This is a genomic window from Achromobacter colocynthidis (assembly GCF_057334535.1).
In genome coordinates, this window is sequence record NZ_JBHFIZ010000032.1 from 13,344 (window position 1) to 58,888 (window position 45,545).

Annotated in this window: 35 protein-coding genes; 21 read left to right on the forward strand and 14 right to left on the reverse strand. The window is 64.0% G+C overall.

Annotation, left to right across the window (positions count from 1 at the left end; all coding sequences use genetic code 11):
- A partial coding sequence (locus tag ACE04A_RS14280; RefSeq protein WP_485820235.1) for an alcohol dehydrogenase catalytic domain-containing protein occupies window positions 1–433 on the reverse strand: 433 nt, incomplete at its 3' end.
- Between the two features lie 36 nt (window positions 434–469).
- Window positions 470–1,105, reverse strand: a complete 636-nt coding sequence (gene acuR / locus ACE04A_RS14285) for an acrylate utilization transcriptional regulator AcuR (RefSeq protein WP_259245713.1) — start codon at window positions 1,103–1,105, stop codon at window positions 470–472.
- 219 nt (window positions 1,106–1,324) lie between these two features.
- Here acuR and ACE04A_RS14290 point away from each other — a divergent pair, with 219 nt between their 5' ends.
- From ACE04A_RS14290 to ACE04A_RS14315, 6 genes are all read left to right on the forward strand, one after another.
- Window positions 1,325–2,356, forward strand: a complete 1,032-nt coding sequence (locus tag ACE04A_RS14290) for a Bug family tripartite tricarboxylate transporter substrate binding protein (RefSeq protein WP_448717565.1) — start codon at window positions 1,325–1,327, stop codon at window positions 2,354–2,356.
- 50 nt (window positions 2,357–2,406) lie between these two features.
- Window positions 2,407–3,615 carry an acyl-CoA dehydrogenase family protein gene (locus tag ACE04A_RS14295; protein WP_448717563.1) on the forward strand — a complete coding sequence of 403 codons (1,209 nt, stop codon included), beginning with the start codon at window positions 2,407–2,409 and terminating at the stop codon, window positions 3,613–3,615.
- Window positions 3,616–3,631: 16 nt separating this feature from the next.
- Window positions 3,632–4,282, forward strand: coding sequence for a CoA transferase subunit A (locus ACE04A_RS14300; protein ID WP_259245716.1), 651 nt, complete (start codon window positions 3,632–3,634; stop codon window positions 4,280–4,282).
- Window positions 4,279–4,971: a 3-oxoacid CoA-transferase subunit B gene (locus ACE04A_RS14305; protein WP_448717561.1), complete on the forward strand. Its 693-nt coding sequence runs from the start codon at window positions 4,279–4,281 to the stop codon at window positions 4,969–4,971. Before ACE04A_RS14300 ends, ACE04A_RS14305 begins: the two co-directional genes overlap by 4 nt.
- Before the next feature lie 137 nt (window positions 4,972–5,108).
- Entirely contained in the window at window positions 5,109–5,660 is a 552-nt protein-coding gene (gene relB / locus ACE04A_RS14310) for a type II toxin-antitoxin system RelB family anti-toxin (protein ID WP_259245718.1), read from the forward strand.
- A gap of 65 nt (window positions 5,661–5,725) precedes the next feature.
- On the forward strand, window positions 5,726–6,349 hold the full coding sequence (locus ACE04A_RS14315) for a LysE family translocator (RefSeq protein ID WP_485820272.1): 624 nt from the start codon (window positions 5,726–5,728) through the stop codon (window positions 6,347–6,349).
- A gap of 53 nt (window positions 6,350–6,402) precedes the next feature.
- Here ACE04A_RS14315 and ACE04A_RS14320 read toward each other — a convergent pair whose 3' ends face one another.
- The 7 genes from ACE04A_RS14320 to ACE04A_RS14350 all read right to left on the reverse strand — a co-directional run bounded on the left by ACE04A_RS14320 (window position 6,403) and on the right by ACE04A_RS14350 (window position 23,716).
- On the reverse strand, window positions 6,403–6,762 hold the full coding sequence (locus tag ACE04A_RS14320; RefSeq protein ID WP_279995681.1) for a VOC family protein: 360 nt from the start codon (window positions 6,760–6,762) through the stop codon (window positions 6,403–6,405).
- A gap of 130 nt (window positions 6,763–6,892) precedes the next feature.
- Entirely contained in the window at window positions 6,893–19,282 is a 12,390-nt protein-coding gene (locus tag ACE04A_RS14325) for a filamentous hemagglutinin family protein (protein WP_485820236.1), read from the reverse strand.
- Window positions 19,283–19,425: 143 nt separating this feature from the next.
- Window positions 19,426–20,406: a FecR family protein gene (locus ACE04A_RS14330; RefSeq protein WP_447990691.1), complete on the reverse strand. Its 981-nt coding sequence runs from the start codon at window positions 20,404–20,406 to the stop codon at window positions 19,426–19,428.
- A 105-nt stretch (window positions 20,407–20,511) separates the two neighbouring features.
- A complete protein-coding gene (locus ACE04A_RS14335; RefSeq protein ID WP_279995678.1) occupies window positions 20,512–21,027 on the reverse strand; it encodes an RNA polymerase sigma factor in 516 nt (171 codons plus the stop codon).
- Window positions 21,024–21,677, reverse strand: a complete 654-nt coding sequence (locus ACE04A_RS14340; RefSeq protein ID WP_438860429.1) for an STN domain-containing protein — start codon at window positions 21,675–21,677, stop codon at window positions 21,024–21,026. Before ACE04A_RS14340 ends, ACE04A_RS14335 begins: the two co-directional genes overlap by 4 nt.
- 66 nt (window positions 21,678–21,743) lie before the next feature.
- Window positions 21,744–22,616: a L,D-transpeptidase gene (locus tag ACE04A_RS14345; protein ID WP_448717557.1), complete on the reverse strand. Its 873-nt coding sequence runs from the start codon at window positions 22,614–22,616 to the stop codon at window positions 21,744–21,746.
- Complete coding sequence (locus ACE04A_RS14350; RefSeq protein ID WP_448717556.1) at window positions 22,616–23,716, reverse strand: NAD(P)-dependent alcohol dehydrogenase; 1,101 nt, start codon at window positions 23,714–23,716, stop codon at window positions 22,616–22,618. Before ACE04A_RS14350 ends, ACE04A_RS14345 begins: the two co-directional genes overlap by 1 nt.
- Before the next feature lie 250 nt (window positions 23,717–23,966).
- On the opposite strand from ACE04A_RS14350, the gene ACE04A_RS14355 reads away from it, so the two are divergent.
- On the forward strand, window positions 23,967–25,517 hold the full coding sequence (locus ACE04A_RS14355) for a bifunctional aminoglycoside phosphotransferase/ATP-binding protein (RefSeq protein WP_448717554.1): 1,551 nt from the start codon (window positions 23,967–23,969) through the stop codon (window positions 25,515–25,517).
- 50 nt (window positions 25,518–25,567) lie between these two features.
- On the opposite strand, the gene ACE04A_RS14360 is transcribed toward ACE04A_RS14355, so the two are convergent.
- The gene (locus tag ACE04A_RS14360; RefSeq protein WP_438857931.1) at window positions 25,568–26,485 is read right to left on the reverse strand and encodes a LysR family transcriptional regulator; all 918 of its coding nucleotides are present in this window, start codon (window positions 26,483–26,485) and stop codon (window positions 25,568–25,570) included.
- Between the two features lie 254 nt (window positions 26,486–26,739).
- Here ACE04A_RS14360 and hydA point away from each other — a divergent pair, with 254 nt between their 5' ends.
- The 9 genes from hydA to ACE04A_RS14405 all read left to right on the forward strand — a co-directional run bounded on the left by hydA (window position 26,740) and on the right by ACE04A_RS14405 (window position 35,242).
- The gene (gene hydA, locus ACE04A_RS14365) at window positions 26,740–28,239 is read left to right on the forward strand and encodes a dihydropyrimidinase (RefSeq protein ID WP_485814426.1); all 1,500 of its coding nucleotides are present in this window, start codon (window positions 26,740–26,742) and stop codon (window positions 28,237–28,239) included.
- A 47-nt stretch (window positions 28,240–28,286) separates the two neighbouring features.
- Window positions 28,287–29,141, forward strand: a complete 855-nt coding sequence (locus tag ACE04A_RS14370) for a transporter substrate-binding domain-containing protein (RefSeq protein ID WP_438857933.1) — start codon at window positions 28,287–28,289, stop codon at window positions 29,139–29,141.
- Between the two features lie 23 nt (window positions 29,142–29,164).
- Window positions 29,165–29,920, forward strand: a complete 756-nt coding sequence (locus ACE04A_RS14375; protein WP_448717551.1) for an amino acid ABC transporter ATP-binding protein — start codon at window positions 29,165–29,167, stop codon at window positions 29,918–29,920.
- The gene (locus ACE04A_RS14380; protein WP_438857935.1) at window positions 29,920–30,597 is read left to right on the forward strand and encodes an amino acid ABC transporter permease; all 678 of its coding nucleotides are present in this window, start codon (window positions 29,920–29,922) and stop codon (window positions 30,595–30,597) included. The genes ACE04A_RS14375 and ACE04A_RS14380 overlap by 1 nt, the downstream gene beginning before the upstream one ends.
- Window positions 30,598–30,607: 10 nt before the next feature.
- Window positions 30,608–31,276, forward strand: coding sequence for an amino acid ABC transporter permease (locus tag ACE04A_RS14385; protein WP_438857936.1), 669 nt, complete (start codon window positions 30,608–30,610; stop codon window positions 31,274–31,276).
- 97 nt (window positions 31,277–31,373) lie between these two features.
- Window positions 31,374–32,315 carry a dihydrodipicolinate synthase family protein gene (locus tag ACE04A_RS14390; RefSeq protein WP_448717549.1) on the forward strand — a complete coding sequence of 314 codons (942 nt, stop codon included), beginning with the start codon at window positions 31,374–31,376 and terminating at the stop codon, window positions 32,313–32,315.
- Window positions 32,316–32,342: 27 nt separating this feature from the next.
- A complete protein-coding gene (locus ACE04A_RS14395) occupies window positions 32,343–33,002 on the forward strand; it encodes an aspartate/glutamate racemase family protein (protein WP_448717547.1) in 660 nt (219 codons plus the stop codon).
- Between the two features lie 2 nt (window positions 33,003–33,004).
- Complete coding sequence (locus ACE04A_RS14400) at window positions 33,005–34,432, forward strand: FAD-binding oxidoreductase (protein ID WP_448717546.1); 1,428 nt, start codon at window positions 33,005–33,007, stop codon at window positions 34,430–34,432.
- A gap of 24 nt (window positions 34,433–34,456) precedes the next feature.
- Entirely contained in the window at window positions 34,457–35,242 is a 786-nt protein-coding gene (locus tag ACE04A_RS14405) for an SDR family oxidoreductase (RefSeq protein ID WP_485820237.1), read from the forward strand.
- Window positions 35,243–35,266: 24 nt separating this feature from the next.
- Here ACE04A_RS14405 and ACE04A_RS14410 read toward each other — a convergent pair whose 3' ends face one another.
- Window positions 35,267–36,205, reverse strand: coding sequence for a LysR family transcriptional regulator (locus ACE04A_RS14410; RefSeq protein ID WP_448717544.1), 939 nt, complete (start codon window positions 36,203–36,205; stop codon window positions 35,267–35,269).
- 306 nt (window positions 36,206–36,511) lie between these two features.
- Here ACE04A_RS14410 and ACE04A_RS14415 point away from each other — a divergent pair, with 306 nt between their 5' ends.
- The 5 genes from ACE04A_RS14415 (at window position 36,512) to ACE04A_RS14435 (ending at window position 42,794) form a co-directional block, all read left to right on the forward strand.
- The gene (locus ACE04A_RS14415) at window positions 36,512–37,501 is read left to right on the forward strand and encodes an N-carbamoyl-D-amino-acid hydrolase (protein WP_448717543.1); all 990 of its coding nucleotides are present in this window, start codon (window positions 36,512–36,514) and stop codon (window positions 37,499–37,501) included.
- A gap of 85 nt (window positions 37,502–37,586) precedes the next feature.
- Window positions 37,587–38,615 (forward strand): threonine ammonia-lyase, encoded by a 1,029-nt coding sequence (locus ACE04A_RS14420; protein WP_438857943.1) that lies wholly within the window; start codon window positions 37,587–37,589, stop codon window positions 38,613–38,615.
- Between the two features lie 140 nt (window positions 38,616–38,755).
- The gene (locus ACE04A_RS14425; RefSeq protein ID WP_485820238.1) at window positions 38,756–39,742 is read left to right on the forward strand and encodes a Bug family tripartite tricarboxylate transporter substrate binding protein; all 987 of its coding nucleotides are present in this window, start codon (window positions 38,756–38,758) and stop codon (window positions 39,740–39,742) included.
- A 5-nt stretch (window positions 39,743–39,747) separates the two neighbouring features.
- Complete coding sequence (locus ACE04A_RS14430; protein ID WP_485820239.1) at window positions 39,748–41,199, forward strand: N-acyl-D-amino-acid deacylase family protein; 1,452 nt, start codon at window positions 39,748–39,750, stop codon at window positions 41,197–41,199.
- Window positions 41,200–41,408: 209 nt separating this feature from the next.
- A complete protein-coding gene (locus tag ACE04A_RS14435; RefSeq protein WP_448717539.1) occupies window positions 41,409–42,794 on the forward strand; it encodes a metal-dependent hydrolase family protein in 1,386 nt (461 codons plus the stop codon).
- A 96-nt stretch (window positions 42,795–42,890) separates the two neighbouring features.
- On the opposite strand, the gene ACE04A_RS14440 is transcribed toward ACE04A_RS14435, so the two are convergent.
- The 3 genes from ACE04A_RS14440 to ACE04A_RS14450 all read right to left on the reverse strand — a co-directional run.
- Window positions 42,891–43,661: an enoyl-CoA hydratase/isomerase family protein gene (locus ACE04A_RS14440; protein WP_111886215.1), complete on the reverse strand. Its 771-nt coding sequence runs from the start codon at window positions 43,659–43,661 to the stop codon at window positions 42,891–42,893.
- Between the two features lie 10 nt (window positions 43,662–43,671).
- Complete coding sequence (locus ACE04A_RS14445) at window positions 43,672–44,820, reverse strand: type 2 periplasmic-binding domain-containing protein (RefSeq protein ID WP_448717537.1); 1,149 nt, start codon at window positions 44,818–44,820, stop codon at window positions 43,672–43,674.
- The coding region (locus tag ACE04A_RS14450; RefSeq protein ID WP_485820240.1) for a CoA transferase at window positions 44,817–45,545 on the reverse strand (729 nt) is incomplete at its 5' end. The genes ACE04A_RS14450 and ACE04A_RS14445, both read right to left, overlap by 4 nt.

Consider the following 45,545-nt stretch of genomic DNA (forward strand, 5'->3'; position numbering starts at 1 on the left):
GGATGCCGGCCTTTTCCAACGCAATGACGCACAGCATCGCCGTGTAGCCGGCCGTGCCGATGGCCATCGCGTGACGGTTCGACATGCCGTCAGGAGCATGAATCAGCCAGTCCGCCTTGACGCGCGCGTATTGGGCCAGGCCGCCCCAGTGCTGCTCGCCCACCCCCCAGCCGTTAAGAATGACCCGCTGGCCGGGCGCGAAATCGGCGTGCTCGCTTTGTTCAACGACCCCGGCGAAATCGATGCCGGGCACCATGGGAAAGCTGCGCACGATGGGGCCTTTGCCGGTAATGGCCAGCGCATCCTTGTAGTTCAGCGTGCTGTAGTCGACTTTGACCAGTACGTCGCCCTGCGGGAGATCAGCTTGCGTCAGCGCTTGCACCGATGCGCGATAGCCCTGTTCGTCCTTCTCGATCAAGATGCCGTTAAACATGGTTGCTCCGTGATAAGGGTCTGAAAAGCGGTGGGGTCAGCGGGGAAGTCCCGCAAGAAACCCCTTGAGGAAGACGTCCATGGGTTCCGCCTTACGCATCATCTTGGCGCGCAGGACCGCGCCTTCCCAACCGATCCAGAAAAACGATGAAAGCGATTGGCAGTCGGCGCTGGCCGCGATGTCGCCGCGTTCCTGCGCCGCGGCCAGGCAGGTGGCGATGCGGGATTCCCAGGCGCCAAGAATCTGGTTCATGCAAGCCCGGTAGGGCTCGGGAAGCGCACCGACTTCCTGGCCGAAGTTGCCAATGAGGCAGCCCCGGGTATAGCCGTGGCGCGCCATCCCGTGCTTGGCGTCTTCAACAAAGTTCTGAAGCCGTTGCAAGGGAGCCGTCTGCCCATCAAGCAGCCAGCGGTCGAGCTTCTTGCGGAAGTACTCGTCATACGCCTGCATGACGTGGTGGCCGAAATCTTCCTTGTTCTTGAAGTAGTGATAGAAGGACCCTTTCGGCACGGTGGCTCGCTTGAGGATGGCGTCCAGCCCCGTCGAGGTGAAGCCACGTTCGGTAAGCAATTCCATGCCGACACGAATCAGAAGGTCCCTTGTCTCCACCAAGAACAGCGAGGCGTCGGCGCGGGTGCGTCGGCCTGTGCGTGGGGGTGTTGTCGTTGTCATTTGCGAAGTATAGACCGATCGTTTTCTATTTCAAGTGCCCAGTTTTTGGATGCTTCCCGCATCGACAAGCACCTTCAAAGTTCCTTTAAGTGCCTGTATTTAATGCGAAAAAATCTATTTCATCGTTTCGGCGTCGTACTTTAAAAGCGCCTTGAATCGATCTTTTTGGTGCGTCCCGGTAGTTTCCCTAATGACTCAAAGTGTCCAAAGGAACATACTTTGGCCACGGTCTTGGCGTTCCGATATGGGCCGGGAAACAAGGGGAAGTTCATGAAATATGGATTGTCACGGCTGTTGGCAGTTGGTTTTTGTGCACTTGCTGCGGGCGTCAGCCCGAGCGCGTCTGCCGACGCGTATCCCAGCAAGCCCATCCGGCTGTTGGTTGGTTTTCCGCCGGGCGGACCCACGGACATCATTGCCCGCCTTATCGGCAAGGGGCTTTCCGAGCAACTGGGCCAGCCCGTAGTGGTTGAGAACCGGGGCGGTGCGGGGGGCGTGATTGCAGCGCGGGTGGTGGCGACATCGCCGCCGGACGGCTACACCTTGCTGGTCAGTGTCGAGTCATCACAGACGCGGGGCGTTGCCCTGAACAAGTCGCTGCCCTATGACGCAGTGAAGGACTTTTCGTATGTGGGGAAGATCGCCAAGCAGCGGAATCTGCTTGTGGTGAACCCGCAGCTTCCGTTCGCTGATGTCAAAGGCCTGATCAGCTACGCGAAGGCCCACGCCGGGCAGCTCAATTACAGCGGCACCTATGGCGCTACTTCCCACATTGGCGGCGCCTTGTTCGATATGGACAACGCGGTCAAGATGACCTTCGTCAGTTATCCCGGTGGCGCGCAGCCCATTACGGACCTGATCGCCGGCGTGGTGCAGGTGGGCTTCTTCACCGAGGCAACGGTGGCCGCACATGTGAAAACCGGAAAGCTGAAGGCGCTGGCTATTGCTGGCCCGGAACGTTCGCCCGACTTTCCTGCGGTTCCGACCTTGACCGAGGCAGGCGCCAAGCCGATGGAGCTATCGCCCTGGTTCGGCTTGACTGGCCCGGCCGGCATGAGTCCCGAGGTGATGACGCGATTAAGCCAGACGGTTGCGGCGCTGGTGCAAGACAAGCAGTTCCAGGCGCAACTTGCCACGATAGGCGCCGTGCCCATCGTGGGGTCTACCCCGCAGTCGTTTCAGAAGGACATCGAACGCGAGATCGATTACTGGAAGAAGTTCGTGGTCGATGCGAATGTCCCGGTAAATTGAACCTGCAGGTTCGAGTCAACGAATTCAAGCAACCTAGGGATGCTTCACCCATGACCAGTCTTAAAGGGACGCGCGGCTTCTTCGCGCAGATCGATGCGCTGCTGACGCCCGCCGAGCAGCAGATCGTGGCCCGGGCCAGTGACTTCTGCAGGCGGCGCATCGCCGCCGACACGCTGGCCGCGTTCGGCGCGCATCAACCCTACCCGATCGCAATTCTTGAGGAATGGGCCGCGCTGGGGTTCCTGGCGTTGCAGGCTCCGCAGTCGGTCGGCGGGTTCGACGCGTCGTTCCTGTGCAAGATCCGCTTGGCGCAAGAGGTCGCGCTTTACAGCTTTGCCACGGCGTTTTCGCTGAACAATCTGCAAGGCTCGGTCACGCGCGTCGCCCGGGCCGGATCAGCCAGACAGCAGCAGGCGTATCTGGCCGGACTTGCGCGCGGAGACTTGCTGGGTGCACCCGCGCTGACTGAACCGCAGGCCGGCAGTGACCTTGGCGCCTTGGCAATGACCGCCGAAAGATGCGATTCAGGGTGGCTGCTTTCCGGCACGAAGACGTGGGTGACGAACGGGCAGATCGTCAACTTGCCGCTGGTCTTGGCCAGGCGGCTTGATTCGGCGGATGGGGAGGCCGGCATCGCCAGTTTCCTGGTCCACCTTGATGCGTCGGCAAGCACCTGCATCCGTCGGGAAATCCAGACCGTGGGTGGCAGTTCCTTCCGCGCGGCCGAGATTGAACTGCACGAGCATTTTGTGCCGGACTGGGCGGAATTCGGCGCCCAGGACGATGCGTTCAAGGCCTCGATGGCCGCGATCAACGCGGCGCGGGTCCACGTTGGGGCAATGTGCACGGCCACCCTGTATTCGGCGTTGGCCGAGACGGTGGCGTACTGCTCGGAAAGAACGGCCTTTGGCGAACCCTTGATCGGGCACCAGGGTTTGCGCTGGGAACTGGCCGAAGTGGCCACGCGCCTGGAAGCGGCCAATGCCCTGGTGGTGCTGGCCGCGCGCCACCTTAACGACGGCAACGCCGCCGTCACGCTTGCGGCCCAGGCCAAGAAATTTGCCGTCGATACCGCAATTTGGGGCGTCGACCAGTGCATGCGGTGCGTGGGGGCGGTGGGCACGACCAACACGATGCGCCTGTCGATGCATCAGGCCGAGCTGCGCTTTGCCGCCTACACGGACGGCACCGGCCAGTTGTTGCTTGATCGGGTGGGGAAGAACCTTGCCCGGGAATATTGCCGAACCAGACTAGGGTGACGATGTGAGAAACGTAGTGGTTGACGATGCCGGATCCGCCATCTCCGGATTGCAGGACGGGCACACGGTGATGGTGGGAGGATTTGGCGGGGCCGGTCTGCCCCGGCGCCTGATAGAAGCCGTGCTTGCTTCCGGCGTCCGCGACCTGACGGTCATTTCAAACAATGCCGGTTCAAGCGGAGTCGATCTGTCCGCCTGGTTCGAGGCGAAGATCGTTCGCAAGATTGTTTGCTCGTATCCCAGGGGCGCCACGACTTTCGCCGAGCAGTACCGAGCCGGCACTGTTGAGCTGGAATTGGTGCCGCAGGGCACGCTGGTCGAGCGAATTCGGGCGGGCGGCGCGGGCCTGGGCGGCTTTCTGAGCCCCGTCGGCGTCGGCACGCAATTCGAAAGCGGCAAGCAGAAGATAGAAGTCGGCGGCATTACGTACTTGCTTGAAGTGCCGTTGAAGGCGGACTTCGCGCTGCTGCGCGGGCGCGCGGCGGACACGATGGGCAATGTGGTCTACAACAAGACCGCTCGCAATCACCAGGCCGTCATGGCCACCGCCGCCGATACGGTGGTGGTGGAAGTCGGCGAGATCGTCGCCGCCGGCAGCCTGGATCCCGAAGCGATCATTACGCCCTGCATCTTTGTAGACAGGGTCTTTATGGCGGAGCGCACATGAACTGCCTGACGCGAGAGAACATGGCCCGGCTGGTAGCGACCCAACTGCCCGGAAACGCCTTCGTGAACCTGGGCATCGGCGCGCCTACGCTGATTGCCGATTATCTGCCGGAGGAATCGGGCGTCATTCTGCATAGCGAAAACGGAATATTGAACCTGGGTCCCAAGCCCGCGCCGGGCGAGGAAGACTACGACCTGATCAACGCAGGCAAAAGCCCTGTCACGATCAAAACCGGGGGCGCCTTCTTTGATTCCAGCATGGCATTCGCGATGATGCGCGGTGGGCATATCGATGTGGCCGTGCTTGGCGCATTTGAGGTGTCCGCCTCGGGGGACCTGGCCAACTGGAATACCGGGAAATCGGATGGCGCGCCGCCCGCCATCGGCGGGGCCATTGACTTGGCGGTGGGCGCCAAGCAGATCTGGGTCATGATGGACCACGTCACCAAGGACAATGCGCCGCGCCTGGTGGCGCAATGCACGCTGCCGCTGACGGCGGTGGGCGTTGTAAAGCGCGTCTTCACCAACTACGGCATCCTGTCCATCACGCCGGAAGGTCTTGCCGTCGAAGCGATGGTCAAGGGGCTGACGCGCGACGCGCTGCAAGGCATGACGGGCGCCGCGCTTCGGTTTCCCCAGGAACCTGGGGTAATCCATGACGACGGCGCGGTCCATTGGGCAGGCGGCTGATCAGCACGGTGGGGCCATGAGGGGCGGGGAAGGCTCGCACAGGGAGAGCTTTCCCGAATCTGCATACAATCCCGAGGGACATTTCCTATCGCCGCCCGGCATGGCGGCTGCGATATCTCTTCCTCAAGGATTCCTTCGTGGCGCTGAAACTGAAGCTTCTTCGTGTGCAGGCGGGCCTGACCCTGGAGCAGTTGGCACAAGCCTGTGGCTTGACGCGAAGCTACATTTCCAAGGTGGAACGGGGGGTGTCCACCCCGTCGATCGAAACCGCGTTCAAGCTTGCCCATGCGCTGGGCGTCAACGTTGACCGCCTGTTCGGCAAGACCGAACAATTGGAAGAGTTTTCCATCGTGCGCGCCAAAGACGCCGACCCCGACGAAGCCAACGAATACCTGTCCTTGGTTGCCGGGGCAAACGGCAACCGCCTGATGCGCGCGTTTGTGATCCGGCCTGGTCAGTTCAATGGCGGGCGCGCGAAGAAGCGAATCCTGAGCCATCACGATGGCGAGGAAATTCTCTACGTGCTGGCGGGAAAGCTGGAACTGACCGTCGGGGAAAGGAAGGAAATCCTGGACGTGGGCGATTGCGTGCAGTTCAACTCTTCCATGCCGCACAAGCTGGTCTCGGTGGGTAAGAAGGAAGGGGTGGGGCTGATTGTCGTGACAAGCCGCGACCCGTTATTGCTGTAGGCTTACGGCCCGCCGCAGCGGCGCGCCTGGCCGCATGCCGATCAATCACGCAGTGAGTGGAAACCATGGAATATCTGCCTCAGTTGTTCACCCTTTCCGGCATCATTCTCCTGGCCTGCGCCAGTCCGGGGCCGGACTTCGTTGCCGTCACCTCCAACGCCTTGAATGATCGGCGATCCGGCATGTTCGTCGGCTTGGGCATTGCTTGCGCGGTGGTCGTCTGGGCCACCCTGGCAATTCTTGGGTTCGGCCTGCTGATCAGGGAACTGTTCTGGCTCTACGAGGCCATTCGCCTGGCCGGCGCGGCTTACCTGATCTACCTGGGCGCGCGCATGCTGATGGCTGCCTTCAAGGCGAAGAGCGGCGAGCCGCGCGTTCATGGCGTTGCACGCGTCGGGGCGCCGCAAGCATGGCGCCAGGGCTTCATGGTCGGGATCACCAATCCGAAAACGGCCACTTTCTTCGCCACGCTGTTCGTGACCGTACTGCCGGTCGGCGCACCCACCTGGGTGTATGTCAGCGTGGTTGCGCTGGTCGGCCTGATAACGGCCGCCTGGCGCGGCGCGCTGGCCGCGTTCTTCTCCGTGGGCCGCGTCCGATCAGTCTATGCGAGGGTGAGCCGCGTGGTTGATGCCCTGATGGGCGCGGCGCTGGTGGGCTTGGGGATACGCCTGGCCAGCAGTCGTTAGGGTTGTTGAGGCACCTTAATGCTTGTTGACGCTCGTCATGGCGGGCGGCCTTGTTAACGATGACAGACCGCTTCCACGTTGTGCCCGTCAGGGCTGAACACAAAGGCGGCGTAATAGTTGGGATGGTAATGCGGCCGAATCCCCGGGGCGCCGTTGTCCCGGCCGCCCGCCGCCAGCGCCGCCTGATAGAAGGCGTCCACGTCCGCCCGCGTAGCCGCCGCAATGGCGATGTGCAATGGGGCCGTGGCTGAACCGGTCGCGTACAGCCATAAAGACGGCTTCCCGTTCTTGCCCAAGCCAATGCTATTGGGGCCTTCCATCGCCAGGCCGACGCCAAGCGGACCTAGCGCTTGCAGGAAAAAGTCGCGACTTTGATTGATGTCGCTGACGCCGAAACCGATGTGATCGAACATGGGAATCTCCGTGTAGTGGCGCTCGTCATGCCGGAATTGCACTGTTGGCGGGCGAAGCGAAATCATTGTAGTGCTGACGTCTATCCGCGGAACTCTGCCAGGGCGTAGCCGCTCCCATGTTTGAAGACGGCTACAGTCCGAACGCCCTCCTTTCCTCAGTGCTCAATTTTTCGAGTTGCGCGGACGTAAGCGCTCCGTCGCCAACGACCTGCACCATATTGTTTGGTCGATACGCCGAGGCGTTATCGACTCGGCTGTCCCGTTGGGGCGGTGGCGCGCCGTCAGATACCGGTTCCTGCCCAAAGCCCAGAATCTGCACGTTGATGATGGAGGGCTGGTTCTGACGCGCGCGGTCCTGGTTGCGTTGCACGGATTCCTGAGCGGCGTTGACCGCCGAGGTTGCCGCCGTGCTGGCTGACGTGAGCGCGCCGGTGTTGACGGTTGCGGCCAGCGGAATGCCGACGCTGTCTCCTTGCGTCTTGATGTTTGCGGCGTTCAGCACGGATTGCGCGGCAATATTGACGTTGCCCGACACGCGGATGCCGGCTTCCCCCGCGTCAATGGTGCCCAGCGGTGCGTAAAGGTCTACGTCGCCGGCGGGCACTTCCGCCAACGGCGCCAGGGTGGCTATGCCGGCGCCGCTGGACGGCGCGGCGGACGACAGCGTGATGTTGCCTACGCTGTCGTAGAGCCGGCGGGGCGGGGTGTAGACCACCGTGGTCTTGGAACCGCGCCCGGCGTTAATGTCGCCTTGCGCGGACCAGGCCAGGATGTCACCGCCGAAAGTCGTCATGACGCGGCTTTGTCCCAGCAGGATGCTGTCCTGCGCATACAGCTGGATGTTGCCGCTACCTTGGGTGAGCACCCCCGCGGTGGCGGGTGGCGCCGCGCCTTCTACTCCGTAGACCTGCGCGCCGCCAGGCGTCAGAACCTGGACGTTGCCGCCGCTGCGGGTTTGCAGGCCGGCACCCCCGTATAGAGTGACGCTGCCGTCGTAGCGTTGCGTCTGCCCCGTCGTGCTTCGGGACGGAAACAGCGCGGCAATGGCTTGCCTGCCGCGCAAATAGCTGCCTTCGCGCGGGCTGCTCCGGTCGTTGAATTCGCGGCCGCCGGCACGGAGTTCGGCGAAGTAGACCTGGCGTGCGAACACGCGCTGCTGCGCCGGCGGCAGCGCATCGAAAAAGGCACGGGCGTCGTCCATGCTGCCGGCAAATCCATAGGCCTGCGTCAGCCAAAGCAGCAGTTCGGCTTCATAGGTCTTGAAAGGCTTGCCTTGGTCGGTCAGCGGCAGGGCGGGATCGGCGACGCCCGCATCGAGGTAGTGACGTAGCAAGCCGGCGTAGTCGCCGCCCTGCGCGCCCAGCCCGGCTTGCAGCACGATGCTGGCGCCTGGACGGGTATCGCCGGTCACGACAGGACCCAGGCTGACGACCGCCGCCTTGTCTTCCATCAGGATGTTGCGGCCCGCGCTGATTTCCAGCGTGCCGGGGCCGGCAACGGTGAAGCTGCCGTAAAGGATGTCGCGGCCGGCTTGCACCACGGACACATCGTTCGCGTCACCATGCAGGAAAAGATTGTCGGTGTATTGATACGGTATCGGGCCGGATATTGAATCGGCCGCCCCTAGCGGGCTGCCGCTGCCGACGATGTCCCGGCCGGCGACCATGCGCACCGGGCCGCCCGCGGCATACCAGTCCGTGCCGGTCAGGACATTGCCGATGTTCGCCAGCCGGATATGCCGGCCGCTGCTGACGCCGACAAGGTCGCCGTCCCTGGCATAAAAGCGCGAGGGCGCCATGACGCCCGACGTGGCAGCCGTCAACGGCCCGAAGGCGAACAATACGTTGTCCCGATAGGCGCCGTCGGGCGATAGGGTGGTGGGTCCCCAGATGATGCTGCTGCTGTGGGCGTCCTTCACCTTTCCGGCAAAGGCCGGCCGGTCGATTGAGGCCAACGCGCCGGGATCGGCGCTGGTGCGTCCGAAGGGGGCGTCGCCACCATAAACGGAGTGGCCGGCCAGCAGGTCCAGGCGGGACAGGGCGCCGGGCGCGAGCGCGACCGGATTGTCGTACCGGATATCTCCTTGAGCGGCGACTGCTGAGAACTGCGAGGGGTAGATGACGATGCCATCGTTGTCGATGCCGGCCCTGAATACCGGCGCCACGTCGCCGCCCGCGCTGAACAGATCGATGGCGGTATTGGGCGTCCATAGTGAAAACCAACTGTTGGATCCGTAGACTCCCAGCGTGCCGTCGGCCTGCGTGTATGGCATGGACACGGGCAGGATGAAGCGGCCGGGGTCCCTGGCGGACTGGACGACGAGGGCGCCCAGGCTTTGCAGCTGGAATGCGCTGTCTCCCGGCGTTAGCGTCAGTGCCCCCGCGGGCTCGTAGGTGCTGGCCTGGAAGCGGTCCAGCGCGCGCGTGTCGCGTGCCGCCCGAAGGTTGTAGATCGGGTCCATCCGGCCCATCGAGGCGGCTTGCAGCAGTGTCTGGCCGCGCAGGTTGGTGACCGCGCCCGAGGCTTCATAGAAGCTGGGCAGCGCAGGGTTCAAGCTGCCGCCGACCCGCAGGATGATGTCGCCGCCACCGGTCAGCGCCAACGTGCCGTCGGCCATCACGCGGCCCGTGCTGGCCACGGCCAGCGTCAAGGCCTGGCTGCGCGGGTTGATCTGGCGTTCCTGGTAACTGATGGGGTGCGAGGTGATGATGCCGGCGTCGCCGCGCACGTCGATATCCAGGTTGCCGCCGCCCAGCGTGCCGAAGCCGGTGAAGCCGCGCAATTCATCGGCTTGGTCTGGCGCGCTGGAGGTATAGGTGCCGAAGTTCAGCCACCATGCGGTGGGCTGTGCCTGGCCTATCGCCGCGTCGCCGCTGCCCTGGCGCCACAGCCAGTTTCCGACCAGGTCGGAGGAGTAGCCGGTCGAGCGGGTCAATGGCCGCCCGTACGAAGCCAGGGATGCCGTCATCAGATCGCCGGTCAGGCTGGCGCCGGCACGCAGCGTCACGTTGCCGCCGCCATCCGGATACCAGGCCCGGTAGACGCTTTGCGGCCCGCCGTCCACAAAGGCTTCGAAGCCCTTGCTCGGGTCGCGCAGCACGGTGCCGTCGGGATTGATCAGGCGCGGCTGGTTATAGGGGTCGCCCGCGTAGGTGCCCGTGGATGACGTGCCCGCGGTGTAGACGCCGTACAGCGACTGCATGCGCAAGCTGCCGCCCGCCAGCAGATCCAGGTCGCCGGTGCCGGTACGCAGCACGCTGAAGCGCGGGGTGGCAGGCGCGGGGATGTAGTTGTTCGCGCCGCTTGCGGCGCAGTACTCGGGGAGGTCGGCGCACAGGGCGCCGGCACTCGGATAGCCGAACATGTCGCGGGTGAAATCGTCGTCGATGACCTGCCCCACCAACTCCGGCATGCCGAGGTCGTCGGCGACCAACTGCGTCCAGACGAAGTTGCCGGGGCCATCAAAGCCATACATGCCGTAGTGGCTGTCGGCCAGCACCAGGTCCCCACGCTGAAGCCCGACCTTCGTGGCGTACTGCGTGATGCGTGTATCGGCCGCGCCCAGATCAGCGCCGCCGGCAAGCCGCATAGACCACGATTGCGAACCTTCAGGCAGCATGGGCGCCACGGCCCACACCTGGCCCTGGGCGCCGTCGACCCGAGGGCGCAGATCCACGTACTCCACCCCGGGCTCCAGAACCACGTTAGTGCCCGACGGGATCAGCGCGCCGCGCGGCAGGGTGACCGCGGCGGCCAGGTTCGCGTTGGCGGGCAGGGGGATGCCGGCAGGCCAGGTGACGGCGCCAAGGAAGGCTCTGCTCGATAAGTGCGTGCCTGCCCCCAAGGCCATGCCGGGGGGCAGCGTCAGCGCTTGGTGCAGTACGGTGCCGGCTGCGTGCGCCACCGTACCGTCCGGGTTGAAGATGGGAGCCGATAGCACGGTGCCGGCGGGAAGTATCAACTCCAGGGCCAATGGGGCAGTGACGGGCAATACGGAATGTTCGGCAAGCATGCCGCCTTGCAGCATCAAGTCGTAATTCAGTATGGCGCCGACCGGGAACGCCGTACCGGCGGCCAGCACCACGCCGGCATGGGGCGTGATCATGTCGGCACCGGTGAAGTCCCGGCCCGGCCGCAGGCGCCAGCCGTTCACGTCCTGCTTGACCTCCGGAGGCGGCGCGAAGCCGTCGTTGATGCTGCCGTGGATCTGCAGGTCCCCACCGGCACGGATGACCAGATTGCCCACTTCCCCCGAGCCGTAGACGCCCGGTCGCAGCGGCGTATGCGGGTTCAGGCTGGCATAGCGGAAGCCGGACAGGTCCAGATCGCCTTGCACCACCAGGTTGCCGTCCGCGGTGGCGCTGCGGATCTCGACGCCGGGGCGCAGGTGCAGGGCGTCGCCATAGGCGAGCAGGCCGGCCAGCTTGCCGTTGATCAGGTTGCCGTTGGACCGGGCCCGGTCGATGAAGTCGACGCTGTCGTCGTGCAGGCGGTTCAGGTAGGCCTGGTCGATGACCTGGTAGGGCTTGCCGTCCGCCGTGGTTTCGGTCCCGGGTGTTGCGTCCGTATAGACCCAGACCCCGTTGACCGCGATGCTGCGCGCGCCGCGGATGTCCAGCGGCCCGCGCGCATCGATGTTGATGTCGCCGCCGGTCGCGCCGCCCAGACGTGGCGCATTCAGCGCCAGCGTGCCGCGCGGCAGGCCGTCGTTGCGGGGCGCGTCCGTGCCGGCGCGCAAATCAATGACCGCGCCTGCGTCCATCCGCAACAGGCCATTGCCCGAATTCAGTTCCACGATGGCGCGGTTGGGCGCGTCAATGATCTTGCCGTAGCTGTCCACGCGCAGTGTGGTGCTGTGCGCATCCAGCGCGGCGGTGGACGCCAGGTGCAGTCCATCGCGCGCGGCCAGTCGGATGCTGCCGACACCGTCGCCACTGGCATCAATGCGGCCGGTCACGGTCAGGCTGCCGGCATCGACCGAAATATTCACATTTCGGGCGCGTACCTCGTCACCAATGGCAAGGTTGCCGCGCTTGAGCTGAAGGCTGCGACCGCCGAAGACCTGGCCCTCGTTCAGGCGTTGGTTCAGCGCCGCGAAGTCCACTTGCTGCGCTCGGATATCCACTTCGCCGAAGGCGTAGGGGACCAGGGTGCCGCCCGCGTCATACCTGCCCGAAGCCATGCCCAGGATGCGGCCTTGCAGGTCCACGCGGCCAGCGTCGTCGGCCAGCGCCACGGCGGTCAGGCGCCCGGCTCGGTTGTATTGGGCGGAGACATCGATGATGCTGCCCGCCGCTTGCGTGATGTCGCCTTGCCGGCTGTGGAGGCTGACGTCGCCACCCCAGCTGTATTTTGTGATGTCGTCGAACGGTACGGGCCGGCCAGCTACGTCCAGATGCGCGCCAGGGCCCAAAATCAAGGCGTTGTCCGCGCTTGCGCTCAGCTTGCCCGTGGGCAGGGCGATGCGGCCGTTGATGTTCAAGGTGCCCGCGTCCAGCGCCAGTTCCGCGCCCAGCCCGCGCGCGTCGGGGGCGGCTGCACCTGCACCTGCCGGCGGCGTGCTGACGTTGATCGCGGCGCCCGCCTTGATTCGATTGATGGAACCGGATTCACCCGTCAGAAGGGGAGCCTCCATATTCAGGGTGCCGCCGCTGTAGCGCCAGCCGGAGGCGGCATCGAAGGCCCCTCGGGACTGGTACACGGCCAGGCTGCCTTGATGATTGGCGGTGATGCGGTCGCTGGCGCTCAGGTTGACGTTGGCAAAACCCAGGGCCAGACGGGCATTGTCCAGTTCGCCCAGCGGCTGGGTGTAGGGGCCGTAGCCGAATTCGATGCGCTCGGCCTGGATATTCAGCGTGCCGCTGCCGGTGCCCGCCCCGTTATCGATCACGCCGACGGGCGGCGTGACCGATCCGTTCCAGATCAGGTTGCCCGCGCGCAGCGTGGCCACGTCGCCCGCCTGGCCATAGCCGTAGATGGCCGGGGCCGTCAGCGCCAGCGTTTGCAGGCGCGATTTGCCGGTTGCGGGATCGGTCGTGTCCAGCGTGACGGTTTCGAAGAAGTTGAACGAGGCGCTGACGGCCAGGGTCAGCATCTCCAGCGCCGGCGCGCCAAAGCGCTGGTCGCCGGCCATCAGGCGATTCAGCAGCGTCTGGTCCAGGCTAAGCCCTGCGCCAAGCGCGCCGCGCGTGGCTGCGGCCGCCAGGGCCTGTTCGCTGCCGGCGTTGACGGCGCCCACGGCCAGCGTGAGGTAGCGTGCGCCGTAGCCGGCGGCACTACCCAGTTCGAAGGTCTTGTTGGTGACGGCGGCCAGCGTGCCCTCGGTATACAACAGGGATTCGCCGACGCAGGTAGTGCCGCAGACGCCGATGCGGATAGGGCCGGCGCCTTTGGGTTCCTGGTCCGCGGTGGGCGGAAGCATGTTGATCCAGCCGTTGGACAAGGCCAGGAAACTGCTGGAGGATGCCCCATAGGTGTAGCCGGCAGTGGAATCAAAAGGCGCTTTGCCGCGGCCGATGGTGTTGATGGATGCCCCGCGTTCCACGGTGATGCCGGTGGTCAGGCCGCTGGTCACCAGGAAGACTTCGGCCGCCGAGAGCGATGCGCCCTCGCGCAGGACCACTGAGTTGAAGTGGGTGCGGGCGTAGCCGAAGTCGACGGTATTGCTGTTGTTGGCATAGTCCACATTGGGGACGGCGCCCAGCACGAGGCGGGGCGCGCCCAGCGCGCTGAGCTGGCCGGAATCCAGGGATAAGCCCTCGAAGCCCGCACTGCGCCCCGCGCCCGGGGCGGTGATCTCAAGATGCCCTGCTTTGTCATTGCTGGACGAGACGGCGAACGTGCCGCCGTAGCCGGCTGTGGCGGCGGAAAAGTCGACCTGACCCGCGAATGAAAAGGCCTGGCCCTCGGCGCCGCCCGCCAGATAAGCCCGCAATGTGCGCGCGTCCGCGGGCAGCATGGCGCGCGGAACGCCGCGGCGCACGCCGTCGGCCTGCACGAAGGCTGCGTAGTCCATCTCGTTGTATTGCGAGTACTGGCGCAGGACGTCGCCGGACGTGACCAACAACTGTTGGGGCGCCGCCGTGGCGAGGTTCGTGCCGGCCGTACCGACGTTGCCCGCGATGGACCAGGAGCCGTTGCGCAGCGGTATCGCGCCCGAAGCGGGGGCGCCCGACGCCAGGCCGTTGACCTCCACGCGGAACGCGCCCGGCATCAGGGCATAGGTGGAGGGCATCAGCGTATAGGTGCCGGCGGGCAGGCCGGGCACGCCGTTTCCGATCGTGACTTGTTGCCCCATCTGCGGCAAGGTCTGCTGTCCGTCGGGCGTGGTCGGCGCCACGGGAGCCTGCACGCCGGGCACCAGCGCGTAGACGGGATTGGTGGCCAGACCCGGCAGGGTGAAGCCCGCGCCCTTGGCGTTGATCTGCACCAGCGGGTTGAATCGGGCGTCGGTGGAGCCGCCCCGTCCCGTCACAAAGCCGGCCCCCAGCAAGCGGCCGCCGCCGGAAAGGTCCAGCATGGCGTTGCCGTCCACCCGAACCTCTTCGCCAGCCAGCTGGATGCCGCTGCTCAATTCGCCGCCGATCGTGGCGGCGCCTGCGCCGTTCAACACGATATTCTGCCCGGCGTATTGATAGGTCACGCCGTCGACGGTGCCGCCGTAGGGCATGACCAGCCCCCGGCCACTGACGGACGTGACGCTGCCTGGCAGCAGATTGACGCGGGAGGTGGTGCCGGTGGTATCCGCGACCCCCACTTCCAGCATTCCGAGCGGCGCGCGCACCACGCCGCCCTGGTCGATGATGTCGGCGGCTAAGCGCAGCTTGCCGAACGCGCTGTACGGAAGCGGGGGAAGGGCGTCGCTATTGCGGCGGATGGTAAGCGTGCGGTCCGCTTCGTAGCCGATGACGCCGTCGCGCATGCCGTTCGGACCGGCCACGATCCGCGTCACCGCTCCCGTGTCCGGATAGATCTGCGCGGCGGTCAGGCTGAGATTGCCCGGGGCAGCAAGCTGCGTGGTGTAGGGCTGGTTCGCCAGCGCGACCTGCGTGCCCCGGCCGCCCAGCACACGGATGTCGCTCTGGCTGCGCAGGTCGGTTTGCGTGAAGCCCGTGCCGACATAGCTGACATCGCCGTTCGGCGCCTGTTGCGTGGTCAGCGCGCCCAGCTGTACCAGGTCGCGGATATCGATGAAGCCGGCATCCGTGATGAAGGTGGATTCGCTGACGCGAGTAGAGGGGGGACGCGAGGATGTCGGGCGCGTGTACAAGTCGGGCGCGCCGTTGTCGGTGGCCCCGGCCAGCATCACATAGGGGGCGGCCAGCTGCACCCGGGCAGTTGAGGGTGCGGCTTCCGTCATGTTGAGCGACGTGCTGAACAGGCGCAGGCTTTGACCCATGCGCAGGTCGACGTCGCCCGCGAAGCTGATGGCGCCATTGCTCAGCAGGTTCAGACTGCCGAAACCTCCGTCCTCCACTTGCGCGACACTGAGGGCGCCGCGCCCATAGACCAGCGCGTCGGCGGCGGCTTCCGGGTCGGCAAAGCCGGCAAGGTCGTCGGGCAGGGCCTGTTGCGACAGGAGCAGGTCGCGTCCTTGGTTCACGCGGGGGGTCATCGCCGCTGTGCGATAGACCGGCGCATCCAGGCCGATAGACAAGGTGCCGCCGGGCGCGCCGGCGCCGCCCGCGAGGGCGGTCATGCGGCCATCCAGGTACAGACCGTTGCCGGAACCGAGAGTGATGCTGCCGCCAGCGCCGGCCAACATCGTCGGCGCACCGTTGACCAGTACCGTGGCGGCGCTGCCCGACGCCTCCAGGCGGCTGCCGGGCCGCGAGACGATGAACAGGTCGGGCGATGGGGCGACGCCCAGCGACACGTTCACCTGGCCGCCCACTACGATGCTGCCGCCATCCTGCACGCGGCCGTATGCCTGGCCGTTGTGATTGAAGGCGGTGGCGGCGCGGCCCGCGACGTCCAGCACGGCCGTTTCGCCCAACCAAATGGATCGGCCATGCCCGGCCGCGATGGCGTCGTCCGTCGAACCAGGCCGTATTGCCTGGACAGTGATGGCGCCGCCCCACGCATTGAATGTGCCATTGAGGGTGATCTGCCCAACGCCGGTCAGATCGATCTTTTGCCCCGGATCCACCTCGACGAGGGCTCCGCTGCCCACGCGCAGAACCGTGGTCGCCAGATCGGCGGCGGTCGACAACTGGGACCCCGCTTGCAGTACCAGGCTGGCGCCCTTGCGTTGCGTCAGATGGCTTTCAACCGGATTTTCCTGGTAGAGCTCGGGCGTGAAGGTTTGCAAGGCTTGCGACTTGTCCAGGATGGCGCGTATGCCGGAAGCATGGCGCTGGACCGGCATCGTGACCCGGACTTGCGCCCCGTCCGCGACCTCCAGACCATGGAAACCGATCACTTCGTATTGCGAGAACCCCATGCCGAAGGCCTCGTCGGACAGGACGGATTCTTTGCTTTCCGTCGCGTCGGCGATCGACACGGCCGCCTGGCCCGCCGCTATGATGCGCACCTTGTCGGCCTGCAAGGTCAGCTTGCCGCCGCCATCCACGCCCTGGGCCGCAATCGTTCCTTCGTGCCTGAGCGCGGCGTCAAAGCCCGCCGCCAGGGTGACGTCGCCACCCTTGCCGCCAAGGGTTTTGCCATTGGCCAGCACGGCTCCGCCGCCCGACACGTCCAAGGCGCTGCCCGCGGCCAGCGTAACGCCCTGGGTGCTACGCAGCGATACGCTGCCACCCTGGCGATAGGCCAGCGCACCGGAAGCGGCGGGGTTGGCAAGCAGATTGGTCCACAGGCCGCCGGTGTCCAATACCGCGCCCGCCGAGACCGCCACGCCCGTGGGCCGGTCAGCGGGTGCGAGCACTGGCGTGTCTTCGTTGCGGCCGTTGGCGTTCCACTGCTTGATGAGGTTGCCGGCCAGAATCCGGCCGCCCGCCGCGCTGATGCCGGCGTTGATGTCGACCTGGGGCGCATACAGGACCACGGTTGCGCCCGGCGTCGCGCGCAAAGCCTGATCCACCGCGATCCGCTCGGTCCCGGCCAGCCGGATGGCGCCGAGATTGGCGGCGTTGAGCCAGGCCGCGTCCAGCCGGATCTCGTCGTCGCCCGCGTCGCCCGAGCCTGCCGTCACCTGCTTGGCGACACCGCCCAGCGTCCAGGCCAGCATGTTGGCATCGGCGTCGAAGATCGGCGTATAGCTTCCGACAGTCAATTGCGCGCGGCGCGCGACGGCCGTTTGCGATTGGTAGTAGCCGTCAATGTCCCCTTGCGGCGCCTCGACCTGACGCGCGCCCTGGTAAACCTCGCCCGTCAAGGTGCCCGCCAGTTGGGCGGCACCGGTGGAGACGATCAGTTGGCCCGCATCGCGGCCCACCGTATAGCCGTCTTCAAAGCGCGTTTTCGGGGCGAGCAACGGGTTGTAGAACCTGCGCGTGGCCTTGTCGCCCCAGCGTGCATGGGTCTGTTCATATCCCTGGTACAGGCCGGTGTAGAGCAGGTCGCCCGGCGCGCGTGAGACTTCGTACAAGCGGCCGTCGGCGCCGCGCAGCCAGCTTTGGCGGATATTGCCGGCTTGCACGTCCAGCGTGCCGCCTGACAGATTGATGTCGGAGCCGGCCTTCGTAACCAGTTCGCCTCCTGTGAAGGTGGCGGTGCCGCCTTGCGCCAGCCATTCGCCGGCCCCACGTTCGCTGGTGGCCAGGTAGCCGCCCACTTCCAGCAGGCCGCCGCTGGTGTACCAGCGGTCGCCGCTGGAACCGTTTGCCCCGCCGGCAACCTTCACCAGGGTGCGGCGGTCCACCCAGACGTCGCTGTTGTTCAGTAGCTTGCTGTCGCGGTTGACCGGTGCGTCGCGCTGTTCGTTGCCCTGCACGTTGATTTGCAGGTTGTTCGATTCCATCGACACGTTGACGCCGATGGCGCCCGCCACATCCAATTCGGCGCCGCTTTCCAGCACGGCCTGCCGCTTGGCTGAAACGACGATCTGCCCGCCGGTGGCCAAGGTGGTCGAGCCGCCCTGGAAAGACGCCAGGTCGCCCGTCACCACCTCGATGCGCGACAGATCCATGCGGTCGGCGACCGTGCTCAGGTTGTCGAAGGCGCCGGTGGGCTTGTTGGTGGCGGAACCGTCCAGTGTCTTGATCGCGGCTTGGCGCTGGCTGTCCAGGCCGGTCACGGCCGAGGCCTCCAGCAGCACGGCGGTGACGCTGCCCGCGCCCAACGTCACGCTGCCTGTCGCATCGCTGCTTCGGTTCAGCAGGTGGATGGCGCCGCGCGCGCCGATATCGGTGGTGGCGACCAGCACCCCGTCCTGGCGCACGGCATGGCCCGTCATCGTGATGTCGCCGACAGGCGCGCTGATCAGGCCGGTGTTGCGAACCTGGCCCGCCTTGCTGTCGGTTTTAAGCGTGGCGCTGATTTCGACGCCCGTGGTGGTAGACCTGGGGTTGCCGTCGGTGCCGTAGCCCCGGCGAATAACGAAGTTGTCGCCCGCTGCCAGCACGGACTGGCCGCGCGGCGTGGTCAGCGCGCCGGCGTTGTGGACGTCGCTGCCCAGCAGCAGCACGTAGCCGCCACCCTTGGTCGCGGTCGTGGGGACGGCGGTGTCGATGCGCGCGCCCGCCTGCACCAGCACGCCGCCCAGCGCGTCCTTGAACGTGGGCTGCGTGCCGTCCGTGTCAACGAACAGGCCTTTTTCGCGGAATTGCCCGTCGGTGATGGTGGCGGCCGCGGCGACCAGGTTGCGGGCGTTGACCTGGCTGGCGCCGCCGAAGATCACGCCGTTCTGATTCACCACCAGCACGGTGCCGTCGGCCTTGATCGCACCCTGGATCTGGCTGGGCTTGGCGCTGGCGCCCACGACGCGGTTCAACACCGCATCGTTGGCGTCCTGCTTGAACTGCACCGTGGTATTGCGGCCGACGTTGAAGGTGTCCCAGTTAAGGATCGCGCGCGGCTGCGTCTGTTCGATCGTGACGGTATGCCTGCCGCCGCTTGACGAAGAGGTCGCGGCCTTGGCGCCTTCCCACTTGGCCAGCTCGCCCCGGGCCTCCCATAATCCGCCTTCGGTCCTGCCGTCCGGCACGTCGGAGCCGTTGGCCGCGGCGGCCGCGCGCGCGGCCGCCTGCGCGGCCTGCTGGGCGGCGACCGCCGCTGCGGCACGGTTCAAGTTGTTCAGCGACTTCTGCAATTGCTGGCGCGATTGGGCTTGTTGCCTGGCCGCATTGCCGATGCCCGCCATGCTGCCGTCCGGCATGCGGCCCGTGCGTTGGGCGGTTGACTGGACGGCATTCTTGTCCGCGAACCAGCCGGGGCTGAACGCGCGCGTCTGGGCCTGCGCCACGCTGCTGGCGCTTCCCGCGATCGCCAAGGCCGCCAAGGCCTGCGATAACGGGCTCAGATGCCAGAAGGGTGCGCCGCCAGGTTGGCGCGAACCCGTAGGGGCGGGGATGTGATGCGGGCGGGATGTGGCGACAGGCGTAGCGGACGTAGACGAAGACATGGCGTGATTCAAGGATGTCGATGAAGGGCGGCAGTGACATGGCCACCGTGCCCGCTTACTTATCTAGTCGAACGACATCTCGGGATTCGGCATGGAAATCCCATGAATCTTTTGTGACAGGCGTCAGGCCTGCGCAGACCGTCTCAGCTCAAGAACACCACATCGCCCACGCGACGCACCGACACGCCGTACAACTGCTGGATCTGCGCAATGGCCTGGTCCAGGTTCTTCACCTCGTAGCGCGCGCTCAGTCGATGCCGCGCCAGCGCTTCGTTCATCAGCACCACACGACCAGGCCGATATCGGTTGATTTCGTCTACCGCCAGGTTCAGCGGCAAGTCATGAAAACTGACAATGCCCCCGCGCCAATCCGACACTGTCTGGGTGAAGACGGTCGGTGCGCCGAGCGAGTCGGCGTCGTAGCTGACCTGCTGCCCCGCTGCCAGCAGCATCGTGGCTTTCGGATGCGTCAATTCGACCTGGCCACTGTTGCAGCGCAGGTGAATACGGTCGTCATGCAAGCGGCGCACCTCGATGTCTCCGGTGGCCAGGCGCATGCGCGCCGCCCCGGCGAGTACCGCGCAGGGTTGACTTCTTGCGGCGCGGATCGCGGCTTCGCCTGACACAAGCTCAATGCGCGGCTCGGCGCCCTGAGTCGACACGTTGATGCTGGTCTGTGTGTTCAGATCCAGCTCAAGGCGCTGGCCCGCGAACGCGATACTGCGTTGTTCCCCCGTGACGGTGCGATAGTCAGCATTGGCTTGCGCCCATGACGGCCACAGGCCAAAAGGTGGCCGCACCAGTGCGACTGCCGCCATGCTGGCGAAGGCGCCGGCGCCTCCCGCCAGGAACCACCTTCTGCTTGGCTTGGCCGGAGTCGAGCGGGTCGGGGCGGGCGCTGGGTTACACGCCTTGTAGGCCTGCGCGATGTGGCCCAGCTCCCTCCAGGCGCGCGCGGCGTTTACCCAGGCGCGCTCGTGCGCCGCGCTTTGGGCGCGCCATGCCTTGAAAGCGTCGCCGTCCTGCGTGGTGGGCGCATTGGTCGCCAGAATGCGCGCCCAGGCATGGGCCTCGCGCTCAATGGCGGGGTCGGGAACAAGGCCTGGGTCAAGGTTGGAATCCATGGGTTGAGTCGCTTGCGCGGCGCTGTTTGCGCCGTTCTGATATCTAGACGTTTTCACGAAGCCGGAACGGAACTCCTTCGGAGGGAAATGAACACTTTCTTGCAATTATTCCTCCGTCCGCGCCATCGCCCGTACGCAATGCTCGTGCGCGGTCTGTAGTTCACGCCCGACCAAGCGCACCGATATGCCCCAGCGCTTGGCCAGATCGGGCCGCGACAGGCCATCCACGCGCGCGGCAAGCAAGATATCGCGCTGACGCGGCGTCAGCGCGTCCAGCGCCTTGAACATCTGCGCCAAATCCGAGCGTGATTGCATCACCGCGTCCGGCCCGGGGCTGGCGTCCGCGACGTCGAAAAATTCACTCACCTCGCTTTCGCTGAGCAGCCGCACATCGTGCCGGATGCGGTCGATGGCCACGTGCACGGCCGTGTTGACCAGATAGGACTGCGGGTGGCGAATGGCATCCAGGTCGTCGCGCACGGACAAGCGCATATAGGCATCGTGCAGCGCGTCGCCCGCCAGGTCGGACGCACCGCCCAGTCGGCGGGATACCTGATGCTTGATGGCGTCGTAGCGCTCGGCGATCAGGCGCCGAAGCGCGGCCAAACCGGCACCGCTCATGGCACGCAGCCGCCATAGCGGCGTGCAGCCTCGGGTGTGATCAACAGGGTTGCGGGCAGCCCGAATCCGGGCGGCGGGGCGCCGATGGGCAGGCCGGCGAGCGTCTCGCGCAAGGCTGCCTCCATCTCGGGTCGGCCCGTGGCGTGGACCACGACATCCGACATGGCGTGCAGGTGATCCAGATTCACACGTAATGCGACGCGGTAGTCTCCCGTGCCCAAGTCCGGGCGGGCGCAGAGCGCCGCGAGCACCCGGGTCTGGAGCAGACCATAGAATTGCTGTCGGGCGGCTTGCGAAATGGGTGGCACTGGGGCGGGCGGGGTGCGCGTCCGGGGGCTCAGCAGCAGGGCTTTCGGAGCGGTGTAATGAGGCCGCAGCTCTGTACCCGCCAGCATCCTCGTCAGCGCCTCGCTGGCGGTATAGCGGCCGGTCAACGCCGGCGCAATTTTTCCCGCCGTCTGGCCACTGTCATACAGCACGGAGTCTCCGGTCAACTGACTATATCGTTGCAAAGCATCATGTAGCGGCTGACGCGGCCAGTCGAGGTCGTAGGCCAACACAGGATCACTAACGGTCGGGATCTGGGCAGCCGCGGGTACAGACGAGGCAATGACCGCTCCGGCGGCCAAAGTCGCTAGTATTTTCTGCATGTGCCTCAGGCCTATGTGCACGTCGGCGGCGAATGAGCGCACATGCTAAGGCGCGGCGATGACAATTTAGTTACTTCGACCTGACGAATTTTTCAGATTGATCAAGGGTCGAGGCGACCAGTCCGGGCGGGTGCGACGCTCCGTGTCGACGACAATCAGATAGCGCCCCGCGCCGTATGTCGGTGTTCGTTGTGCGCGCAATACCCAGGGCTGGATGACTAAATCCGCGGCGAGTTCGTACTCTGCATCCAGCAAGCCAAGACGGTCGATAAATTCGTTTAGCGTCGCCGGGATACGAATGCAGCCCTTGGACTGCGGAGTGCCAAGCTTTGCCTCGAGCAAATAGGGGTCGGTCGCGTGCATCTGCAAGCGCATCGTAGCGATGCGCTCCGCGCCCCAGCCCTGGCGGGCCTCCTGCCATCCAAAGTCGTAAACGCGCATGCCCTTGACGCCATAGCCGAGGATTCCGTTCGCGTTTTTAATGCCCTCGGCGCGGTAGTCAGGGTTACCCAAGGTATGGGGAAACACGCCGGTCGGCGTCTCAAAATGGTCGAACGTGCCGACTTGCCCGGTAGAGGCGGGGGATGCGCCGATATACAGGGGCGGCGCAACAGGGTGCAACCAATATACGAATACCGCCTGCACGTAGATGTTTCGGTCGGCGATGACGACGTATTGAGGCGCCAACAAGGAGAGGCCGGCGGACACCAGCGCATGGTTGGCCAGTTCTCCGTAACGGACACGTTCGGCATCCGGCAACGCAAGCCTAGGGGACACTTCCCGGTTATACGCGGAGGCTACGTCGGCCGGTTGCAGTGCCCCCTGGCCGTGCGCCAGGGCGGCAACGAAAAGCCAGGCCATCGTGAAGATGGCGCGATTCCTGCGCCGCCATCTGGAAAGAACCGCAGCGCCGGAGGAAAGCGTTCGGCCACGTTGCATCAGAACGGCCGAATAGCCACTTTCAACACGTTGTCTCGCTGGTTCGCGAACAGGTCGTAGGCCTGCGCGATGTCGTCAAGGCCGAAGCGGTGTGTGACCATCTTCGTCAGGTCCAGTCGTCCGGACTGCAGAACATTCATCAGGCGTCGCATGCGCTCCTTGCCGCCAGGGCAAAGCGCCGTGTTTATCTTGTGATCGCCCAAGCCCGCGGCGAAAGCCGAAACCGGTATTGTCAGGTCGCTTGAATACACGCCGAGGCTGGACAAGGTGCCCCCGGGTTTCAGGACACGCAACGCAGACTCGAATGTGCTCTGCTGCCCCAGGGCTTCAATCGCGGAGTCGACGCCCTTGCCGCCTGTCAGCCGCAAGATCTCCTCAACGACATCGCACTCGTGAAAATTCAGGACGACATCGGCGCCCCAGGCCTGCGCCATCGCCAGCCGCTGCGCGTTTCCATCCACCCCAATGATGGTGGTGGCGCCCAACAACCTGGCGCCGGCCGTGGCGCAAAGCCCGATCGGCCCCTGCGCAAACACCGCCACCGTATCGCCGATTCGGATGTTGGCGTTCTCGGCGCCTTTAAAGCCGGTGGACATGATGTCCGGACACATGAGCACCTGCTCGTCGCTCAGCGCATCCGGCACCGGCGCAAGATTGGCTTCGGCATCCGGGACCAACAGGTACTCCGCCTGGGCGCCATCTATCATGTTGCCAAATCGCCATCCCGCCGTGGCGCGGTACCCATGGCATCCGCACATGCCCATGCCGACCAGGTAGGTGCCGTCCTGCGAGGGCGCGCCATCTTGAGCCGCATAGGAATTGAAGCTTGGGCAGATCGCGCCGGCAATCACGCGCTGGCCTTCGGTGTAGCCGCGTACCGCGGTTCCGAGCTTTTCTATGGTCCCGACGGGTTCGTGGCCGATCGTCAGGCCGTTTTTCACCGGGTATTCACCCTTGACGATGTGAATATCGGTCCCGCAGATCGTGGTGGTCGTAATCCTCATCAAGGCGTCGTTGGGCCCCACGTCAGGAATGGGCTTTTCACGTATTTCGACACGGTCCTGGCCCGCGAATACGGCGGCTTTCATCTTGACAGTCATACCGGTCTCCACGGAAGCGGCGCCGATGGCGTGTACGTCCACAAGCAGCACCGTGTGGCATTGGGAAGTTCTGGCAGCTTAGTCCTTCAGGGTGCCCGCCAATTGACCAAAGTCAACTACCGCGCTTCAGGGTTGCAGGCGGTATTGGTGCAGGCGGGGCGGGGAGATAAGCTGGAAGCCTTGGCATTCGACAAGCTGGTGGCGCCTGCCCGGTGTGACCGCGAACAGTTCCGTCCGGAGGATCGCTACATTGAGCACCGACAGCCAATCCGCCACCCTGGAATATCTGTCCAGTCCGCAACTCCATGGCCTGCCGCGCGAGCAGATTGCCTCCGTGCAGACCCACATTTCGGTTGTGGTGTTGGCAGGCGATCGTGCCTACAAGCTCAAGAGAGCGGTGCGCCTTCCGTATGTCGATTTTTCCACGCCAGAGCGACGCTTGCAGGCATGCCGCAACGAGCTTGAGCTGAATCGACGTACCGCCCCAAACTTGTATTTATCGGTGCGACGCATTACGCGAGATCGCGATGGCCGTCTCGTATTTGACGGTGCCGGTGAGATGGTCGACGCGGTGGTGGAAATGCAGCGTTTTGCCGACGATGCGTTACTGGAGTCGATGGTTGAGCGTGGAGAACTGTCCACATCGCTAGCGGAACGTCTTGCGGGCGTGATCGCCGGCTTCCACCAAAAGGCCCGAATCGTCCGACGCTCAGATGTTGCGGCGGCATTAACACGGGTGATATCGGACAGTGAGCGGATTTTTCCCGACCTTTCTTTCCTACCCAGGGAAAAGACGCAACGGCTCTGTGCGATGTTGTACGAGGAGTTGAAAAAAAGATCGCCGCTTTTGATGGAACGGGCGAAGGCGGGCAAGGTGCGTCATTGCCACGGAGACCTGCATCTGCGGAACATCTGCGTGATCGACGGCGAGCCTACGTTATTCGATTGCATTGAGTTCGATGATGCATTGGCCACTATCGATATTCTTTATGACCTGGCATTTCTGCTGATGGACCTGTGGTCGCGCGGGATGAATGCGCATGCCAATCTGGTGTTGAACCGGTACCTGGACGTGTGCGATGAGGAACGAGGGTTGCCGTTGCTGCCACTTTTCATGGCGTTAAGGGCGACGATACGTGCGCACGTCGCGGGCACCGAGGCCGCCGAAAGCTCCAGTGGCGAGAAAGAGATCAAGCAGGCGGCAGCCCTGCGTTATCTGGACCTGGGACTTGCCTGTTTATCGCCATGCCCTGCACGGCTGGTCGCCATCGGCGGACTCAGTGGCTCAGGAAAGTCAACGTTGGCGGCCGCGCTAGCCCCGCGTATCGGCCCACCCCCGGGGGCGCGCGTTCTTTCCAGCGACCGTATTCGCAAGGGCATGCTAGGCGTGCCGGCGGAGGTTCATCTCGAGGCAAGCGCCTATCGGGCGGATATTTCGGAGCGGGTCTATGCGGACCAGGCGATGCGTGCCGCACGAATTGCAAGCTCAGGGTGCGTGGTGATTGCCGACGCGGTATTTGATCGCGAGTCCGATAGAAAGCGAATCGAAGGGTGCGCCGCGCGGGCGAAGGCTTCATTCGATGGCTATTGGTTGGATGTGCTGCCACACCTGCTGCTGGCGCGAGTGAAGGCCCGCAAAAACGATGCGTCAGATGCAAATGAAGCGGTCGTTCATGCCCAACTTGCCCGGCAGCGCGCTGTCGAACATTGGACGCATATCGATGCAGGCGGGCCGATCGAAGCTGCGGCGGTAGCAGTGCTTCAATTGATTGAGGCTCGCCGCTCAAGCGAGCGTGACTGAACCTCGTGGCTCGCGGTCTGCGTATTACAGTCGCCTTTTTTCAAGGAAAGTCACCCCGGCACGCCGACACCGGATTGCCCGTCTTTAAGAATCACTTCCTTCAACGTATCCACGAACGACTGCGATATCTGCGACATCGGCTCGTCTCGCAGCCGAACCAAATAAGCCTTCAGCGGCGGGCCTGTCTCAATGGGGCGGGTCACGAATCGGCTTGCGGACCAACTGCGAGCAGAGAACTGATCCACCAGCGCAATGCCCGCGCCGGCCTGCACCAGCGCGCATGCGTTTTGAGGCGACCCCACCTCGATGACCGGACGCAGCGTCTCGCCACTCTCTTCAAACATGGATTGAACCATCACCCCAAACGGCGAATTCTTTTCGTACGAAATAAAAGGATAGGCCAGCAGATCCTTGATCTGCAGTACGGCCCTACGGGACAGCGGATGGTTGTAGGGGCAGATACACACCAAGCTCGCCGCGGCAAGCTCCTCCTGTTCCAGATTGGGGTGATTGATGGGCAGGATCGTGATCGCCATGTCCGCCTGACGCTTGAGCAGTCGCTCTGTCAGCGGGATGTGATTCAGATAATGAAACGTCAGTTTCACGTTCGGGTGCGTATGCCGATAGCTGGCCATCGCCGTGGGAATCAGCATCTGACCCACGCTAGGGCTGGCAACCAGGTTGAGGATGCCTTCCTGGTGTTCGAAAAGCTCCCGTGCCATCTCGTTGATGCGCAGCACGCCGTCGTACACGATCTCGACTTCATGAAACAGCTTCTTCGCCTCAAGGGTGGCGTGCAGGCGACCGCGTATGCGTTGAAAAAGCGGAAAGCCGATGCGTTCCTCGGTATGTGACAGCAGCCGGCTGACGGCCGGTTGAGAAACGAACAGAAGCTCCGAAGCACCGCGGATCGTGCCGGTGATCATCACCGCGCGGAAGACTTCAATTTGACGAATGTTCAGCTTCATTGAGGATGGTCCAGAGGGCGCTCGCTGCGGCAATACCAGTGCATTAGGGATAACACTTATGCCGACTGGCATGGTGGGGTAGACGGTTGATTCGGCAATTTTCCCTTGAATACCAGGGGTTGTCCCTAGGTTTTCGTTGCAGAACCGGGTGAAATCCTTAACCCAATGTTAAGGGTGAGGCCAAAAGAATCAATAGGCATCAAGAAACGCCGGGTCAATAATTTCCCCATCCCTGACCCCTTGAGCCATCGCCCATGCAAGCAGCAGAGAAAGCGTCCTACCCTTTTGATCTGACCATTCGCAACGGCCGAATCTCAAATGCCGATCGGTCTTTTGTGGCGGATATCGGCGTGCGAGACGGCGTGATCGTCGAGATTGGCCAGAACTTGCCGCCGGGCGCGAAGGATGTGGACGCCACTGGCAAGTGGGTTCTACCCGGCGGGATTGACAGCCACACCCACATTGAGCAGCTCTCGGGCATGGGCGTGATGTGTGCCGACGACTTCTATTCCGGCACCGTATCGGCCGCCTTTGGCGGAACCACCACCATCATTTCGTTTGCGGCACAGCACCGCAACGACCGCATTCCTGATGTGCTTGCCGACTATTCACGTCGGGCACGCGAGAAGGCCGTCATCGACTACGGGTTCCATCTCATCTTGGCGAATCCCGACGAACAAGCCTTGCAGCATGATTTGCCCGCCGTGATTGAAAGCGGCATTACATCGCTCAAGGTGTACATGACGTACGACAAGCTCAAGCTGGATGACTACCAGTTGCTTGATGTGCTGGCCGTCGCGGGCGAACACGGCGCGATGGTCATGTTGCACGCCGAGAATCACGACATGATCCGGTGGGTCGCGCGCAGATTGCTCGAACGCGGCCATCAATCTCCGAAGTTCCACGCCGTCTCGCATGACCCCCTGGTCGAGTCCGAGGCAACCCATCGGGCGATTGCGCTGTCACGACTGATCAATGTTCCCGTCCTCATCGTGCACGTCGCCGGAACGGAAACGGTGGACATCATTCGCAAGGCACAGCAACTGGGCGCTCAGGTCTATGCCGAAAGTTGCCCTCAGTACTTGTTCCTTGAAGCCAAAGACTCAGATCTGGCGGGCCTGGAAGGCGCGAAGTTCTGCTGCAGCCCGCCGCCTGGGGACAAGGCCTCGCAGGAAGCCGTCTGGGCCGGCTTTAAAGACGGCACGCTGGGTGTTTATTCCTCTGACCATGCGCCTTATCGGTTTGACGAATCGGGCAAGCTACCCAAAGGGGACGCGACCACCTTCAAGGAAATGGCCAACGGCGTGCCGGGCATCGAGCTGCGTCTGCCGCTGTTGTTCTCTGAGGGGGTGATGAAGGGGCGCATCAGCGTCGAGGAATTCGTGGCGATTACGGCAACGAATCATGCGCGCATGTATGGCCTGGCGCCTCGAAAGGGCGCGATTCAAGTGGGCGCGGACGCCGATGTCGTGATCTGGGATATCGACCGTCGGACGACGGTATCCGCCGAAATGCTGCATGACGCCGTGGGATACACCCCGTACGAGGGGCGTGAGCTTCAAGGCTGGCCGGTCGAGGTGTACAGCCGTGGCCGATGCGTGGTCAAAGACAACACCTTGCACGTTGAACGGGGCAGCGGCCAGTTCATCGCGCGCTTGCGTCCCGACCCCGTAGTGAAAAGAGCCGCGCCGTCGGAAGCTCGAAAAGTGTTCGGTGAATTCATTGGATTGAAGTCAGCAGCGCTCAGCAAGTAAACAACGACGCCAACATCGGCGCCCGCATACAAAGCAAGGGGAAATTCATGAAAGTTCTTAAGCCGTTTTTTCGCAGTTTCGTCGTGTCGAGCGCAGTCCTGGCCGGATGTTTCGGACAGGCGCTGGCGCAAGGCGCCCCGTTGCGAACCGCCGTCGATTCCACGTTCGCGCCACACGCAATGATGAAGTTGGACGGAGGGGTTCAAGGGTTCAACGTTGACCTGGGTCGCGAGATCGCAAAGCGGCTGGGCCGCGAAATCACTATCGAGCCGGCGGAATTCTCTGGCTTGGTTCCCGGCTTGAACAGCCGGCGCTATGACTTCTTGATCGCCCCGGTGACGGTCACGCCCGAGCGCGCTCGAGCGATGCTTTTTACCGAGGGCTATCTGGATACGGATTACACGTTTCTTGGGCGTAAGGATGCGCCGGCGCTTGAGAACCTTGAGCAGTTGAAGGGCAAGGTGCTTGCCGTCAATAAAGGTTCGAGCTACGAATCCTGGGCGAAAGACAACGCCGGCAAGTACGGTTTTCGCTACGACGTGTATGGCGGAAACGCAGACGCCGTACAGGCCGTTCAGGCATCGCGCGCCGACTACAACCTGGCTGGCACGACGGTGGTGGCTTGGGCGGCAAAGCAGAATCCGCGTCTGGCAACCAGCTACACGATCAAAACGGGCCTGGTCTGGGCGCTTGCGTTCCGCAAGGACGACACCGACGGACGGCAGCAGGTGTCCAACGTGTTGAAGTGCATGAAGCAGGATGGAACCATCGCCAAGCTGGCGAAGACCTGGTTCGGCTTCACGCCAGCGGCGGATACCTCGGCAGTGCGTATCGCGCCGGGTACTGGCGTGCCCGATATGGACGGATATGACGCCACGCCCGTGACGCCCAAGTGCGCCTGAACCCCTTGACGAGCTTGAGGCTGATGATGGAAGCCAATTCAATTCTGACCATATCCGATCTGCGCAAACAGTACGGACAGACCGAGGTGCTGTGCGGCGTGAATCTGAGTGTGAAGCGGGGCGAGCTCGTGTGCGTGATCGGGCCATCGGGGTCCGGAAAGAGCACCATGCTTCGCTGCTGCAACCTGCTGGAGATGCCCACATCGGGGACGATTCTTGCGAACGGCCACGATGTGATGGACCCAAAAACAGACATCAACCGGATGCGGCAGGATGTTGGAATGGTGTTCCAGCAGTTCAATCTCTATCCGCATCTGACGGCGGTAGAGAATGTCTCGCTGGCACTGTGCAAGGTCCAGAAGCGCAAGGCTGGCGAAGCCCGGCAACTGGCCATGGCCTCGTTGGAGCGCGTGGGGCTGGGGCATAAGGCAGAGTCGATGCCATCGCAACTGTCTGGCGGGCAGCAGCAGCGGGTCGGTATCGCAAGGGCTATTGCCTTGCAGCCGCAAATCATCCTGTTCGATGAGCCGACCAGCGCCCTGGATCCCGAGTTGGTCGATGATGTGCTGGCTGTCATGCGAGAACTGCGCGAAAGCGGCATGACCATGCTTGTCGTGACGCACGAGATGGCGTTCGCGCATGCCTTGGCGGACCATGTCGTGTTCATGGATGGCGGCGTCGTCATCGAGCATGGAACGGCGAAGCAGATCTTCGAGAACCCCCAACAGACGCGGACCAAGAGCTTCGTGTCGCGCTACTCCAGCAGGTTGGCCCACTGATGGACAGTAACAGCGGGTTCTTCTACACCTTCTTCAACCTGGAAATTGCCGCGCAGTATGCCCCCGCTCTGGGCGCCGGGGCGCTGATCACGCTATGGACAGGCGCGGCGGTCGTCGTGACCGGCACGCTTTTGGGCCTGCTCCTGGCCATACTCCGAGCCCTGGACGTGCGCCCCATAACGATCGCGATCGTGGCTTTCGCCGACATTTTGCGATCGCTGCCGCCGCTGGTGATTTTGATCGTCCTTTACTTCGGGCTTCCGGAAATCGGCTTGCCGCTGTCGGCGTTCCTGGTGACCTGGATCTCGCTGTCATTGGCGCTGGCCGCCTACGCCGAGGAGAGCATCTGGGCAGGCATATCGTCGTTGCCGGCGGGCCAGATGGAAGCTGCGCGATCGACGGGGCTGACGTGGTGGTCTGCGATGCGATGGGTGATCCTGCCCCAAGCGGTGCGCAGGGCTGTGCCGACGCTCACGAATCGGATCATCTCCATTACCAAGAACACGGCTTTGGGATCGGTGGTGTCTCTGAACGAGCTGCTGAACGCGGCCCAGGGCGCCAGCAGCATGTCGGGCAATCCCACACCGTTAATGATGGCGGCCATGTCATACGTGATCATTTTCTTGCCACTGGTGGTGTTCTCCCGTTGGCTTGAGAAAAACTGGGTGCGAGGTTAAAGGACGAACGATGGAAAACCTCATCCACAATTTCTTCAATTTTCAGGTTTATGCGGACGTCTTTCCGCACCTTCTAAAAGGGCTGTGGACCACTGCGTGGCTGTCGGCGATCGTGATACCGCTGGGTGCGCTGGCGGGGCTGGGCCTGGCTGTGACGGTCACCCAGGCGCAAAGCAGGGCCGTGCGCTGGGCCGTTATCGCGTACATCGATTTCTTTCGCGCGTTCCCGCCGCTCGTCCTGCTGATTCTTGTGTACTTCGGGTGGCCGTTTCTTGGCATCGAACTCGACAAGCTCACCGCGGTCGTCATTGCCTTTGTCCTGAACAACGCGAGTTACTACGCGGAAGTGTTTCGAGCCGGCCTGGAGGGCGTGGCAAAGGGCCAGATGGAGGCGGCCCGGTCGACGGGGTTGGTGCGCTGGCAGGCGTTGCTTTACGTCGTCATTCCGCAAGCCGTCAGGAACGTTCTGCCCGACCTTGTCGGCAACAGCATCGAGGTCGTGAAGCTTACGACCATTGCCAGCGTGGTCGCGCTGCCGGAGCTGCTGCGCGCCGCTCGCGACGCCCAGGCGCTGGTCTACAACCCGTCTCCTGTCGTGCTCGCCGCCATCATGTATCTGGTTCTTCTGTTGCCGCTGACGCGCTGGCTGGGCCGCCTTGAACATAGGCGCATTCGGTAGTTGAACGCACCAACACGCTTGGCGCGGGCGCGCGCTCGCATGGCGACGCTTCGCCCGGAACCTGGGCAACCTTTATCTTCCTTTGGAGTTTTCCAGCATGGCCACCAATCAAACTCTGCTTCTCAACGAGGAAGCAAAAGGCGTTTACATCATCGCGGCGACGCCGTTTGCCGACGATGGCGAAGTGGATCTGTATAGCGTTGACAGCCTGACCGATTTCTACCTGGAAAAGGGCGTCACCGGCTTTACCATCCTGGGCATGATGGGCGAGGCGCCCAAGCTTACCGAGGAAGAGACCTCGCTGGTCATGGAGCGGATCCTCAAGCGTGTCGCGGGCAAGGCGCCCGTGGTTGTCGGCGTGAGCAACCCGTCAAATCGCAATGTGGAGCGCCTGTCGAAGCAGGCGATGGACCTTGGCGCGGCCGGGGTGATGATTGCGCCCGCCGCCAATCTTAAAACCGATGACCAGGTCTATGGTTACTACGCTGGCGTCGCGCCGCTGCTAGGTAAAGACATTCCTATTTGCCTGCAAGACTTTCCCCAAGCCACCGGCGTGCATACGTCGGTGGCTGTCATCAATCGCCTGATTGACGAGTTTCCCCAGGTCGTCATGCTCAAGCACGAAGATTTTCCGGGTATGCGAAAGCTTAGCCAAGTGCGCCAGCAGAGCGAAGACGCGGGGCGTCGGCGCATCAGCATCCTGGTCGGCAACGGCGGGCTTTTCTTGCCGCAGGAAATGCTACGCGGCGCCGATGGCGCCATGACCGGCTTTGCGTATCCCGAGATGCTGGTGCAGGTGTGCAAGCGGTTTGCCGAAGGGCAGGTCGAAGCGGCAGAGGACTTGTTCAATATCTACCTGCCGCTCCTGCGGCACGAATTTCAATACGGCATTGGGCTGGCCCTTCGTAAAGAAACACTGCGTCGCCGAGGCGCCATTCGTTCCGCGTTTGTGCGTAAGCCCGGTCCGGTGCTCGACAAGGTTGACCACGAGGAACTCACCCGCTTGATTCAGCGGCAAGACGCAGCCCTTCGAAACTAAATCAAGACACCCAAGGATCAGTCGGCCATGGCAAAGACACTCTACGTCATCAACCCTAACTCCAACACGGCGGTGACGGCAGGCATCGACGCGGCCATGGCCGTATTTCGCCAGCACGACGCGCCGAAAATCGAATGCGTGACCTTGGCCGATGGTCCTCCCGGGATCCAGAGCCAGCAAGATGTGGATCGAGCGGCGGTGCTGGTGCGGGATTTTGCGGAAAAGCACCGCGACGGTGCCGCGGGATTCGTGACCGCGTGCTTCAGCGATCCGGGTTTGCATTCTCTCAGGGAGATACCTGGCGTGCTCGCAATGGGTATCAGCGAAGGCGCCGCGCTGACCGCGATGACGTTGGGAAATACCTTTGGCGTCATTGCGATTCTGAAAGGATCGATACCTCGTCACATGCGGGCCTGGGCGGCGATGGGCATTGCAACGCGCGTTGCCGGCGAGGTCGCGATCGGCCGCAGCGTGGCCGAATTGTCTGACGCCGACGCCACGCTGTCCGCGATGATCGCCGCGGGCAAAGAGCTGCGCGACCGCCACCTGGCCGGCGTGCTGGTGATGGGTTGCGCGGGCATGGCCCGATATCGCGACGCACTTCAGGACGCCGTTGGACTGCCGGTGGTAGAACCTAGTCAGGCGACGGTCTCCATGGCGTTGGGTCGATTGCGGCTGGGATGGTAAGCATGTCGACGCAAGCCCCCTCGTTGAGCACAGCGTTCCTGCAAAAACTGCATGCCATCGTCGGCGATGCCGGGCTGGTCCAGGACGAGCAGCTAAAGCAAAGCCACGACATCGACTGGCTAGGAAAATGGAAGGGGCTTAGCAGCGCCGTTGTTCGGCCCGCCAACACCGCCGAGGTGGCCGCCGTCATGCGACTGTGCCACGAGACGCGCACCCCGGTGGTGACTCAGGGGGGCAATACCGGCATGAGCGGTGGCGCGACGCCTGATGACAGCGGCGCGCAATTGGTTCTGTGCACGACAAGGCTGAAGCAGATCCGCGATGTCGATCCGCTCAACAACACCATGACCGTGGAGGCCGGCGTGCTGCTGGCGCACGTCCAAGGTGCGGCCGACGAGGCGAATCGGTACTTTCCATTGAGTCTCGGATCCGAAGGCAGCTGTACCATCGGCGGCAACCTGGCGACCAACGCGGGCGGTATTGCGGTGCTCAGATACGGCAATACCCGCGACTTGGTGCTGGGTGTCGAGGTGGTCCTTCCGAATGGAAAAATCTGGAATGGCCTGCGAGCGCTGCGAAAGGACAACACGGGCTACGCATTGCGCGATCTCTTTATCGGGTCGGAAGGCACGCTCGGCGTCGTAACCGCGGCCGTGCTGAAGATCTTTCCGAAACCGATAGCGCGTGTCTCCGCCTGGCTGGGCTGCGATGCCATGCAGGGCCTGTTGGAAGTGCTATCGCGGGTGCGCAATGATTGCGGCGATCGGCTTGTTGCCTTTGAGATGCTCACCGAGGAATCGCTTCAATTGGTGCTGGAACACGTCACCGACGTTCGGCGTCCCCTGGAAGGCAGCCATCGATATCACGCGCTGGTCGAACTTGCCGATACCCGAGAGGGGGAGCTTGGCTCGCTGTTGGAGTCCACGCTCAACACGGCAATGGAAGACGGTCTGGTGCACGACGCGGCCATCGGGGCGAATCTATCGCAGCGGCAAGCATTCTGGAAAGTCCGTGAAGGCATTTCGCAAGCCCAGGTGCGCGCGGGTAAGGCAATCAAGCACGACATTGCCCTGCCAATTTCGCGCTTGCCAACGTTCGTTGACGATGCCTTGGTTGCAGTCCATCAGGTGAAGGCAGACGCCCGCGTGATCAACTTTGGTCATATGGGGGATGGCAACCTGCATTTCAACGTGCTGGTGCCTCTGGACATGCCGGACGCGGAGTTCCATCAGTTGATTCAACGCATGAATCGCGCGGTGCATGACCTGGTCAGCGCCGCAGGGGGCAGTATCAGCGCGGAGCACGGCGTAGGCCAACTTCGCAGAGACGAGCTGCGCCATTACAAATCAGAGACCGAGTTCGGGTTGATGTTGCTGATCAAGCAGTCGATTGATCCGAACCAGATCATGAACCCGGGCAAGCTCATTTAGCAACCTTCGATAGGTGGTGAAATCATGGATCTTGGAATTTCAAATAAGACTGCGCTGGTATTCGGTGCCGGCGGAGGTCTGGGCGGGGCAATCGCCTCAAGCCTTGCGGCAGAGGGCGTGCGGGTGGCCCTGGCGGACATCAACGGAGAAGCGGCCGAACGAAACGCCGGCACCATCAATGCCAATGGCGGAAAAGCGATCTCGTTGTCTTGGGACCTTGGCGACCTCAACGTCATCGGGGAAAAGATCGCAGCGGTCGAGAAGGCCTTGGGTCCTGTCGACATCCTGGTCAACAACACGGGCGGGCCACCCCCGACCCCGGTGGCTGGCCAAGCGTTGGACCTGTGGCTGAAGCACTTTCAAAGCATGGTTTTGTCCGTCATTGCGATTACGGACGCAGTGCTTCCCGGAATGAAAGAGCGAGGATTCGGCCGCGTCATTACCAGCACGTCCTCGGGTGTGGTGGCGCCCATCCCGAACCTTGGCCTGTCGAATGCGCTTCGGGCCAGCTTGCTCGGCTGGTCGAAGACCTTGGCAAGGGAAGTGGCCCCGGCCGGCGTGACCTCCAACATTGTCTTGCCCGGTCGCATTGCGACGGCGCGTACGCAATTCATCGATACGCAAAAGGCAAAAAGAGAGAATCGTCCGGTGGACGAGGTGTCCGCCGAAAGCGCGGCATCGATTCCGCTGGGCCGCTATGGCGAGCCGCAAGAGTATGCGGATGTCGTCGCCTTTCTGGCGAGCGTGCGCGCGTCCTATATCACCGGGTCTGTGATCCGGGTCGACGGCGGCCTGTTGGCCAGCATCTGATGCGGGGTGTGAACCGCCCGGGTATCAGTAGGGCGGGTTCTTTTGAGCTTGCTTGATCAGCGCCTTCAGTACGCTGGCAAAGCGCTTGGCGGTGCTGGACAACGGGCTGCTGGCAGCGTGCAGCAAATGGATGGCGTGGCTTAGCGGCGGGTCGGTGGGCAGCAACACAAAGTCCCTGCCAAAGCTCGGGTGATAGCCGAACGATTCGATCAGCGCCACGCCGACGCCCTGGCGCACCAGCGCCAGCGCCTCGGGCGTGGAGCGGATTTCGATCTGCGGTTGCACGGGCGCGGGGCCGGAATTCAGGAAGCGGCTGGCGAGTCGTCCGAACGGCGTATCGGCGCCATACCCGATCAGCAAATGCCCTTGCAGGTCTTCAGCTCGCAGGCGGTTGCGCACGGCCAGCGGATGCCCGCGCGGCACCGCGCAACCCAGCCAGCCCAGGCCAATTTCCTCGCTGACGATATTGGCGTTTGCGGGTGGCGGCATCGACGCGATGCCGAAGTCCGCCTGCCCCAGCAGCAGATGCGGCAAGAGCGTGTCAAAGGCCAATGGCCGATAGCGGATCGGGGTGTCGGGGTGGCGCTCGCGAAACTTGCGAATGGCGTGGGGGACCAGCCATTCACTGAAGCTGGGGCTGGACACCAGGCTGACCGTGCCTGCCGAGCCCGCGCTTAGCGCGCCGGCCAGGGCGTTGAAACGATTGACGCGGCCGAAGATTTCTTCGGCCTCGACGAACAGGCGCCGCGCCTCGGGGGTGGGGTGCAACCGCCCCTTGACGCGTTCGAACAACCGGTAGCGCAAGCGGTTTTCGGCCGAGGCCAGCAGCCGGCTCACGGCCGGTTGCGTCACGGACAGCATGCGCCCCGCCTCGCTGAGCGAGCCGGTCAACATCACCGCGTGAAATACCTCGATCTGGCGAAGTGTCAGCGCTCCGGGCGCCGAGGGGAGGGGACCGGCCATGGATAGGGGGACGTCCGCGTAGGGATTGGGTGTGCGTCATTTTATGGCCAAGGCGGTCCGGGCGGCAGTCATGGCGCGGCGGCAACAGGCGTGCCATGCCCTTTTGCGCGCCACCTATAACAAAATGCACAGTCCCGAGGCCTTGTCGTTCCGCTCGCTGCGCGAGGAAAGCGTTTGTTTTCAAGGCTTGCGAGCGGGTTTGGACATGCTCCTGGCGCGATTATCCGCATGATGGGACGGCTTCCCGGAGCGCACTCCACGCGGCATGCTTGCAGCAACCTCCTTCCCATCACTTAGGATCGCCTCATGTCTCGCACCGTCACTGTCGCCGCCGCCCAGTTGGGTCCCATTCAACGTTCGGAGGGGCGCGAGGTGGCCATTGGCCGCATGCTTCGATTGCTGGAGCGCGCCCACCAGCGTGGCGCCCAAGTCGTGGTGTTTCCCGAGCTGGCGCTGACGACGTTTTTTCCGCGCTGGTACTGCGAAGACCTGAACGAGGCCGACGCCTGGTTCGAACCCAGCCTGCCGTCGCCCGCCACGCAGCCGCTGTTTGACGCCATCAAGCGCTATGGCGTGATGGTGTACCTGGGGTATGCCGAGCTGGCGTGGGAACCGGACGAGCAGGGCATTGTGCGCAAGCGCCGCTTCAATACGTCGGTCGTCATCGCGCCCAATGGCGAGATTGTGCTGAAGTACCGCAAGGTCCATCTTCCGGGTCACGCGGAATTTGCCGAACACCGCCAGGTGCAGCATTTGGAAAAGCGCTATTTCGAAGTGGGCAACCTGGGCTTTCCCGTCGTGCGCGCACCCGTCGCGCCGGGCCTGGATGCCAATCTTGGCATGCTGATCTGCAATGACCGGCGCTGGCCGGAAGCGTGGCGCGTGCTGGGTTTGCAACAGGTGGAGCTGGTCATGCTGGGCTACAACACGCCCAGCCGAAATCAAGACAACCGCGGTTTCGAAGCGCATCACCTGCGCGTGCTGCATTCGCATCTGTCGATTCAGGCGGGCTGCTACCAGAACGCCACCTTCGCCGCCGCCGTCGCCAAGGCCGGCACCGAAGATGGCCACGAACTGCTGGGCCATTCCATCATCGTCAATCCGCAAGGCGAAATCATCGCCATGGCCGCCACCTGGGACGACGAACTGATCGTTGCCGACTGCAACCTGGACCTATGCGAGCTGGGCCGCAACACGATCTTCAACTTCGCCAATCACCGCCGTCCCGAAGCCTATGGCCGCCTGGTCGAACAGACCGGCAGCGTGGCCCCGGCGGTGTGGACGCCCTCCGTCTGAGGCGCCCCGTCTGACGCGCCTCCGTCTGAAGCGCCCCCGTCTGACGCGCCCCAGATCGACTTATCACCTGAATTGACCCTGCCTCATGACCGCGACGCTTCTGCCTCCGACCATCGAACATGAAATGCTTGGCACGATGCGCGTGCCCGGCTACGCCGACGTGACCGCCGCCGCCGATCGCCTGGCGCCCTACGTGCGCCGCACCATGCTGCTGCGCTCGCCCGCGCTGGATGAGCGGGCGCAGGCGCCCATCTGGCTGAAGCTGGAAAACCTGCAAGTCACCGGCTCGTTCAAGGCGCGCGGCGCGTTCAATGCGCTGCTCAACATGGACGTCGCGCAACGCCAGCGCGGCGTCGTGGCCTACTCGACCGGCAACCACGGGCAGGCGGTGGCCTGGGCCAGCCGTTGCCTGGGCGTGCCCGCCACCATCGTGATGCCGGTGGATGCGCCGGAGAACAAGGTCGAGAAGGCACTGCGCTACGGCGCGAAGGTGGTGCGCTACGACCGCCTGCGCGAAAGCCGCGAGGATATCGGCATGCGCTTGCTGGCCGAAACCGGCGCGACCTTGTTGCCGCCGGGCGATCATCCCGACGTGCTGGCGGCGCAAGGCACGCTGGCCCTGGAAGCCTTGCAGGATCTGCCCGCCGCCGCGCGTGGCAACCTGGGCCTGTTCGCCACGCCGTGCGGCGGGGGCGGCATGGCGGCAGGGTGTTCGCTGGTGTTGCGCGAACTGGCGCCCCAGGCCCGCATGGTGGCGGTGGAACCTCGGGAATACGACGACACGGTGCGATCGCTTGCCTCCGGCAAGCGGGAAAGCAATCCGCCTGGCGCCAAAACCATTTGCGATGCCTTGCAGGCGGCGACTCCCGCCGAACTGCCCTACGCCATCAACAGCCGCAGCCTGAGCGCGGCGGTCTCCGTCAGCGACGCCGAGGTTGCCGCCGCCATACGCTACGCGCTTGATGAGCTGCGGCTGGTCGTGGAACCCGGGGGCGCGGTGGCATTGGCCGCGTTGCTGGCGGGCCATATCTCGGCAGACGGCCGCGACGCCGTCATCGTCCTGTCGGGCGGAAATATCGATTTGCCCTTGTTGCGTCAGATTGCGCTGGACTAGGCGTTCGCGCCTGCGTTCAGGTCGGCGAGGCCGCCAGGCCTTGCCATGCAGTACCCCGCATTACCCGCAGTACCCCGCAGTACCCGCGCCGGACGCAGAGCTGGCGTGGAAACACACATAACAGTCCAAGGAAGAAAACCATGTCCACGTACCCTCGCAGCGCCAGGCGCTGGCTTGCCGCCGCAAGCGCCGCACTGTCCCTGACGGCCGCCTGCGCCGCCCAGGCCGCCTATCCCGAGCATCCCGTCACCATCGTGGTGCCGTTCAATACCGGCACCCCGCCCGACATCGTGTCGCGCCTGCTGGCCGCTGAAATGTCCAAGCAGACCGGCGGCAACTTCGTGGTGCAGAACCGCACCGGCGCCTCCGGCATCATTGGCACGCAAGCGGTGGCCAACGCCACGCCCGACGGCTACACGATCGGGTTCGCCAACGTGGCCACGCTGGCAATCAACCAGGGCCTGTACGCCAAGCTGCAATACGACGCCGACAAGCAATTGGCGCCCGTCGCATTGACCGGCTCCGTGCAGAACATCCTGGCCGTGCGCCCGGGCTTGAACGTCAAGAGCGTTGCCGACCTGATCGCGCTGGCCAAAAAAGAACCGGGCAAGCTGGTCGTGGCCTCGGGCGGCAACGGCACCACAGGCCATCTGAGCGCCGCGATGTTCAGCTCCATGGCGGGCGTGGAATTCATGCACGTGCCGTACAAGGGCGGCGTCGAGGCGGACCTGGCAGTGCTGCGCGGCGAGGCCGACCTGGTGTTCGACAACATCTCGTCCATCGCCTCGTTCGTGGACCAGCGCAAGGTCGTGCCGCTGGCCGTGACCGATCTGCAACGCGATCCTTCCATGCCCCAACTGGCCACGCTGGATGAACAAGGCTTGAAGGGCTATCGCGCCGTGGCCTGGACCGGTTATGTGGCGCCCGCGGGCACGGACCCAAAGGTGCTGGATTATCTGAACGCCGCCATGAACAAGGCGCTGCAATCGCCCGACGTGCAGCAAAAGCTCAAGAGCCTGGCCTATGTACCGAACATCGGCCCGCGCCAGCAGTTGTTTGACCGCGCGCACGCCGAACGCCCGGTGTGGGCACAGGTCATCAAGCAAGCCAACGTAAAAATCGACTAACGCCCATGAACCACGAACGCTACGACGTGCTGATCCGTGCCGGTACTGTGATTGATGGCACGGGCGCGGACCGCGTTCGCGCCGATGTGGGCGTGCGCGACGGCCACATCGCCGCGGTCGGCGATTTGCACGGCGCTCGTGCCGACGTGGAACTGGACGCCGCCGGGCGCATCGTCGCGCCCGGCTTCATCGACACCCACACGCACGACGACCGTTACCTGTCCATAGCCCCCGGCATGCCCGCCAAGCTGAGCCAGGGCGTGACCACCGTCGTGACCGGAAACTGCGGTATCAGCCTGGCGCCGTGGCGTTCGGGCTGGCGTAGCGACGTGCCGGCGCCCGTCAACCTGCTGGGTAATGTCGTCAGCGACTTTCCGTATGAAACCTTCGGCGCGTACCTGGATAACCTGGACCGCGACCCTCCCGCCGTCAACGCGGCCTGCCTGGTGGGGCATACGTCGCTGCGCGCCGCCGCCATGGACGACTTGAGTCGACCCGCCACCGCCAGCGAAGTCGCGCATATGCAGAACCTGCTGCGCGAGGCCATGCAAAGCGGAGCGATTGGGCTGTCGACCGGCACGGCTTACGCGGCGGCCATGCCCGCCACGCTGGACGAACTGGTAGCGGTGGCCAGCGTGCTGCGCGAGTACGGCGGCGTGTACGCCAGCCACATCCGCGACGAAGGCGACCGCATCTTCGCGGCGTTGGACGAAGCCTTTGCCGTGGGTGCGGCCGGCGATGCGCCAGTGCTTATCTCGCACCACAAGCTGATTGGCCCCCGCAATCATGGCCGGTCGGTCGAGACGCTGGCGCACATCAGCCAGGTAGCCCAGCGCCAGGAAGTGGCGTTGGATTGCTACCCCTATGTGGCCGGCTCGACCATTTTGCGCAAGGACCGGCTGGCGGTGTCCAGCCGCGTCATCGTGACCAAATCCGTGCCGTATCCGCAGTACGCCGGACGCGATCTGGACGACATCGCCCAAGACATGGGGATGAGCCCCGAAGACGCCGTGGACGCCTTGCAACCGGCCGGCGCCATCTACTTCATCATGGATGAAGCCGATGTGGAACGCATACTGGCGTATCCCGGCACGATGATCGGCTCTGACGGCATGCCGCATGACCCCGCGCCGCACCCCCGCCTGTGGGGCACCTTCCCGCGCGTGCTGGGCCACTACTGCCGCGACATCGGACTGTTCACGTTGGAACAGGCGGTGCACAAAATGACCGGCAAGCCCGCCTCGTATTTCCGCCTGCCGCGGCGCGGCCATATCGCGACAGGCCATGCCGCCGACCTCGTCGTCGTCGACGCCGCCACCATTGCGGATAAAGCCACGTGGGCATCGCCAACCCGCCAGGCTGAAGGCATTGATTACGTGCTGGTCAATGGGAACGTGGCTTGGCGGGGAGGTGAAGGCACCGGGGCGCGGAGTGGGAAGGTGATTCGGGGGGGATAGGGCGAGGTCGTCGCCTGTGGCGCGGCGATGCTGAACCGGCCCACATGCCAAGCACATTAAAAAATTGTGCGCATTTAGAAGCTCATCTATGCTGACCGGTAAGTCGCTGCGTTCGAATTCGAGCATTGGGATTTTCTGCCACTCTTTGACCGCCACCGCTCTCATTTCCGCGTTGTTTCCGTCAAGTTCGCTTCCTCGAAGGAGCTCTTATGGACGTTAAACCCGCAGTTTTGCTGTGCGCCGCGACGCTGTTTTTCGCGTCCAATCCTGTCGCGCTGTCCCACGAGAATGTAGCGGCGCCCCCCGCGGCACTGGCCTCGCCCCGTCAGAACGCCCCCCCGGTTCTGATCGAAAACGTGCGCATCTTTGATGGCATATCGCCGGATCTGTCCGAACCCAGCAATGTGCTGCTGCGCGGCTCCGTCATTGCGCAGATATCGCGCCAAAAAATCAACGTGGACGGTGCTCAGGTCATCGACGCCGGCGGACGGACATTGATGCCTGGCTTGATCGATGCACACTGGCACAGCATGTTCGTCGGTGTGCCGGTAGCGGTGGCACTGACGCAAGACACCGGGTACTTGAACGTGGTGGCGGGTGTTGAAGCTGAAAAGACGCTAATGCGTGGATTCACGACCGTGCGTGACCTAGGCGGCGCAGTGTTCGGTCTGAAAGCAGCGATTGATCAAGGCGTCATTCCGGGGCCGCGTATCTACCCCTCAGGCGCGATGATCAGCGTAACCAGCGGCCATGGCGACTTTCGCAGTACGAACGATCTGCCGCGTACCTTGGGGGCGCCGGCGTCGCGTCATGACATCGTGGGCGACAGCGCTATTGCCGACAGTCCGGACGAAGTGCGCCTGCGCACCCGCGAACAGCTGATGCGCGGCGCCACGCAAATCAAGCTGACCGGAGGGGGAGGGGTGTCGTCACCACACAGCCCGCTTGATGTGGTGACGTTCACGGAGGCCGAGTTAAGCGCGGCAGTTGCCGCCGCAACGGACTGGGGCACTTATGTATCGGTACACGCGTACACGCCGGCGGCGATACAGCGCGCGCTCAAAGCGGGCGTTCTCAGCATCGAGCATGGCAGTTTGATGGACGACGAAACCGCTGCCATGCTCGCTCGCTCGGGCGCTTGGCTAAGCACGCAGCCGTTTCCCGATGCGCTCGCTGATGTGTTTCCTCCTGGTTCCGACGAGCGGGAAAAGGCACTGGAGGTATTCGCGGGCACGGACCGCACCTACAAGCTGGCGATCAAGCATCAGTTGAAGACCGCGTTTGGTACCGACATTCTGTTTTCAAGCCAGTTGGCTGAGCAACAGGGGCAAATACTGGCGAGCCTTGCGCGCTGGTACACGCCCGCACAGGTGCTCAAGATGGCTACTAGCGGCAATGCGCAACTGCTTAAATTGTCTGGCGCACGCAATCCGTATCGCGGCGACCTGGGCGAGGTTCGAGAAGGTGCACTGGCAGACCTGATTTTGGTCGACGGCAATCCGCTACAGGACTTATCGCTGGTCGGTGATGCCGAGCGTAAATTTCTGTTGATCATCAAGGACGGCGTGTTGGTCAAGAACGCGCTGGTGAAGTAGGGTCGGGAGGCAGTCAAGGGTCTGCCTCCCAACTTGTCGCGCAATGGCTTCAACGTGTCCTGTCGAAAGCAGTGGGGGGCGGCCCCCCCCCGGCCGTCAGCGCCGCTCGAACTTCGGCGCGCGCTTTTCTTCAAATGCCTTCCGGCCTTCCTTGGCGTCGGCGGTGGCAAAGCAGATCGCCTGTAGGTCGCGCTCGTATTCCACGGCCTTCTCAAGCGGCATCGACAGCGCGGCGCGCAGGTTGACGCGTGCCGTCTCGGCCGCGATAGGCGCGCGCGAGGCGATGGTGGCGGCAAGCGCTTGCGCGCGTTCGCGCAACTGCTCCTGCGGCACCACCTCGCTTACCAGGCCCCAGGCCAGCGCCTGCTCGGCGCGGATGGGGTCGCCGGTCAGCACCATCAGTGCGGCGTTGCTCGGGCCGACCGCATGGACAAGCTGCGCCGTCATGCCGCCGCCGCCGATCCAGCCCAGCTTGATCTCGGGTGCGCCCAGGCGCGCGTTGTCGGAGGCGATGCGGATATCGCAGGCCAACGCCATCTCGAGGCCGCCGCCGAAGGTATAGCCGTTGATCGCCGCCACCGTGGGCTTCTTCAACATGCGCACGCAGTCGCAGTAATCGAGCCGATTGCGAAAATCCCAGGGCGTGGCGTAGCGGTCAAGCTCGGTAATGTCCGAGCCGGCGCAGAAGGCCTTGGGGCCCGCGCCGGTCAGGATCACCGCGCGCACCTGCGAGTCGGTGTTGCATTGCTCCACCGCCGCGATCAGCAGGTCGGCCATCTCGGGCGTCATCGCGTTCAGCTTCTCGGGACGATTGAGTTCGATGATGGCGACATGGCCATCGATACTGAGATTGACGAGTGCGCTCACGTCGACATCCTTAGGTTGCGGTGTGCTTGGGGGCGGCGGCCAGGCTGGCCTGGAAGCGCTGAGTCAGGCCGCGCGCCAATGAGTGGGAGGATGCGCGGGCGGCGACGCCGTCACGCAGGAACTGCGAGGCCTCGGTCTGGAAGGCGATGTAGCCATCGTGCCGTGGCCGGATCGAGGCGGCTTCGAGCGTGCGGGCCGTGTTGGCATAGAAGTTGCCGCTGGCCGCATTCACGTTCGCATCGGCCCAACTGCCGCGATGGCTGGGCTGCCCTTCGTGCTGCGGGATGAAGCGGCTTTGGGTATCGGCTGCGAGCAACCACAGTAGATGTGCGCGCAAGTCCGGCCCCACGATGCAGCGCCGTGATATCGCAATGCCGGTGCCGCCGAGGATCGAGCCGGGCCTGCCCGCGTCGGCCTCGGGCGCGTCGCGGAACGTAAGCGGTTTCGCCACTGCCGAGGTGGCGTAGTTCACATACCCATAGACCAGCGGGCAGAGCGCGATGTCATCGCGCGAGCTCATGTGGCCGAGCAGCGCGATCGGGTTGTAAGCCAGGGCGTGCGCGGGCGTGAGCCGCGCCAATTCGCAAAGCACATCGCATGCCTCGGCAAGCGTCGCCTCGTCGTGCCAGGCGCCGTGCGGGCGCAGGTCGGTATCGGGCGCAATGGCGGCCGCGATCGACAGCAGCGACAAGAACGGGTGCGGACCGCCCCAACTGAGCGCGACCGCGCCGCTGCGTTGCGACAGCGTCAGCACCTCGCGCCAGGTGCGCGGCACGGGGCCGTCGAGCCGATCGGCGCGCGTGGCCATGACCTGCGTGGCGGCGTCCAGCGGCAGCGCCCATTGGCGATCGTCCATGCGATAGCTGTCGTACGACAGCCCGATGCTGTCCCGCGCAATCCGCGCCAGCTCGTCGGGCGCGAACACGGTGTCTAGCGGTTGCAGGCAATCGTGCGCCAGGGCCTCGCCCAGATGGGGATGATCCAGCACCACCAGGTCATAGCGGGCGCAGAGTTCGGCGATGGGCGCCGATTCAAAGCCTTCAAGCGACTGCTTGTCCCAGTGCACAAGCGGCGTGTGGCCGGTGGCAGCGTGCAGCGCATTGAAGCCGCGCGGGTGGTCCCAGGTCAGGCCGCGGTAGGGCAGGGCGCGCTCGCTCATTCAGAGGCTCCACGCAGCACCGCGCCCGAGGCGGCATGCGCGGCGATCTCGTCGGCGCTGAAGCCGAAATCGCGCAGGACTTCGTCGGTGTGTTGGCCGGTCAGCGGTGCCCCGCGCACCACCTGGCTTGGCGTCTTGGAAAAGCGGATCGGAAAGCCCGGTGTCTTGATCTTGCCTTCAGTCGGATGCTCGTACTCGACGAAGGTGCCGTTGTGCGCGATCTGCGGGTCGTCGACCAGATCGGCGTATCCATAGACGGGGCTGCACCAGATGCCGGCGGCATCAAGCTTGGCGAACCAGTCGGCCGTGGAAGCCTTGGCTAGGGTGTCGCGCACCAGCGCATAGATCTCGTCGCGCTTTTCCCAGCCGTCGCGCTCGTCGGTGTACTGCCCCAGGCGCGGCTCTTCGGTCACGCGCGCCAGCACGTTCATGTCGGGCATGGCCAGCGCCAGATAGCCGTCGCTGGTCGCGAAGGTGCCATAGGGCGCGCGGATGTACACGTGGGCATGCGGCTCGGCACTGCGCACCTGCGGCTTGTGCCCCACGGTGTAGACCGAGAGCTCCTGCATCTGGATCGTGGTGATTGCATCCAGCATGTTGACCTCGACCTTCTGGCCTTCGCCGGTACGCTCGCGGTGCAGCAGCGCGGCCAGCACACCTTCGAAGGCGCAATACGCGGTGACGGCGTCGACCACATACTGGCCCGGGGGGGGGGGGGCTTCGCC

Excerpts from the sequence above, each read along its gene's own strand:
- acuR (WP_259245713.1), bottom strand. The coding sequence starts at position 1,105 with ATGACAACGACAACACCCCCACGCACAGGCCGACGCACCCGCGCCGAC.
- ACE04A_RS14295 (WP_448717563.1), top strand. The coding sequence starts at position 2,407 with ATGACCAGTCTTAAAGGGACGCGCGGCTTCTTCGCGCAGATCGATGCG.
- ACE04A_RS14305 (WP_448717561.1), top strand. The coding sequence starts at position 4,279 with ATGAACTGCCTGACGCGAGAGAACATGGCCCGGCTGGTAGCGACCCAA.
- ACE04A_RS14315 (WP_485820272.1), top strand. The coding sequence starts at position 5,726 with ATGGAATATCTGCCTCAGTTGTTCACCCTTTCCGGCATCATTCTCCTG.
- ACE04A_RS14320 (WP_279995681.1), bottom strand. The coding sequence starts at position 6,762 with ATGTTCGATCACATCGGTTTCGGCGTCAGCGACATCAATCAAAGTCGC.
- ACE04A_RS14325 (WP_485820236.1), bottom strand. The coding sequence starts at position 19,282 with ATGTCTTCGTCTACGTCCGCTACGCCTGTCGCCACATCCCGCCCGCAT.
- ACE04A_RS14330 (WP_447990691.1), bottom strand. The coding sequence starts at position 20,406 with ATGGATTCCAACCTTGACCCAGGCCTTGTTCCCGACCCCGCCATTGAG.
- ACE04A_RS14335 (WP_279995678.1), bottom strand. The coding sequence starts at position 21,027 with ATGAGCGGTGCCGGTTTGGCCGCGCTTCGGCGCCTGATCGCCGAGCGC.
- ACE04A_RS14340 (WP_438860429.1), bottom strand. The coding sequence starts at position 21,677 with ATGCAGAAAATACTAGCGACTTTGGCCGCCGGAGCGGTCATTGCCTCG.
- ACE04A_RS14345 (WP_448717557.1), bottom strand. The coding sequence starts at position 22,616 with ATGCAACGTGGCCGAACGCTTTCCTCCGGCGCTGCGGTTCTTTCCAGA.
- ACE04A_RS14350 (WP_448717556.1), bottom strand. The coding sequence starts at position 23,716 with ATGACTGTCAAGATGAAAGCCGCCGTATTCGCGGGCCAGGACCGTGTC.
- ACE04A_RS14360 (WP_438857931.1), bottom strand. The coding sequence starts at position 26,485 with ATGAAGCTGAACATTCGTCAAATTGAAGTCTTCCGCGCGGTGATGATC.
- hydA (WP_485814426.1), top strand. The coding sequence starts at position 26,740 with ATGCAAGCAGCAGAGAAAGCGTCCTACCCTTTTGATCTGACCATTCGC.
- ACE04A_RS14370 (WP_438857933.1), top strand. The coding sequence starts at position 28,287 with ATGAAAGTTCTTAAGCCGTTTTTTCGCAGTTTCGTCGTGTCGAGCGCA.
- ACE04A_RS14375 (WP_448717551.1), top strand. The coding sequence starts at position 29,165 with ATGATGGAAGCCAATTCAATTCTGACCATATCCGATCTGCGCAAACAG.
- ACE04A_RS14380 (WP_438857935.1), top strand. The coding sequence starts at position 29,920 with ATGGACAGTAACAGCGGGTTCTTCTACACCTTCTTCAACCTGGAAATT.
- ACE04A_RS14385 (WP_438857936.1), top strand. The coding sequence starts at position 30,608 with ATGGAAAACCTCATCCACAATTTCTTCAATTTTCAGGTTTATGCGGAC.
- ACE04A_RS14390 (WP_448717549.1), top strand. The coding sequence starts at position 31,374 with ATGGCCACCAATCAAACTCTGCTTCTCAACGAGGAAGCAAAAGGCGTT.
- ACE04A_RS14395 (WP_448717547.1), top strand. The coding sequence starts at position 32,343 with ATGGCAAAGACACTCTACGTCATCAACCCTAACTCCAACACGGCGGTG.
- ACE04A_RS14400 (WP_448717546.1), top strand. The coding sequence starts at position 33,005 with ATGTCGACGCAAGCCCCCTCGTTGAGCACAGCGTTCCTGCAAAAACTG.
- ACE04A_RS14405 (WP_485820237.1), top strand. The coding sequence starts at position 34,457 with ATGGATCTTGGAATTTCAAATAAGACTGCGCTGGTATTCGGTGCCGGC.
- ACE04A_RS14410 (WP_448717544.1), bottom strand. The coding sequence starts at position 36,205 with ATGGCCGGTCCCCTCCCCTCGGCGCCCGGAGCGCTGACACTTCGCCAG.
- ACE04A_RS14415 (WP_448717543.1), top strand. The coding sequence starts at position 36,512 with ATGTCTCGCACCGTCACTGTCGCCGCCGCCCAGTTGGGTCCCATTCAA.
- ACE04A_RS14420 (WP_438857943.1), top strand. The coding sequence starts at position 37,587 with ATGACCGCGACGCTTCTGCCTCCGACCATCGAACATGAAATGCTTGGC.
- ACE04A_RS14425 (WP_485820238.1), top strand. The coding sequence starts at position 38,756 with ATGTCCACGTACCCTCGCAGCGCCAGGCGCTGGCTTGCCGCCGCAAGC.
- ACE04A_RS14430 (WP_485820239.1), top strand. The coding sequence starts at position 39,748 with ATGAACCACGAACGCTACGACGTGCTGATCCGTGCCGGTACTGTGATT.
- ACE04A_RS14435 (WP_448717539.1), top strand. The coding sequence starts at position 41,409 with ATGGACGTTAAACCCGCAGTTTTGCTGTGCGCCGCGACGCTGTTTTTC.
- ACE04A_RS14445 (WP_448717537.1), bottom strand. The coding sequence starts at position 44,820 with ATGAGCGAGCGCGCCCTGCCCTACCGCGGCCTGACCTGGGACCACCCG.